Annotated in this window: 53 protein-coding genes and 1 pseudogene (1 of these 54 running past the window's edge); 24 read left to right on the top strand and 30 right to left on the bottom strand. The window is 61.4% G+C overall.

Annotated features, from left to right (window positions below):
• Together AB4O36_RS00270 and AB4O36_RS00265 are read left to right on the top strand one after the other, a co-directional pair.
• On the top strand, nt 1-444 hold the 3' portion of the coding sequence (locus AB4O36_RS00270; protein ID WP_460120632.1) for a YciC family protein. Its footprint begins 231 nt before the window's first position; only the last 444 of its 675 coding nucleotides appear in the window; its start codon lies beyond the left edge, outside the window; the stop codon is at nt 442-444.
• Between the two features lie 73 nt (nt 445-517).
• Nucleotides 518-1,597: an endonuclease/exonuclease/phosphatase family protein gene (locus tag AB4O36_RS00265; protein WP_460140865.1), complete on the top strand. Its 1,080-nt coding sequence runs from the start codon at nt 518-520 to the stop codon at nt 1,595-1,597.
• 132 nt (nt 1,598-1,729) lie between these two features.
• On the opposite strand, the gene AB4O36_RS00260 is transcribed toward AB4O36_RS00265, so the two are convergent.
• The 5 genes from AB4O36_RS00260 to AB4O36_RS00240 all read right to left on the bottom strand — a co-directional run bounded on the left by AB4O36_RS00260 (nt 1,730) and on the right by AB4O36_RS00240 (nt 7,595).
• A complete protein-coding gene (locus tag AB4O36_RS00260) occupies nt 1,730-2,566 on the bottom strand; it encodes an ABC transporter ATP-binding protein (RefSeq protein ID WP_460120628.1) in 837 nt (278 codons plus the stop codon).
• Nucleotides 2,554-3,357 (bottom strand): ABC transporter permease, encoded by an 804-nt coding sequence (locus AB4O36_RS00255; protein ID WP_460140864.1) that lies wholly within the window; start codon nt 3,355-3,357, stop codon nt 2,554-2,556. Before AB4O36_RS00255 ends, AB4O36_RS00260 begins: the two co-directional genes overlap by 13 nt.
• A gap of 9 nt (nt 3,358-3,366) precedes the next feature.
• Nucleotides 3,367-4,353, bottom strand: coding sequence for an ABC transporter substrate-binding protein (locus AB4O36_RS00250; RefSeq protein WP_460120624.1), 987 nt, complete (start codon nt 4,351-4,353; stop codon nt 3,367-3,369).
• Between the two features lie 361 nt (nt 4,354-4,714).
• Complete coding sequence (locus tag AB4O36_RS00245; protein ID WP_460140863.1) at nt 4,715-6,085, bottom strand: aspartate aminotransferase family protein; 1,371 nt, start codon at nt 6,083-6,085, stop codon at nt 4,715-4,717.
• A gap of 19 nt (nt 6,086-6,104) precedes the next feature.
• Nucleotides 6,105-7,595 carry an aldehyde dehydrogenase gene (locus AB4O36_RS00240; RefSeq protein ID WP_460120620.1) on the bottom strand — a complete coding sequence of 497 codons (1,491 nt, stop codon included), beginning with the start codon at nt 7,593-7,595 and terminating at the stop codon, nt 6,105-6,107.
• Between the two features lie 225 nt (nt 7,596-7,820).
• On the opposite strand from AB4O36_RS00240, the gene AB4O36_RS00235 reads away from it, so the two are divergent.
• Complete coding sequence (locus AB4O36_RS00235; protein WP_460120618.1) at nt 7,821-8,735, top strand: LysR substrate-binding domain-containing protein; 915 nt, start codon at nt 7,821-7,823, stop codon at nt 8,733-8,735.
• Between the two features lie 142 nt (nt 8,736-8,877).
• On the opposite strand, the gene hrpB is transcribed toward AB4O36_RS00235, so the two are convergent.
• A complete protein-coding gene (gene hrpB, locus AB4O36_RS00230) occupies nt 8,878-11,394 on the bottom strand; it encodes an ATP-dependent helicase HrpB (RefSeq protein ID WP_460140862.1) in 2,517 nt (838 codons plus the stop codon).
• 107 nt (nt 11,395-11,501) lie between these two features.
• Here hrpB and AB4O36_RS00225 point away from each other — a divergent pair, with 107 nt between their 5' ends.
• Together AB4O36_RS00225 and AB4O36_RS00220 are read left to right on the top strand one after the other, a co-directional pair.
• A complete protein-coding gene (locus AB4O36_RS00225) occupies nt 11,502-11,921 on the top strand; it encodes a polyribonucleotide nucleotidyltransferase (RefSeq protein ID WP_460120614.1) in 420 nt (139 codons plus the stop codon).
• Nucleotides 11,922-11,949: 28 nt separating this feature from the next.
• A complete protein-coding gene (locus tag AB4O36_RS00220) occupies nt 11,950-12,843 on the top strand; it encodes a cation diffusion facilitator family transporter (RefSeq protein ID WP_460140861.1) in 894 nt (297 codons plus the stop codon).
• 48 nt (nt 12,844-12,891) lie between these two features.
• Here AB4O36_RS00220 and AB4O36_RS00215 read toward each other — a convergent pair whose 3' ends face one another.
• On the bottom strand, nt 12,892-13,935 hold the full coding sequence (locus AB4O36_RS00215) for a DUF6515 family protein (RefSeq protein ID WP_460120610.1): 1,044 nt from the start codon (nt 13,933-13,935) through the stop codon (nt 12,892-12,894).
• Between the two features lie 436 nt (nt 13,936-14,371).
• Here AB4O36_RS00215 and AB4O36_RS00210 point away from each other — a divergent pair, with 436 nt between their 5' ends.
• Both AB4O36_RS00210 and AB4O36_RS00205 read left to right on the top strand, forming a co-directional pair.
• Nucleotides 14,372-14,851: an Lrp/AsnC family transcriptional regulator gene (locus tag AB4O36_RS00210; protein ID WP_150744035.1), complete on the top strand. Its 480-nt coding sequence runs from the start codon at nt 14,372-14,374 to the stop codon at nt 14,849-14,851.
• Between the two features lie 345 nt (nt 14,852-15,196).
• Nucleotides 15,197-15,406, top strand: coding sequence for a DUF2788 domain-containing protein (locus AB4O36_RS00205; RefSeq protein WP_016773053.1), 210 nt, complete (start codon nt 15,197-15,199; stop codon nt 15,404-15,406).
• Here the strand turns inward: AB4O36_RS00205 and AB4O36_RS00200 are convergent.
• From AB4O36_RS00200 to AB4O36_RS00185, 4 genes are all read right to left on the bottom strand, one after another.
• A complete protein-coding gene (locus AB4O36_RS00200) occupies nt 15,401-16,036 on the bottom strand; it encodes a pseudouridine synthase (protein WP_460140860.1) in 636 nt (211 codons plus the stop codon). The two genes, AB4O36_RS00205 and AB4O36_RS00200, sit on opposite strands and share 6 nt — an antisense overlap.
• 68 nt (nt 16,037-16,104) lie before the next feature.
• The gene (gene amn, locus AB4O36_RS00195) at nt 16,105-17,604 is read right to left on the bottom strand and encodes an AMP nucleosidase (RefSeq protein WP_460120606.1); all 1,500 of its coding nucleotides are present in this window, start codon (nt 17,602-17,604) and stop codon (nt 16,105-16,107) included.
• A 162-nt stretch (nt 17,605-17,766) separates the two neighbouring features.
• Nucleotides 17,767-19,416 (bottom strand): acyl-CoA dehydrogenase family protein, encoded by a 1,650-nt coding sequence (locus AB4O36_RS00190; protein ID WP_460120604.1) that lies wholly within the window; start codon nt 19,414-19,416, stop codon nt 17,767-17,769.
• A 72-nt stretch (nt 19,417-19,488) separates the two neighbouring features.
• A complete protein-coding gene (locus AB4O36_RS00185; protein WP_460140859.1) occupies nt 19,489-21,870 on the bottom strand; it encodes a 7TM diverse intracellular signaling domain-containing protein in 2,382 nt (793 codons plus the stop codon).
• 305 nt (nt 21,871-22,175) lie between these two features.
• On the opposite strand from AB4O36_RS00185, the gene AB4O36_RS00180 reads away from it, so the two are divergent.
• The 4 genes from AB4O36_RS00180 (at nt 22,176) to AB4O36_RS00165 (ending at nt 25,696) form a co-directional block, all read left to right on the top strand.
• Entirely contained in the window at nt 22,176-22,973 is a 798-nt protein-coding gene (locus AB4O36_RS00180) for a hydroxymethylpyrimidine/phosphomethylpyrimidine kinase (RefSeq protein WP_460120600.1), read from the top strand.
• Nucleotides 22,974-22,991: 18 nt separating this feature from the next.
• Nucleotides 22,992-23,615 carry a thiamine phosphate synthase gene (gene thiE / locus AB4O36_RS00175; protein WP_460120598.1) on the top strand — a complete coding sequence of 208 codons (624 nt, stop codon included), beginning with the start codon at nt 22,992-22,994 and terminating at the stop codon, nt 23,613-23,615.
• Between the two features lie 16 nt (nt 23,616-23,631).
• A complete protein-coding gene (gene hemL / locus AB4O36_RS00170; RefSeq protein WP_460120596.1) occupies nt 23,632-24,915 on the top strand; it encodes a glutamate-1-semialdehyde 2,1-aminomutase in 1,284 nt (427 codons plus the stop codon).
• A 226-nt stretch (nt 24,916-25,141) separates the two neighbouring features.
• Nucleotides 25,142-25,696 (top strand): tetratricopeptide repeat protein, encoded by a 555-nt coding sequence (locus AB4O36_RS00165; RefSeq protein WP_460140858.1) that lies wholly within the window; start codon nt 25,142-25,144, stop codon nt 25,694-25,696.
• Nucleotides 25,697-25,835: 139 nt separating this feature from the next.
• Here the strand turns inward: AB4O36_RS00165 and AB4O36_RS00160 are convergent, their stop codons facing one another.
• Nucleotides 25,836-26,165 (bottom strand): DUF1820 family protein, encoded by a 330-nt coding sequence (locus AB4O36_RS00160; RefSeq protein ID WP_047736335.1) that lies wholly within the window; start codon nt 26,163-26,165, stop codon nt 25,836-25,838.
• 133 nt (nt 26,166-26,298) lie between these two features.
• Here AB4O36_RS00160 and miaB point away from each other — a divergent pair, with 133 nt between their 5' ends.
• From miaB to lnt, 5 genes are all read left to right on the top strand, one after another.
• A complete protein-coding gene (gene miaB, locus AB4O36_RS00155; protein WP_460120591.1) occupies nt 26,299-27,627 on the top strand; it encodes a tRNA (N6-isopentenyl adenosine(37)-C2)-methylthiotransferase MiaB in 1,329 nt (442 codons plus the stop codon).
• A 192-nt stretch (nt 27,628-27,819) separates the two neighbouring features.
• Entirely contained in the window at nt 27,820-28,827 is a 1,008-nt protein-coding gene (locus AB4O36_RS00150) for a PhoH family protein (protein WP_460120589.1), read from the top strand.
• The gene (ybeY, locus tag AB4O36_RS00145) at nt 28,820-29,308 is read left to right on the top strand and encodes an rRNA maturation RNase YbeY (RefSeq protein ID WP_460140857.1); all 489 of its coding nucleotides are present in this window, start codon (nt 28,820-28,822) and stop codon (nt 29,306-29,308) included. The genes AB4O36_RS00150 and ybeY overlap by 8 nt, the downstream gene beginning before the upstream one ends.
• A 5-nt stretch (nt 29,309-29,313) precedes the next feature.
• Nucleotides 29,314-30,153 carry an HlyC/CorC family transporter gene (locus tag AB4O36_RS00140; RefSeq protein WP_460120586.1) on the top strand — a complete coding sequence of 280 codons (840 nt, stop codon included), beginning with the start codon at nt 29,314-29,316 and terminating at the stop codon, nt 30,151-30,153.
• Between the two features lie 14 nt (nt 30,154-30,167).
• Nucleotides 30,168-31,691: an apolipoprotein N-acyltransferase gene (gene lnt, locus AB4O36_RS00135; RefSeq protein WP_460140856.1), complete on the top strand. Its 1,524-nt coding sequence runs from the start codon at nt 30,168-30,170 to the stop codon at nt 31,689-31,691.
• Between the two features lie 38 nt (nt 31,692-31,729).
• On the opposite strand, the gene AB4O36_RS00130 is transcribed toward lnt, so the two are convergent.
• Nucleotides 31,730-32,491, bottom strand: a complete 762-nt coding sequence (locus tag AB4O36_RS00130; protein WP_460140855.1) for a YdcF family protein — start codon at nt 32,489-32,491, stop codon at nt 31,730-31,732.
• 107 nt (nt 32,492-32,598) lie between these two features.
• Nucleotides 32,599-32,919 carry a hypothetical protein gene (locus AB4O36_RS00125; protein ID WP_460120580.1) on the bottom strand — a complete coding sequence of 107 codons (321 nt, stop codon included), beginning with the start codon at nt 32,917-32,919 and terminating at the stop codon, nt 32,599-32,601.
• Nucleotides 32,920-33,198: 279 nt separating this feature from the next.
• Here AB4O36_RS00125 and leuS point away from each other — a divergent pair, with 279 nt between their 5' ends.
• From leuS to AB4O36_RS00100, 5 genes are all read left to right on the top strand, one after another.
• Complete coding sequence (gene leuS / locus AB4O36_RS00120) at nt 33,199-35,805, top strand: leucine--tRNA ligase (RefSeq protein WP_460120578.1); 2,607 nt, start codon at nt 33,199-33,201, stop codon at nt 35,803-35,805.
• Nucleotides 35,806-35,892: 87 nt separating this feature from the next.
• Nucleotides 35,893-36,498 (top strand): LPS-assembly lipoprotein LptE, encoded by a 606-nt coding sequence (locus AB4O36_RS00115; protein ID WP_460120576.1) that lies wholly within the window; start codon nt 35,893-35,895, stop codon nt 36,496-36,498.
• A gap of 39 nt (nt 36,499-36,537) precedes the next feature.
• On the top strand, nt 36,538-37,575 hold the full coding sequence (holA, locus tag AB4O36_RS00110; protein ID WP_460140854.1) for a DNA polymerase III subunit delta: 1,038 nt from the start codon (nt 36,538-36,540) through the stop codon (nt 37,573-37,575).
• 106 nt (nt 37,576-37,681) lie between these two features.
• Complete coding sequence (gene arfA / locus AB4O36_RS00105; protein ID WP_262164103.1) at nt 37,682-37,846, top strand: alternative ribosome rescue factor ArfA; 165 nt, start codon at nt 37,682-37,684, stop codon at nt 37,844-37,846.
• 62 nt (nt 37,847-37,908) lie between these two features.
• Nucleotides 37,909-39,231: a lytic murein transglycosylase gene (locus tag AB4O36_RS00100; RefSeq protein ID WP_460140853.1), complete on the top strand. Its 1,323-nt coding sequence runs from the start codon at nt 37,909-37,911 to the stop codon at nt 39,229-39,231.
• Between the two features lie 117 nt (nt 39,232-39,348).
• Here the strand turns inward: AB4O36_RS00100 and AB4O36_RS00095 are convergent, their stop codons facing one another.
• The 13 genes and pseudogenes from AB4O36_RS00095 to AB4O36_RS00035 all read right to left on the bottom strand — a co-directional run bounded on the left by AB4O36_RS00095 (nt 39,349) and on the right by AB4O36_RS00035 (nt 51,852).
• Nucleotides 39,349-40,299, bottom strand: a complete 951-nt coding sequence (locus tag AB4O36_RS00095; protein WP_460120571.1) for a S66 peptidase family protein — start codon at nt 40,297-40,299, stop codon at nt 39,349-39,351.
• A 125-nt stretch (nt 40,300-40,424) separates the two neighbouring features.
• Nucleotides 40,425-41,447 (bottom strand): lipoyl synthase, encoded by a 1,023-nt coding sequence (lipA, locus tag AB4O36_RS00090; RefSeq protein WP_460120569.1) that lies wholly within the window; start codon nt 41,445-41,447, stop codon nt 40,425-40,427.
• A gap of 1 nt (nt 41,448) precedes the next feature.
• Complete coding sequence (gene lipB, locus AB4O36_RS00085) at nt 41,449-42,096, bottom strand: lipoyl(octanoyl) transferase LipB (protein ID WP_460120567.1); 648 nt, start codon at nt 42,094-42,096, stop codon at nt 41,449-41,451.
• Nucleotides 42,096-42,371, bottom strand: a complete 276-nt coding sequence (locus tag AB4O36_RS00080) for a DUF493 domain-containing protein (RefSeq protein ID WP_460120566.1) — start codon at nt 42,369-42,371, stop codon at nt 42,096-42,098. Before AB4O36_RS00080 ends, lipB begins: the two co-directional genes overlap by 1 nt.
• 80 nt (nt 42,372-42,451) lie before the next feature.
• Nucleotides 42,452-43,609, bottom strand: coding sequence for a D-alanyl-D-alanine carboxypeptidase family protein (locus AB4O36_RS00075; protein WP_460120564.1), 1,158 nt, complete (start codon nt 43,607-43,609; stop codon nt 42,452-42,454).
• 177 nt (nt 43,610-43,786) lie between these two features.
• Nucleotides 43,787-44,799, bottom strand: a pseudogene (locus AB4O36_RS00070) (septal ring lytic transglycosylase RlpA family protein).
• A complete protein-coding gene (gene mltB, locus AB4O36_RS00065; RefSeq protein ID WP_460120562.1) occupies nt 44,799-45,809 on the bottom strand; it encodes a lytic murein transglycosylase B in 1,011 nt (336 codons plus the stop codon). Before mltB ends, AB4O36_RS00070 begins: the two are co-directional and overlap by 1 nt.
• A 17-nt stretch (nt 45,810-45,826) precedes the next feature.
• Nucleotides 45,827-46,930 carry a rod shape-determining protein RodA gene (gene rodA / locus AB4O36_RS00060; RefSeq protein WP_460126885.1) on the bottom strand — a complete coding sequence of 368 codons (1,104 nt, stop codon included), beginning with the start codon at nt 46,928-46,930 and terminating at the stop codon, nt 45,827-45,829.
• A 31-nt stretch (nt 46,931-46,961) separates the two neighbouring features.
• The gene (gene mrdA, locus AB4O36_RS00055; protein ID WP_460120560.1) at nt 46,962-48,857 is read right to left on the bottom strand and encodes a penicillin-binding protein 2; all 1,896 of its coding nucleotides are present in this window, start codon (nt 48,855-48,857) and stop codon (nt 46,962-46,964) included.
• A gap of 9 nt (nt 48,858-48,866) precedes the next feature.
• Nucleotides 48,867-49,334 carry a 23S rRNA (pseudouridine(1915)-N(3))-methyltransferase RlmH gene (gene rlmH / locus AB4O36_RS00050; RefSeq protein WP_009051038.1) on the bottom strand — a complete coding sequence of 156 codons (468 nt, stop codon included), beginning with the start codon at nt 49,332-49,334 and terminating at the stop codon, nt 48,867-48,869.
• 9 nt (nt 49,335-49,343) lie between these two features.
• Complete coding sequence (gene rsfS, locus AB4O36_RS00045; protein ID WP_460120557.1) at nt 49,344-49,838, bottom strand: ribosome silencing factor; 495 nt, start codon at nt 49,836-49,838, stop codon at nt 49,344-49,346.
• Between the two features lie 69 nt (nt 49,839-49,907).
• Complete coding sequence (gene nadD / locus AB4O36_RS00040; RefSeq protein ID WP_460120555.1) at nt 49,908-50,579, bottom strand: nicotinate-nucleotide adenylyltransferase; 672 nt, start codon at nt 50,577-50,579, stop codon at nt 49,908-49,910.
• A gap of 1 nt (nt 50,580) precedes the next feature.
• A complete protein-coding gene (locus tag AB4O36_RS00035) occupies nt 50,581-51,852 on the bottom strand; it encodes a glutamate-5-semialdehyde dehydrogenase (protein ID WP_460120552.1) in 1,272 nt (423 codons plus the stop codon).
• A 187-nt stretch (nt 51,853-52,039) separates the two neighbouring features.
• Between AB4O36_RS00035 and AB4O36_RS00030 the strand changes: the two genes are divergently transcribed.
• Nucleotides 52,040-52,738 (top strand): DNA-3-methyladenine glycosylase, encoded by a 699-nt coding sequence (locus tag AB4O36_RS00030; protein ID WP_460142184.1) that lies wholly within the window; start codon nt 52,040-52,042, stop codon nt 52,736-52,738.
• Between the two features lie 147 nt (nt 52,739-52,885).
• Nucleotides 52,886-54,202, top strand: a complete 1,317-nt coding sequence (locus AB4O36_RS00025) for a bifunctional DedA family/phosphatase PAP2 family protein (protein WP_460120549.1) — start codon at nt 52,886-52,888, stop codon at nt 54,200-54,202.
• On the opposite strand, the gene AB4O36_RS00020 is transcribed toward AB4O36_RS00025, so the two are convergent.
• From AB4O36_RS00020 to AB4O36_RS00010, 3 genes are read right to left on the bottom strand one after another with little or no spacing between them, the layout of a single operon-like run.
• Complete coding sequence (locus AB4O36_RS00020; protein WP_460140852.1) at nt 54,203-54,793, bottom strand: LON peptidase substrate-binding domain-containing protein; 591 nt, start codon at nt 54,791-54,793, stop codon at nt 54,203-54,205.
• Nucleotides 54,794-54,803: 10 nt separating this feature from the next.
• The gene (locus AB4O36_RS00015) at nt 54,804-55,520 is read right to left on the bottom strand and encodes an LrgB family protein (protein WP_460120545.1); all 717 of its coding nucleotides are present in this window, start codon (nt 55,518-55,520) and stop codon (nt 54,804-54,806) included.
• Nucleotides 55,517-55,879: a CidA/LrgA family protein gene (locus AB4O36_RS00010; RefSeq protein ID WP_460120544.1), complete on the bottom strand. Its 363-nt coding sequence runs from the start codon at nt 55,877-55,879 to the stop codon at nt 55,517-55,519. The genes AB4O36_RS00015 and AB4O36_RS00010 overlap by 4 nt, the downstream gene beginning before the upstream one ends.
• 183 nt (nt 55,880-56,062) lie before the next feature.
• Between AB4O36_RS00010 and AB4O36_RS00005 the strand changes: the two genes are divergently transcribed.
• Nucleotides 56,063-56,518 (top strand): MaoC family dehydratase, encoded by a 456-nt coding sequence (locus tag AB4O36_RS00005; protein WP_460120542.1) that lies wholly within the window; start codon nt 56,063-56,065, stop codon nt 56,516-56,518.
• Nucleotides 56,519-56,618 lie beyond the last annotated feature (100 nt).

The raw sequence follows: 56,618 nt of genomic DNA, 5'->3' as shown, positions 1-56,618 counted from the left end.
GAATCACCGCGCAACCGCGATTTGCTGGCGATGTCGGCGAGCCTGTGGCCGCGCTTTGCCCTGCTGACGGCGCTCAATACCCTGCTGATTCTGCTCGGCTTGTCCCTGTATTTCCTGCCGGGTATCTGGCTGATGGTGGCACTCGCCTTTGGCGAGTATTTGCTGGTCCTGCGTGGAATGGCGCCTCTGGCGGCGATGAAAGCCAGCCTGCGGCTGACGCGCGGCCATTTCCTGCGCATCCTGGTGTGCATTCTGTGTGTGATGGGGCCGTTGTGGGTACTCAAGGGCGTGACCCTGCAGGTGTATCCGGAGCCGCAAAACCCGGTGATTTCCCTGCTGATCGACAGCGCTCACAGCTTTTTGCAGTTATTTACCAGTGTGGTGTTGTTTCGCCTGTTCATGTTGATCAGCGATGTTCCCGAGAAAGTCGACCGTCCGCTGTAAGCACTCGACGGATGGGCAGGCCGTTTTCCCTCGGTTATGCTCGGGCCTTCTTTTGTAACGCTATAAGCGAGCCATGACCCGTCTACTGCGCTACACCCTGCTGGTCCTGCTGGTTGCCAGCGGCCTGATCGCCCTGCTGATCTACAGCCTGACCTGGCGCCCCGAGGCCAGGGAAATACTGCCGGTCAGTTGCAACGCCAAGGCGCCGACACTGGTGCCCGGCCAAGCGTTGAAAGTCATGACCTGGAACGTCCAGTACCTGGCTGGCAAGCGCTATGTCTTCTGGAATGACCTGGCGGCCGGCCCCGACGAACGCCCGACGGACGCCGACATGGCCTTCAGCCTCGATGAGGTGGCACGTGTGGTGCGTGACGAGCAGCCCGACATCGTGCTGTTGCAGGAACTCGACGATGGCGCCAAGGCCAGCGATTACCAGAACCAGCTCAAACTGCTCCAGGAGCGGGTCGCCGACCTGTACCCATGCAGCACCCATGCCTTCGATTGGAAAGCTGATTTCGTACCGTTGCCACCCATCTTCGGCAGTGTCGGCCGGCAACTGGCCACACTCAGCCGCTACCAGATCGAGCATGCCGAACGCCTGCAATTGCCGGTAGCTCCCGCCAATTTCATCAGCCGCCAGTTCAATCCGAGGAATGCCCTTCAAGTGAATTACCTGCCGCAGAGCGACGGCAGCCAACTGGCGGTACTCAACACTCATCTGGATCGCACCCGGCAGCCTGACGACACGCTGCAAAAACAGGTGGCTTCAGTGGCCAAGGTCCTCGACAAGCTCGAAAGCCGTGGCACACCGTGGTTGATTGGCGGCGACTTCAACCTGCTGCCGCTGGGGCAGTATCGACGCCTGCCCAGCGAACAACGCACGCCCTACTCCGCCGACAGCGCCTTGCACTTGCTGTGGGACAAGTACCCGATGATCCCGACCAACAACGAAGCCGGCGGGATCGACCGGGCGCGATGGCTGACGCATTACCCCAATGACCCGGGGTTGAGCGGCCCGGACCGCACCGTTGACTACCTGTTCTACAGCCCGCGGATCAAACGAGTCGCGGCGACGGTGCGGCAGGACGATACCCTGCGCATATCCGATCACCTACCGGTGATCGGGCGGTTTCTGTTGCCAGCGGCACCGTAGTGGAACTCCACAAAGGCCCTGTGGGAGCGGGCTTGCCCGCGATGGCGGCAGTAGTTTCAACATTGATGTGACTGAACCACCGCTATCGCGGGCAAGCCCGCTCCCACAAGGGAAGGCCTGTGGATCTGGAAATCAATGCACCTCCTCCAGGTCATCATGCAGCAGGCCGAAAATGTTGCGTTTCATCTCGATGAATGAGCGCTCCATGACCATGTCCAGGGTTCGCGGACGCTCGATCGGCACGTCGAGGATCTGCTTGATCCGCCCCGGGCGCGCGCCCATCACATAGACGCGGTCACCCAGCAAAATGGCCTCGTCGATGTCATGGGTGACAAACAGCACGGTCTTTTTGCTGTTGCCCCAGACCCGCAACAACAGCTGCTGCATTTGCAGGCGTGTCTGGCTGTCGAGAGCGCCGAAGGGCTCGTCCATCAACAGAATCTGCGGGTCGTTGGCCAACGCCCGGGCAATCGCCACCCGTTGCATCATCCCGCCGGAAAGTTGCTTGGCATAGTTGTCGGCGAAGCCGGTGAGGCCAACTTCATTGACGTAGTAATCGACGATTTCCTTGCGCCGGGCCGCCGGCATGCCCCGCCGCTTGAGGCCAAACTCGACGTTCTGACGCACAGTCAGCCACGGGAACAGCGTGTAGCTCTGGAACACCATGCCACGGTCCGCACCGGGGCCGTGCACTTGCTGGCCACCGACGTAGATCTCGCCTTCGGTAGGCTCGTTCAGGCCGGCGGTGAGATACAGCAGACTCGATTTCCCACACCCCGAAGGTCCCACCAGCACGGCGAACTGCTGGTCCGGGACCTCGAACGACACTTGATCCAACGCGGTGAACACGCCACCGCCGGGTTTCTGGTATCGCAGGCTGACCTTGTCCACCTGCAAGCGCGGCGCGCCGTGCGAGGGCGTCGCCATCGGCGTGACGAGTCGTGGGTTGACGGCGGTTACTGAGCCCATGCGGTAATCCTCAGGCGAAGGAAGCGGAACAGTTGATCGGTGACCAGGCCCAACAGGCCGATGATCGCGATGGCGAGGAAAATTACGTCCACCTGGAAACCGCGCATGGCTTTGAGGCTCAGGTAACCCAGGCCACTGGAAGCCGCCACCAGCTCGGCGACCACCAGGTAGGTCCAGGCCCAGCCCATGGTCACGCGCAGGGTATCGAGCACGCCCGGCAACGACGCAGGGGCGATCACGTGCAACACCGCATCACGACGGTTGGAGCCCAGGGTGTAAGAAGCGTTGATCAGGTCTTTGGAGATGCCCTTCGACACGTCCGCAATCATCACCAGTTGCTGGAAGAACACCCCGAAGATGATCACCGACACCCGCTGTTCCAGGCCGATGCCGATCCACAGAATGAAGAGCGGCACGAACGAGGTGACTGGCAGGTAGCGGATGAAATTCACCAGCGGCTCGAGGAACGCCTGGACGATGCGGAAACTGCCCATCAGCAAGCCCACCGGCACCGCCACCAGCGACGAGATGATGAAACCGACCATGACCACTTCGACGCTCGCCCATACATGCTGGCCGAGCGTGCCATCGCGGCCCAGGCGGAAGGCGGCCTCGACCACCGCGCCGGGGGTCGGCAGGAACATGCCGGGCACCACGCCACCATACGACAAGCCGGCCCACAGCCCCACCAACAGCACCCAGGCCAACCCGCTCGCGCTCCAGACCACCGACACCGGCAGACCGGTCTTGGGCGTAATACAGCGGCTCAACCACGATTTGCGCTTGAACATGGGAACCTCCTACAGCGGACTGACGAAGCGGTTGTCGACCAGATCGTCATTGCTGACGTTGTAGGGTTTGCCCTGCAACTCACTCGCGGTCTCATTGGCCAGTTTGATCAGGGGTGCGCTGTCGCCCGGTTTGCCCGGTGAGCCGAGGAGTTTTTCACTCATGGCTTGATCGTAGAAACGCACGCCCTGGGCGGCGGCTTCCAGCTCCTTCGGATCGGCGAGGTAACCACCGACACCCTTGGCCATGATTTTGTAGGCTTCCTGCGGATGGTCCTTGGTGTATTGCACCGCCTTGTAAAGCCCAGCCACCAGCGCCTTGACGTCTTCGGGCTGCTTCTCGATCACCGTGCAGTTGAGCGCAACGACGTCAACGATCACCCCCGGCGTACTGCTGCTGTCGATCAGCACCTTGCCCTGCTGCTTGTCACGCACCATCGACAGGTGCGGCTCCCAGGTCACGGCGGCCGGCACGCGACCGGCGATGAATGCGGTGGCGGCGTCGTCAGCGGTCATGTTCTGCACGGTGATGTCACTCATGCTCATGCCCTGTTTCTTCAGCAGGTACGACAGCCAGAACTGCGAGGTCGACCCCTCGTTCACCGCCACGGACTTGCCCTTGAGCTCTTGCAGGCTCTTGACGTCCTTGCCTACGAGCACGCCGTCGCCGCCATGGCTGTCGTCCAGTGCGGCCACGGCCTTGAAGCAGAACTGCGGACGGTACTTGAGCACTTCATCGATGGTCGACGCCGAGCCGGACAATTCACCGGACGCTTGCGCGGCCATGTACATCGACGCCTCTTCCACCACAGGCAATTCGACGGTCAGGCCGGCTTCCTTGAAATAGCCCAGATCCCGGGCCAGGTAGAGCGTGCCGTAGCCAACCCAAGTGGTATGACCGATGGACAGGGTGCCGGCCTGGGCGCCGCTCGCGACCGTGGCAGCAAGGGCGGTGACCGCCAGTGGACGGGCAACGCCGGTAAGCAAGGACTTGATCATGGAGCACTCCCAAAGCTGTTGATTTAGTTTTGTCATGGGCAGTACGACCAGCAGCGTCGGGTTGCGCTGTCGCCTGGGGTCTCTGCTGGACTTGAGGGCGTACAGCATTCGGCTGGCTGGCGAGGTCGATGTTGGACCAAGGGCGGGCGCAGGAAAATTAGGAAATATGTCGGTGGGAGTGATGAAAAAACTGGGTAGTGTGCGCGGGAATGGGGCGGGGTGATTGGGGATGCACAGGGTGGGGGCAAAAAGCTGGAAAATGTGCTGAATCGACTACTTTATCGCGAGCAAGCCCGCTCCCACATTGGAACTGTGGGAGCGGGCTTGCTCGCGATAAGGTCCGCAGGACCTTCCTGCTATCTCAGAGCCGACCATACTCCTGCGCGGTGCGATCCACCGCCTTAAGCGTCTTGTCGACCAGCTCGTCGATCTCCTCGCGGCTGGCGATCAGGGCCGGCGCCATGATCATCCGTCCCAGTGTCGAGCGAATGATCACCCCCTCCTCGAACCCGATGGTGCGGCAGCGCCAGGCAATGTCATTCTCGTTGGCGAAGCGCTTGCGGCTGGCTTTGTCTTCGGCCAGTTGCAACGCTGCAACCAGGCCCGTGCCCTGGATATCGCCCACCAGCGGGTGGTTGCCGAACACCTCGCGCAGGCACTGTTGCAGGTAGGGGCCGATGTCGTCCTTGACCCGCGTCACCACGCCTTCGTCGCGCAATGCCTTGAGATTGGCAATGGCCACCGCCGCCGCAACCGGGTGCCCGGAATAGGTCAAGCCGTGAGCGAATACGCCGCCCCGCTCCACCAGTACCTCGGCCATTTTCTTCGACAGGATCAGGCCGCCCATGGGGATGTAGCCGGAGGTCAGGCCCTTGGCGATCGACAGGGTGTCCGGCTCGAACCCGAAGTATTCGTGGGCGAACCATTCGCCGGTACGACCAAAACCACCGATCACTTCATCGGCACAGAGCAGCACGTCGTACTTGCGGCAGATCCGCTGGATTTCCGGCCAGTAGCTTTCTGGCGGGAAGATCATCCCGCCCGCACCCTGGAACGGTTCGGCGATGAAGCCGGCCACCTTGTCCGCGCCCAGTTCCAGGATCTTCGCTTCCAGTTGCTGCGCCGCCCGCAGACCGAACTCGGCGGGCGTGAGGTTGCCTTCGTGAGCGAAGAAGTAAGGTTCATCGATGTGATCGATGTCCGGCAACATGCCACCCATTTCGTGCATGAACTTCATGCCACCAAGCGCCGTCGCGGCCAGGGTGGAGCCGTGGTAACCGTTCCAGCGCCCGATCATGATTTTCTTCTCGGGCTTGCCGAGGATTGTCCAGTAGCGGCGCACGGTGCGGATCAGCACCTCGTTGGCCTCGGAGCCGGAGTTGGTGTAGATCGCGTGGCTGTAGTGCCCCGGCAGCAGGCTGAACAAAAGCTCGGAGAGCTCGATCACCTGCGGGTGGGTGGTGTGGAAAAACATGTTGTAGTACGGCAACTGCTCAAGCTGCCGGGCGGCCGCTGCCGCCAAGTCCTGGCGACCGTAGCCAAGGTTGGTGCACCACAGCCCGGACATGCCATCGAGGTAACGTCGACCATCGTTGTCCCACAGGTGCAGGCGTTCGCCTCGGACCATTACGCGGGGTCCCTCGTCGTTGAGGGCCTTCTGGTCGACGAAGGCGTGGATGTGATGCGCGGCATCGGCAGCCTGGTAATCGCGGGTTTCACGTGGGGTGGTCATCGCCAGTTCTCCGTTCTTGTCAGCGAAGTTGAAACCAGGTGGTCTTCAACTGGGTGTATTTATCGAATGAGTGCAACGACAGGTCACGGCCGAACCCGGACTGTTTGCCGCCACCGAAAGGCACGGTCACGTCCAGGGCATCGACGCAGTTCACCGACACCGTACCTGCGCGCAATTGCCGGGCCACACGGTGTGCGCGATTGAGGTTGTCGGTCCACAACGAGGCGGCAAGGCCATAAACGCTGTCGTTGGCCAATTGCAAGGCGTGTGCCTCGTCATCGAACGGCGTAATGGCCAGCACTGGGCCGAACACCTCCTCTCGAAACAGCGCCATGTCCGGGCTGACGTGGGTAAAGATGGTCGGCTGGATGAAGTTGTCGCAGCCGTTGAACATCGCCTGTCGACCGCCGCACACCCGGGTGGCGCCCTGGCGTTCGGCCTGTTCGATGAACTGCATGATGCGTGCAGTCTGGCGGCTGTCGACGATGGCGCCAGCGCGACTCGACGGATCCAGCGGATCGCCCGGTAACCAGCTCTCGGCCTTGGCCTTGAGGCGTTCCACGAACGCGTCGTGGATCGAGCGCTCTACCAGCAAGCGCGAGTTGGCCGAGCAGACTTCGCCCTGATTGAAGAAGATGCCAAACGCAGCTTTCTCTGCCGCAAGGTCCAGGTCCTGGCAATCGGCGAACACCAGGTTGGCGCTCTTGCCGCCGCATTCGAGCCACACCTGCTTGAGGTTCGACTGCGCGGAATACTGCATGAAATACTTGCCGACCTCGGTGGAGCCGGTGAACACCAGGCAGTCGACGTCAGGGTGCAGACCCAGGGCTTTGCCCGCCTGCTCGCCCAGGCCCGGTAGAACGTTCAATACCCCAGGGGGCAACCCGGCTTCCAGCGCCAGTTCGCCCAGGCGCAGGGCGGAGAACGGTGATTGCTCGGCGGGCTTGAGGATTACGGAGTTTCCAGCAGCCAAGGCCGGGGCGAGTTTCCACGCAGCCATGTCCAGCGGAAAATTCCACGGCACCACGGCGGCGACCACACCCAGCGCTTCGCGGGTGATGGTGGCCAATACGTTCTGCGCACTCGGCGCGACCTGGTCGTAGAGTTTGTCGAGGCTTTCGGCATACCAGCGAAATACACCGGCGGCGCCCGGCACGTCGATGTTGTAGGCGTCCATCACCGGCTTGCCCATGCTCAGCGAGTCCAGCAGTGCCAGCTCTTCGCGATGTTCCAGGATAAGCTCGGCCAAGCGCAGCAGCACTTGCTTGCGTTCAGCCGGCGAGCACGCCGCCCAGGTGCCCGCCTCGAACGCCTGCCGCGCGTTGCTCACTGCAATGTCTGCGTCCTCAAACCCGCACGCCGCCACATCGGCCAAGCGTTGCCCCGTGGCGGGATTGATCGCCGCGAAAGTCTGGCCGGACTGCGCCGCACGCAGTTTGCCGTCGATCAGGGCCTGGTCGGGAAACGCCAGTGTCGCGGCTTTCTTTTGCCAATATGCAAGCTCGAACACGTTCAAATGCTCCATGGGCTTTGATGTGCATCGATAGTCGCTCAGGCCCGAGTCAAGCAAAAATAGTAAAAATGTCTTCCCAGACCATGAAAATACTGGGCAGGTCATCTCCACCCACGTGCACGATGTGGTTATTGTTCAGGCACAACAAATACCGTCGTCAAAACGGATTCAGTCGGCGCAAAAATTGCCTGGATGTTGTGTCCATCCACCCAGAGGTTTGCCGTGGCTGCCTACAACCTGCGTCAACTGAAGTACTTCATCACCACCGTCGAATGCGGCAGCGTTGCCGAGGCCTCGCGCAAGCTGTACATCGCCCAGCCGGCGATATCCACGGCGATCAAGGGCCTGGAAGACAGCTTCGGCGTGCAACTGCTGATCCGTCATCATGCCCAGGGCGTATCCCTCACCCCCAGCGGCGCGCGCTTCTATCGCAAGGCCCAGGAACTGCTGCGCATGGCCAAGGAGTTCGAACAGAACGCACTGGCCGACAACGACGTGGTGGCCGGTCAGATCGATATCGGCTGCTTCGAAACCGTTGCGCCCTTGTACCTGCCGCAGTTGATTGCCGGTTTCTCGGCGCTGTACCCCGGCGTGAAAATCCGCATCCGCGACGGTGAACAACAGGAGCTGGTGCAGGGCCTGACCTCGGGCAGCTTCGACTTGGCGATTCTGTATGAACACGACCTCGACGCCACCATCGAAACCGAGCCGCTGATGCCGGCGCAGCGCCCTTACGCGCTGCTGCCGGCCGATCACCGCTTTGCCCAGCTCAAGCAGGTTTCACTGCGCGACCTGTGCCTGGAGCCGATGATCCTGCTGGACGTGCAACCGAGCCGCACCTACTTTGTCAGCCTGTTCGAAGAGCTGGGCCTGCAACCGCAGATCGCCTTCAGCTCACCGTCGATCGAAATGGTGCGGGGCATGGTGGGGCAAGGGTTCGGTTTCTCGATCCTGGTCACCCGCCCACATTCAGAGTGCACCTATGACGGCAAGAAAGTGGTGTGCGTGGACATCATCGAAGACGTCACCGGCTCCGGACTGGTGGCGGCGTGGCTCAAGCGCGGGCAACTGACCAAGCCGGCGCAGCTGTTCGCCGATTACTGCCGGGAGCAGTTGACGGCAAAAATCGTGCGTTGAGTTCTCTGTAGGAGCGAGCATGCTCGCGATGGAAGCTCAAGCGACGCTGGCTATCTGATGCCCAGCGTTATCGTTGACGACCATCGCGACGGTTCGACGCCTCGACATGCTCGCTCCTACAGGGGAAAGTCCGGCGAGGAGGTTACTTACGCGGCTTGGCCCGCGCCGTCGCCTCCGCCACCAGCGGATCATCCGGCCAGTAGTGCTTGGGGTAGCGTCCCTTCAAATCCTTCTTCACTTCGGCATAAGTGCTGCGCCAGAAGTTCGCCAGGTCCTGGGTCACCTGCACCGGTCGGCGCGCCGGGGACAGCAGGTGCAACTTCACCACTTGACGTCCGCCGGCAATGCGCGGGGTGTCGGCGAGGCCGAACAGTTCCTGCAGGCGCACCGCCAGAATCGGCGGTTGCTCGCTGTAGTCCAGGCGGATCGACGAACCCGAGGGCACGCTCAAATGATGCGGCGCCAACTCGTCCAGGCGTTGCGGCAGTGGCCACGGCAACAGGTTGCGAACGATGCTGGACAGGTCGAGGTTGGCGAAATGACTGAGCCGCGACACTTTGCCCAGGTACGGCAGCAACCAATGTTCCAGGCCTTTGAGTAACGCTGGGTCGCTGACATCCGGCCACTCGGTTTCGTCCTTGGCGTCGAGGTCCAACTGACGCAGCAACGCGACACGCGCCTGCCACTGACGCAGCTCCGGCGACCACGGCAGCAACTCAAGCCCCTTGCGCCGCACCAGGTTGACCAGCGCCTGGCTGCGCGCAGCCTCGTCCAGCCCGGTCAAGGGTTCACGGCTGAGCACCAGCTCGCCAACCTTGCGCTGACGCTCGGCGCGCAACGCGCCTTCGCGCTCATCCCAGTCAAGTTGATCGACCACCCGCACCTGTTCGGCGAGAACCGATTCGAACAGCGCCGGATCAAAATCCGCCGCCAGATAGATGCGCTCTTCACGCTGGCCCTGGCGACTGCCGAGATCGGCGATCACCAGCCACGCCTGCTTCATCAGGCTGTCCGCTTCGGCGAACAGCGCGGCGCGGCCGTTGGCGAGCCGATACTCCGCGCCCCCCGCCCGCCGTTGCTGAGCCACGCGGTCGGGGTAGGCCAGCGCCAGCAAGGCGCCCAACCAGCGCGGATGGTCTGGATCGCTCACCGGGTCGCACGCCTTGCCGCGCAGGTAACCGCGATACTGCCGAGCCAGTTGTCGGGCGCGCTGCACCCCGCCTTGGGCGCCACGGGCCGCCCGCTCTTCGCCGGACAATAGCGTCAGCCGACTGTGCAGATCGGCACCGGCGCCGCGCAGAATGTCCCGTTCACCCAGCAATGCTGCGACGTCACAGGCCATCTCGGCCAGGCCCAACGCCTGGCCACGCAACAGCAAATGGGCGATACGCGGATGTGCCGGCAGTTCGGCCATGGCCTGGCCGTGGCGACTCAGAGCTTCACCATCCAGTGCGCCAAGGCGTTCGAGCAAGTCCTGCGCCTGTGCATAAGCCGCCGCGGGCGGTACGTCGAGCCACACCAACTGTTCCGGGGTCACCCCCCAGCGCCCCAATTGCAGCGCGAGACCGGCCAGGTCCGCCGAAACGATTTCAGCACTGGCATAGGCGGCCAGTTGTTCATGTTGATCTTGCGACCATAGGCGATAACACACGCCGGGCTCCAGACGCCCGGCTCGGCCGGCACGCTGCGTGGCACTGGCGCGGGAGATGCGCTGGGTGTCCAGGCGCGTCATGCCGCTGCCCGGATCGAAACGCGGTACCCGCGCCAGCCCGGCGTCGATCACCACACGCACACCGTCGATGGTCAAGCTGGTTTCGGCAATGTTGGTGGCCAGCACCACTTTGCGCTTGCCGGCCGGGGCCGGGTCGATCGCAGCACGTTGCGCGGCCAGGTCCAGTTCGCCGTGTAACGGGCAGAGCAGCACCTTGGAGTCCGTGCCCAATGCGTCGGCCAATTGTTGATGCACACGACGGATCTCCGCCTGCCCGGGCAAGAACACCAGCAGACTGCCGGTTTCATCATTGAGCGCTTCGAGAACGGTCTGCACCACACGCGGCTCGATGAACTCCCCTGGCTGGAACGGCCGCCCCCAGCGCATCGCCACCGGGTACATGCGCCCTTGGCTGCGCAGGATCGGTGCGTCGTCGAGCAACCCTGCCAGTCGCTCGCCCTCGAGGGTGGCAGACATCAGCAGGATTTTCAGCGGCTGGTCGTCCCGAAACAGCGCGCGACCATTGAGGCTCAAGGCCAGCGCCAGATCGGCATCGAGGCTGCGTTCATGGAATTCATCGAAGATCAGCAGGCCCACGCCATCCAGTGCGGGGTCATCCTGCAAGCGCCGGGTCAGGATGCCTTCGGTGACCACTTCGATGCGCGTACGGGGGCCGACCTTGCTGTCGAGCCGGATCCGATAGCCCACCGTTTCACCGACTTTTTCACCCAGCTCGCTGGCCAGCCTCTCCGCCGCAGCCCGCGCGGCCAAGCGTCTTGGCTCGAGCATCAGGATGGTCTGCCCCGCCAGCCACGCCTCATCGAGCAAGGCCAGCGGAACCCGAGTGGTCTTGCCCGCACCGGGCGGTGCTTCGAGCACAGCTTCGTGGCGTGTCGCCAACGCTTCACGCAGGGCGGGTAAAACTTCATCAATCGGCAAAGAAATCATGCTGGCTCCCAAACAGAGGGCCGAGTATAACGGCGAACTGCTCGGCGTTTATCACGGTCCTAACTCATACCGACGACGCTTTGTTTACCGATGACAGGAGTTTTCCCATGCGTATTCCTTTTCGCCTGATTGGCGGTGTACTGGTGGCCACCCTGCTGACCCAGGTGACGGCCTGCGGTTCGATTTTCTACCCCGACCGCCGTGGCCAGATCGACGGCAAGATCGACCCGGCGATTGCCGCGCTCGATGCCGTGGGGCTGCTGTTCTATATTATTCCCGGGCTCATCGCGTTTGCCGTGGACTTCGCCACCGGCGCGATCTATTACGCGCCAGGCGAAACCGCGCACGTGGCTCCGCAAAAGCTCCAGGAAGCCATCGGCGCCGACGGCAAGGTCGACACCCATAAGTTGCAGACCATTCTGGAAACCGAATTGGGCCGCAGCTTCCCGTTGGACGATCCACGCCTGATCCAGCACAAGGGCAGCACTCAGCAACTGGCCACGCTGGGCCTGCAACCTGCCGCGTGATACTCCCCTGCAAGGACAAGCCACTCTTATGGTTTCCAGTTCCGAACACGCCCGCCTGCTGCGGCTCGCCACTCGCGCCTCGGTGGCAGTGGCGTGCACCCTGGTCGTGACCAAAGCCATCGCGTGGTGGTTGAGCGGTTCGGTGAGCATGCTCGCCGGACTGACCGACTCGGCCCTCGACGGCGTCACGTCGCTACTCAATCTTCTTGCCGTGCATTATGCGTTGCGCCCCGCTGACGACGATCACCGCTACGGGCATGGCAAGGCTGAGTCGCTGGCGGGCATGGCGCAGGCCCTGTTCATTTGGGGCAGTGCGGTGCTGATTGCGTTGCAGGCGTTCGAGCGGATCAAGCATCCAGAACCAGTGGGCGCGCCATGGCTCAGCATCGGCGTCATCGTGCTTTCACTGGTCCTTACGCTGGCGCTGCTGGTGTTGCAACACCGGGTGGTCAAAGCCACCGGCTCCAACGCGGTGCGCGCCGACTCCCTGCATTACCGTTCAGACATGCTGCTCAATGGCAGCATCCTGGTCGCATTGGTGCTGGCCGGCTTTGGCTGGCATCAGGTGGACGCCTGGTTCGGTCTGGGGATCGCCGCGTACATTCTGTGGAGCGCAATCCAGATCGCCCGCGAAAGCTTCACCGTGCTGATGGATCAGGAGCTGCCGCCGGACGTCAGCCAGCACATGCTTGAGCTGGCATGCAGCGTGCCGGGTGTGTTGGGCGCGCATGACCTGCGCACGCGAATCTCCGGCAACCAGTGGTTTGTGCAATTGCACCTGGAGTTGCCGGGGGAGCTGACTCTGTCAGTCGCCCACGGCATCAGCGACCAGGCCGCCGCCGCAATCCACGCCGCCTATCCACGGGCTGAAGTGCTGGTGCACGCCGACCCGACAGAAGTCGTTACCAGCTCCAGGCGCTAAGCGACAAGCGTGCGCAGATTGCTTGCGGCTTACGCTTGTAGCTTTCAGCTACTCGACCCGATAACCGCGACTGCTCAAACAGTCGCCCTGGGCCTGACGGTAGGTTTGCACCACTGAAGGGGCCGGCTGGTAGGTGGCGGTGCGCGGGTCGAACCCGCTCTGCTGCACCGCGTACTGGTAGCACTCGTATCCGTCCCGGTTGACCTGCTCCGGCGACTGGCCGCTAGCCGGATAGGCCACGACGTCATAACCGTTGCCGGCCGGTTGTGGCTGCGGTTGCACGGGGGGCTCGACCACTACGTAGTCCTGGGTGTTTTCCTGATAGGCGTAATACGAACCGGCCGCGAGGAACAGCAACGCACCGCCGACCCACACTTCACGGGCGTAATCGGGCAGGTAGCTGATACGGATCCCGCGAGGCGGCTGCACCACCACATAACGCGGCCCCAGCGGGCGATACCAGTAACCGTTCGAGAAGAAGTAATCCTGACCACGATACGGCACCCGGTAGTCGCGGTCCGGGAACCGGTCGATCACGTGTCCGGGACGGTACTGCGGGCCAGGCCCCCAACCATTGCCGTGACCACTCGGGCGACCGGCCCAGGAATGATCATCGGGGCGGGGGCCGTTGTTCTGCCAGTGCTGGTTGTAATCGTTGCGCCGAGGCACGTCCTGGTAGTAGCCGCGTTGTGGCGGCTGGGTCTGGCGCACGCTGTCGGGCCGGCCCTGGATCGGCAGATCATTGGCCGGTAACTGGGGTGGCGGCGGTGGCGGCCGAACCGGGTTGTTGTAATCGCGCGGCGGATTGTTTTGCCACTGACCACCGTTGTGCGGCTGGCCGTTGTTCTCGAACTGACGACTATTGTCGCCTCGAATGATCTCGTTGTTCTGCGGCCGCGGTGGGTTGTGCTGCGGGTTATTCTGCGGGCGCGGTTGATTGTTGCCGCCATTGCCCTGATTGTTGCCCTGATGCCCCTCGCCGCGCTGCCCATTATCCGGGCCACGGTTCTGCGGCTCATCGGCCAGCGATTGCGCAGTGACACTGATACACAACACACCAACACCGGCCATACGCCAGATGCGCGACTTCATGCTTATCCTCACTGCGGTTAGGGCTTGTACGTAAGACTGGGAAAGCACAGGCCGGTTCTGCAACAGGTTATCAGTCGTGAAACATATTTATTGAGCGCTCCGCCAATAAATCGCGGGCAAAAGAAAAGGGAGACCCGTCGGCCTCCCTTTGAGAACTTCGTCCGTGCTCGACGCTTTTGACGCCGGCTCACCTCACGCCGTCTTCTGGACAGTGTGCAGCTCGGGGGCCGGAACATCCCCGGTGGGGGTGGCGGCCGCGACTGGCCTGATTGGGCGAGTCGCCGTGGACTGTGTGTCCGAGCAGTGATTCTGGTGATAAGGATAGGCCAGCGGCCTCGACAAAAGATTGCGAAGATTGCTCAAACAAACATGACTTGCGCAATTTTTAACCCTGGATAGATAATCTGCCGCAATTGATAGAACAAAGGCCTGATTGATGAGCAAACTCGACCGATACGACCTGAGCATTTTGGCGGAATTGCAGCGCGACGCGCGTATTTCCAACCAGGAGCTGGCCGAACGCATCGGCCTGTCGCCCTCGCCCTGTTCGCGCCGGGTCAAACAACTGGAGGATGACGGCTACATCTCCCGCCAGGTGGCGCTGCTGGACCGCAAGATGCTCGGCCTGAGCCTGACCGCCTACGTGCTGATCGGCATGGACCGGCACACGCCGGAACGTTTCGAGAACTTCGAAGCGGCGATTCGCACCTTGCCACAGGTGCTGGAATGCAGCCTGGTGACCGGTATGGACGCCGACTATCAGCTTAAGGTGGTGGTGCCCGACATGGATCACTATCAGAAACTCTTGCTGGGCCACCTGACCCGCATCGACGGGGTGACCAGCGTGCGCTCCAGTTTCGTGCTCAACCAAGTGCTCAACAGCACCGAATTGCCGCTGACCCATCTGCGCAGCTGACAACACACCCCCTGTAGGAGCGGACTTGTCCGCGATGGTGGCTCAGACACCGCTGGCATTCAGACAGCCAGCGTTATCGTTGACGACCATCGCGGACGAGTCCGCTCCTACAGAAGTTGCGGCGACTGTCTGCGATGGTGGTCCAGACACCGCTGGCATTCAGACAGCCAGCGTTATCGTTGACGACCATCGTCGGAACGCCGCCCGGGACAAGTCCGCTCCTACAGGGATTGCGGCGGTCACGGACGCGCATGCGACACACCGACGCAGGTCCATGCTGCGCCAATCGCGCATGGCGTATAATCGCCCCCGCCTTTTTAGCCTCACCCGCGCTGGAGATGTTTGATGGATCCTGCACTGTTCGAAGAGTGGATGATGACTGGACTTGTCAGCATCCTGATCATTTTCATGGGTTTCATCGTCTGGGATCTGGCGAAAAAATCCAAGGCCGGGCGCTTCGGCTCGTTCATCCTGTTCTTCGTGCTGGGCCTGGGCGTCGCGGCGTTCATCATCAAAAGCGTGGTGATCGGCCTGATCGAATCCGGCGCTTTATAAGCGCGCCGGCACTTCCTTCCACTGGCCCTGATCGAGCCCTTTGATCGACCAATCACCGATCCTGACCCGCACCAGCCGTAGCGTCGGCAAGCCGACGGCCGCCGTCATGCGCCGCACCTGGCGGTTACGACCCTCGCGAATGACCAACTCCAGCCAACTGGTGGGCACGCTTTTGCGAAAACGCACTGGAGGGTCGCGCGGCCATAGCTGCGGGTCATCCAATTGCCGCGCCTCGGCGGGCAGGGTCATGCCGTCGTTCAGTTCCACGCCCTCACGCAGACGCTGCAACTGCTCGGCACTCGGTTCGCCCTCGACTTGCACCCAATAGGTCTTGGCCAGTTTGTGTTTCGGGTCGGCGATCCGCGCCTGCAACTGGCCATCGTTGGTCAACAGCAGCAGCCCTTCACTGTCGCGGTCCAGCCGCCCGGCCGGGTAGATCCCTGGAATGGCGATGAAATCCTTGAGCGTCGCCCGCCCTTCACCGTCGCTGAATTGCGTCAGCACATCGAAAGGTTTGTTGAACAGGACCAGTTTCGGCTCGGCCGGTGGTGCCTTGGCGACGCGACGCGGGCCGGATGACGGGACATTCGCGCCGGGGCGGCGGGACGCAGGACGTTGAGGACGGGACATGAGCAAAGGAACATCTGACGGTCAGGGCTGCCAATGCTAGTGCCCTGACCGACAAATGACCATGACTGTCAGCGGAACGGCGGCTCGTCGAAGCTGCGCAGTTTGCGCGAGTGCAACGAGTTCAGCTCGGTGCGCAGCAGGTCCACCGCCTCGATCCCGATCTGCAAGTGCTGGCTGACCGCACGCTGGTAAAACGCGTTGGCCGAGCCCGGCAGCTTGATTTCGCTGTGCAGCGGCTTGTCCGAGACACAGAGCAACGTGCCGTAAGGCACCCGCAGGCGATACCCCTGGGCGGCGATGGTGCCGCTTTCCATGTCCACCGCCACGGCGCGGGAGAGATTGATCAGCGGCCGTTCCTGGGCCCAGCGCAATTCCCAGTTACGATCGTCGTAGGTCAGGACGGTGCCAGTGCGCAGGCGTTTTTTCAGCTCATCGCCCTTCTCGCCCGTGACATTGGCAGCCGCTTGCTGCAAGGCCAGTTGCACCTCGGCCAGCGCCGGAATCGGAATGTTCGGCGGAACCACCCGGTCCAGAATCCCGTCACGACGCATGTAGGCGTGGGCCAGGACGTAATCACCGATGGTTTGCGACTGACGCAGGCCGCCACAGTGGCCGATCATCAGCCAGCAATGCGGCCGCAATACCGCCAGGTGGTCGGTGATGTTTTTTGCGTTGGACGGGCCGACGCCTATGTTGACCAGGGTCACGCCATGTCCGTCGCTGGCGATCAGGTGATAAGCCGGCATCTGGTAGCGGTGCCATACCACGCCCGCGGCAATGGCCGAGGCTTCGCCATGATCCATGCTCTTTTCGATGATCACGTTGCCCGGTAATACCATGCGCACGAAGCGCGGGTCGCTGCGCAACTGTTCCAGGCCATGCACGATGAACTGGTCCACATAACGGTGATAGTTGGTCAGCAGAATCCACGGCTGTACATGACGCCAGTCGCTGCCTGTGTAGTGCACCAGGCGGCGCAGGGAGAAGTCCACCCGCGCGGCATCGAACAGTGCCAGCGGCAACGGATCAGTGTTTTCCCAATCGTACAGGCCATCGGCAATGCCGTCGGTGGCGGCCGACAGGTCGGTACTGGGGAATACTCGCGCCAGCACCGCGGCAGTCACGCCGGAACCGGCCAACTCATCGCCCTGCTCAACCACGTACGGATACGGAATGTTCTGCTGGCTGACGCCGACTTCCACGGTCACGGTGAAGTCGTGCATCAACGGCACCAGCTGTTCCAGCAGGTATTTGCGGAAAGCGGCCGGATGGGTAACGGTGACGCTATAGGTGCCCGGTAACTGAACCTTGGCGTAGGCCCGCGTGGTTTGCGGGACCTCGCCCTGGCAGTGGTAGGTCAGACGCAGCTCTGGATAACGAAACATCGCTCGCTGTTCAGCGTCCGGCTCGACACGGTCCTTGAGGTAACGCAACAGCGCCTGGTTCAATGCGGTGGTTGCACGATTGTGCAAGAAGGCAAGCCGATCCACGGCTTGCTCGGCAGTTTGGACGACAACAAAAGCTTCGGTCACGATCAGCATCCTGTGTTCTGACTTGCAGGCTTTCATCTTGCCTGCATCGTGGTCCGACGGAAACAGTGGCGTGTCGGATGTGCCTCATTCCATGAGCCACACAGCCCCCCTGTAGGAGCGAGCTTGCTCGCGATTGCGGTGGATCAGACACACCGCTATCGCGAGCAAGCTCGCTCCTACAGGGGTTATCTGTGCGGCTTAGAGAGGCGGAGTCGCCCGCGCCACGATCGCCTCGACATCCAACCCCCGTGGCAGCGCGCCATACACGCGACCCGCCCCGTCATCCAGGCGACTGGCAATGAACGCATCACTCACCGACGCATTGCCCGCCTCGAGCAACAATTTGGCCTGCAAGCCCAGGGCGATGTCTTCGGTCAATTGGCGTGCGCGGTACTGGATGTCGCTGGTGTCCTTGAACGCCGCGTGCAACTGGCTGATATGCGCGGCCAGGCGCTTGTCGCCGTGGCCGTCACCCAACTCGCTGAACAGCACGTCCAGCACACCCGGCTCCTTGGAAAGCGCCCGCAGCACGTCCAGGCATTGCACGTTACCAGAACCTTCCCACGTCGAATTGACCGGTGCTTCGCGGTAAAGTCGCGGCAGGATGCTGTCTTCGACATAGCCGGCACCGCCCATGCATTCCGCCGCTTCATTGATCATCGCCGGCGCCCGCTTGCAGATCCAGTACTTGCCCACCGCCGTCACCAGACGGGCGAATTTTGCTTCGTGCGTATGGTTCAGGTGATCCAGCGCCTTGCCCATGCGCAGGCTCAACGCCAGGGCCGCCTCGCTTTCAAGGGCAAGATCGGCAAGCACGTTCTGCATCAACGGTTGCTCGTTCAGGGTTTTGCCACCGACCTGACGGTGGGCACAGTGGTGGCTTGCCTGGGTCAATGCCTGTCTCATCAGCGCACTTGAGCCCACCATGCAATCGAAGCGGGTCATGGCGACCATTTCGATGATCGTGGGTACGCCGCGCCCCTCCTCGCCGACCATCCACGCCAACGCCCCACGGAACTCGACTTCGCTGGAAGCGTTGGAGCAATTGCCAAGTTTGTTTTTCAAACGCTGGATGTAGAACTGATTGCGCGAGTCATCCGGGCGGTGGCGCGGCAGCAGGAAACAGGTCAGCCCCTTTTCGGTCTGGGCCAGGGTCAGGAAGGCGTCACACATCGGTGCCGAGCAAAACCACTTGTGGCCGACCAGTTCGTACGCCTGGCCCGGGCCGCTGGCACCTACCGGATAGGCTTTGGTGGTATTGGCCCGCACGTCGGTGCCCCCCTGCTTCTCGGTCATGGCCATGCCGATGGTGACACCCGCCTTGTGCGCCATGCCGACGTTGCGCGGGTCATATTCGGTGGCGAGGACTTTCGGCAGCCACTGTTCAGCCAAATCGGGTTGCAAGCGCAACGCCGGCACACTGGCGAAGGTCATGGTCAGCGGGCAACCGCTGCCAGCTTCAGCCTGGCTGTGCAGGTAGGTCATGGCGGCGCGGGCGACATGGGCCCCGGACTGCGGGTGCGCCCACGGCAAGGAGGTCAGGCCGTGCTCGATCGCCGTGCGCATCAGCTCATGATAAGCCGGGTGAAACTCCACCAGATCGATACGATGACCAAAACGGTCATGGCTGACGAACACGGGCTTGTTTTGATTGGCCAGGAACCCCGCTTCCATCAGCGGACCGCCGGCCAGCGCACCGTAGGCATCGATTCGTGATTGGGCCCAGTCAGCGCCGAACCGCCGCGACCACTCCTGCAAAGGCAGATCAATGCGATACAGGTTGGTGCCGTCCAGCGACGGCGGCTGGTTGGTCACTTCGTGGGTTTCAGCGAACTGATGCAGGTTCATGAAGGGGCTCCTCGGTCAGCCAGAAGGTTCAGTTAAGCACTGCCCCGAAGCCGAACAAAGTGGCATATCCGCCTAACTGTCGGCGCTTTCACCCTGTTGCGGGCACAGCACGCGCCGGTACATCGCTGCCTGCAGGTCTTCGAATTTCACCGGTTTGCTCAGCGCCTCGATCAAGTCACCCGTCACGCACCGCTCGCGGTCGCCGTTGAGGACCATCATGAACACAGGCACCTGCTCGCAACCGGGCAACGCATGTATCTGGCAGCACAGCGACACACCGTTCATCTGCGGCAACTCACTGTCGAGCAAAACGGCGTCGAACGTTTCGCGCTGAAGGAAATCCAGCGCGGCGACGCCGTCGTCAGCCGTACGCACGCGAAAGCCGAGCTTGAGCAACATGCCGCGCATCAGTAACTGGTTAATATCGTTTTCATCCACCAACAGCACGGTGCAGTCCTGCGGCAAGCGCAAGTGAGGCAGATCCCGAGTCGCTGGCGTCGCAACACACGCCATCACCGGCACCCCGAATTCGACGTCGAGCTGGAAGCGACTGCCGCGCCCCGGTTCGGATCGGTGAGTCAACTGGCCACCGAGCAACTCCACCAGTTGCCGGCAGATCGCCAAGCCGACACCCAGGCCACCATGCTCACGGGTCATTGAGCCGTCGAGCTGGAAGAAGCGCTGGTACAACGTGGCTTCGCCCAGATCCGTAAAGCCGATGCCGGTGTCGATCACTGCAAAAGACAACGCCAGCCGTCCCGACGCCACGGGTTTGCCCGTGACCCTGAGCGCCACGCCGCCGACACGGGTGAACTTGATCGCGTTGTCCAACAGGCATTCCAGGCATTGCGCCAGCTTGCTGCTGTCACCTTGCACCCGGTCCGGCAGGCCCGGCGCGACATCGACCTTGAAGTCCAGCGACTTGCCCGACGCGTTGCCTTCGAACTGCAGGCGCAAGGCATCGATCACGCTGCGCAGGCTGAACGTCGATTCATTGGCCTTGAGCTTGCCCGCCTGGAGTTCGGTCAGGGTGAGAATGCCATTGACCATGCGCATCATGTCCCGCGCCGAACCGGCGGCGGTTTGCTGGTATTGCTCAAGCTCAGGGTCCATGTCGACCGTTTGCATCAACTCCAGCGAACCGATCACACCATTCATCGGCGTACGCAGCTCATGGGTCAGCGTGGCAAGGAACTCGTCCTTGAGCTTGTTGCTGTGCGCCAACTGCTGGTTGAGCACTTCAAGTTTTTGCCCGGCGTCGAGCAAGGTCTGCGCCTGCTGTTCGCGCATGGCGTTGATGCGGTCCGCCAGCGCCAGGGACAACAGCGCCACTTCGATGGCCGAGCCGATCTGGCTGGAGTACATGGTCAGGAACACGTTGGGCAGATAACCCAGCACCATCAGCGTGTTGACGATGCCGCCCAGCAGGAACGCCGACCAGGCGATGATGAAGTAGCGGGCCACCCGCAGGCCGCGCCACCATGAAAAAATTCCCGCTGCGAAAATCACCACGGTGAAGCTCAGCGCCAACGCGGTGGCCAGGCGCAGGGCCAGGGCGTAACTGGTCATCAGCGACAACCCGACTACCAACGCGCCAAACGCAATCAGCGCCATCAACAAGCGATCCAGCCAGCGGTTGAGGTTGGCGGTTTGCAGGAAGCTGCGTGCGAACTGGCTGCCGAACAGCCCGGCGCAACCGATGAAGAACGGTGTGGCAGCGTTGGCCCACCAGGGATTGTTCGGCCAGAAATACTGGACGGCCGCGCCGTTCACCGACAGCTGATACAGGCCAAACGAAGCGATGTAGAAAATGTAATAGAGGTAACTGGTGTCGCGCACGCTGAGGTAGATGAAGAGGTTGTAGACCAGCATGCCCAACAAGACACCATAGATCAGGCCCAGTACATAGAGACGAACCGGCTGCTCCTCGAGAAACGCGGTGCTCGACCACAAGGTGACTGGCGCCTGGATCGAGCCTTCGCTTTGCAGGCGCAGGTACACGGTTTGTGCCTGATCGGCCTTGAAGCTCAGCTCAAACAGGTAGTTGTTCTGGCGGATTTCACGACTGTCGAAGGGCAAGGCATCGCCCGTCTGACGCACCAGCCGATAGGCACCGCCAGCGTCGGGTGCATACAGGTCAAGACGGTCAAGCGGTGGATAAGCCAGCTCCAGCAACCAGGTGCGCTGGGCACCAGGGTTGGTCGGGCGGTAGTGCAGGTCGATTTTCAGCCAGAACACCGAACGCGAGTATCCGGCGTTCAGGGTAGCCTTGTGGTGGGGCTTGAAATGTCCGTTGGCGGCTTGTGCACGAATATCGTCGATGGTCGCCTGGCCACCTGCATCTTCGAAGACTTGCAGGGTTTGACCCAGGGGCAGGCTCTGAGTGAACTCATCGAATTCGACTGCACTGGCCATAAGGGGCAAGCAGAACAGCAACATCAGCAAATAGCGCATTGAAGCCCCAGCATGGCTTGTCCGGTTAATCTCAAAAAGCCCCTCATTCCCTTCGAGCAGACGTAAAACCGGCGTGACCTGTTATTGATTTGGATCCACTCTAGCATAGCCGTTGATGGCCATTGAACACCATTGAAACATTTCCTGAAAAGGCTCTAGTACGGGCATTCCAGAGCCACGCAGAGAGCCAGAACTGTTTAAACGGTCAACTCGTGTCAGTGCATCGGCTGTCAGGCGCATTCCTGTAGGCTCAGGTGCGGTGGTTACCATGACTCACCGGACGACTGGTGGTAAGCTCGCGCACCATGAATATCTACAGCTCTCGCCCCGTTGTCCTTTGTCTCTCCGGCCATGATCCCAGTGGTGGCGCCGGCTTGCAGGCAGATATCGAAGCCCTGCTCGCACAGGGTTGCCATGCGGCTCCGGCCGTCACCGCCCTGACCGTGCAAGACACGGTCAACGTCACTGACTTCCGTGTCCTCGATCGTGAGTGGGTATTGGCCCAGGCCAATGCCGTACTCAACGACTCCGAAGTCGCGGCGGTCAAGCTGGGCATGCTCGGTTCCCTGGAAATGGTCGACACCGTGGTCGAACTGCTCCAGGCGCACCCGCACCTGCCGATGGTCTGCGACCCGGTGTTGCGTGCCGGCGGCGGCGGGCGACTGGGCAAGGATGAGGTCGGTTACGCCATGCGCGAACGTCTGTTGCCCCTGTCGATCATCGCCACGCCCAACCTGCCCGAAGCGCGCATCCTGGCCGAACTGCCCGAGGGCAGCGCCGACGAGTGCGCGGAAAAACTCCTGCCTTTCGTCAAACACCTGCTGATCACCGGCGGGCATGGCGAAGAGAGCGAAATCCACAACCGCCTGTACAGCCGCGACGGTCACCGCGAAACCTTCATCTGCCAGCGCCTGCCCGGCAGTTATCACGGCTCGGGCTGCACCCTGGCCAGCGCCCTCGCCGGCCGTCTGGCCCAGGGCGAAAACCTCGCCAGCGCCGTGCAGACTGCACTTAACTACACGTGGCGCACCCTGCGCGACGCCGAGCAACTGGGCAAAGGCCAGTTCGTCCCGCGTCGCCTGCCACTGGATTTCTGCTCGTAACACCATGGGGCTTGTCCGATGAAACTACGCGGCCTTTACGCGATTACCGACAGCCAGTTACTGGCCGGCAAATTCCTCTCGTACGTGGAGGCGGCGCTTGAAGGCGGCGTCACCCTGCTGCAATACCGCGACAAGAGCGATGACCAGGCCCGTCGCCTGCGTGAGGCCGAAAAGTTGCGTGATTTGTGCGAGCGCTACAAGACCCAACTCATCATCAACGACGATGCCGAGCTGGCTGCTCGCCTGAATGTCGGCGTGCACCTGGGCCAGACCGACGGTCCTCTGTCTCCGACCCGCGCCCTGCTCGGTTCCAAAGCGATCATCGGCTCGACCTGCCATGCACAGCTCGAACTGGCCGAACAGGCGGCCAGGGAAGGCGCCAGCTATGTCGCCTTTGGTCGCTTCTTCAATTCCACCACCAAACCCGGCGCGCCGAGCTGCAGCCTCGAACTGCTTGACCAGGCCCGACGCCAGCTGCACCTGCCGATCTGTGCGATCGGCGGCATCACTCTGGATAACGCTGCGCCACTGGTGGCGCACGGAGTCGACCTGCTGGCGGTGGTCCACGGCCTGTTTGGCGCGCAGAACACCGCCGAAGTGACTCGCCGCGCCCGCGCCTTCAACGAATTACTGAAAGTCTGATATTGAGAGCCCGATCATGTCTCGTTCCGAAACGTTGTTTGCCAATGCCCAGAAACACATTCCCGGTGGCGTGAACTCGCCTGTCCGTGCCTTCAAGAGCGTGGGCGGCACACCGCTGTTCTTCAAGCATGCAGAAGGTGCGTACGTCACCGACGAAGACGACAAACGCTATGTCGACTACGTCGGTTCCTGGGGCCCGATGATTCTCGGCCACAGCCACCCGGACGTGCTGGACGCGGTACGCAAGCAGTTGGAACACGGCCTGTCCTACGGCGCCCCGACCGCAATGGAAACCGAGATGGCGGATCTGGTCTGCTCGATCGTGCCGTCGATGGAAATGGTGCGCATGGTCAGCTCCGGCACCGAAGCCACCATGAGTGCGATTCGCCTGGCCCGTGGATTCACCGGTCGCGACAGCATCATCAAGTTCGAAGGCTGCTACCACGGGCATTCCGACAGCCTGCTGGTCAAGGCTGGTTCCGGTCTGCTGACCCAGGGTGTACCGAGCTCGGCTGGCGTCCCTGCGGCGTTCGCCAAACACACCCTGACCCTGCCGTTCAACGACATCGACGCCGTGCAAGCAATGCTCGCCGAAGTCGGCCAGGACGTGGCGTGCATCATTGTCGAGCCCGTGGCCGGCAACATGAACTGCGTGCCTCCGGCACCCGGTTTCCTGGAAGGCCTGCGCAGCCTGTGCGACAAGCACGGCGTGGTGCTGATCTTCGACGAAGTGATGACCGGTTTCCGTGTTGCGCTCGGCGGCGCCCAGGCGCACTACGGCGTCACCCCGGACCTGAGCACCTTCGGCAAGATCATCGGTGGCGGCATGCCGGTCGGCTGCTTCGGCGGTAAACGCGAAATCATGTCGCACATCGCGCCACTGGGGCCGGTCTACCAGGCAGGCACCCTGTCGGGTAACCCACTGGCGATGGCTGCCGGCCTGACCACCCTGCGCCTGATCAGCCGCCCGGGCTTCCATGACGAGCTGAGCGACTACACCAGCCGCCTGCTCGACGGCCTCCAACAACGCGCCGATGCTGCCGGCATTCCGTTCGTGACCACCCAGGCCGGTGGCATGTTCGGCCTGTACTTCAGCGGTGCCGACGACATCGTGACATTCGATGACGTGATGGCCAGCGATGCCAACCTGTTCAAGCGCTTCTTCCACCTGATGCTTGACGGTGGCGTGTACCTGGCACCTAGCGCGTTCGAAGCCGGCTTCACTTCGATCGCCCACGGCGAAGCCGAGCTGAAACTGACCCTGGATGCCGCGGAGCGTGCATTTGCCGCGTTGAAATAAGTGCTGCAAGGCTGACGTTGGCGATCGCCAGCGTCAGCTTTCACCTACACGCACGCGTATTTTCCTACCGATCTGTCGATAATCCCCCGTAAACCGGGAGATATATTCCCCGCGCAGCAGAAAAACGAGTAAAGACTTTGTAAGGATGGCCCTGCTTATTTCATAATGCGCGCTTATTGGATCCCCTCGACGGGTCCGCGTGCCCTTCAGAGGTAAGTCGATTCCCATGAACCGCACCGGCCGCATCCTCGCACTGGGCTGCCTGTTGCTCCTTCAACCCCTGCTCGCGCTCGCACAAGCAGGCGGTAACTCGTTGTTGATCCCAGCGATGGGTCGCTGCACCCTCAATACCCAGCCGCAAGATCTGGAACAGGCGCTCGCTGCCTGCCAGAAAGCCTCGGATGAAGGCGATGCGCAGGCGCAATACGAACTGGGCGAGTTTTACTACGCGGGTAAAAACACCACGCGTGACCTCGACAAAGCCCTGAGCTACTTCGAAAAGGCCTCCCTGCAAGGCCACGCCCAGGCACAGTTCAAACTCGGCACCATGTTCTTCCACGGCGAAGGCGTACAGGCCAACAACATCCAGGCCTACATCGTGCTGAAAATGGCCGCGGTCAATGGCGCCGAAGATGCGCTGGACACCGCTGACGAAGTCGCCGAGAAGATGCCCCGCGAAGAACTGGAAATCGCCACCCAGGTGCTGGGGCAGATTTTCCGCAAATACCTGATGGAACTGCAGAGCGCCGATGGGCGTACGCCTTTTTCGCCGTTGCCCTGATTCAGTACCGACCTTCCCGGCCCCATCGCGGGCAAGCCCGCTCCCACAGGTTTCACCGATCTCACAACGGTGTTGATCCTGTGGGAGCGGGCTTGTCGAGGCGTCGAACCGTCGCGATAGGCGCGACTCGGTCTTAAGCCTACTTCTCAGGCATCGGCATCGGAAACGGCATCACATTGCCAACGCCTGCGCGCGCTTCGCTGATTTTCGGCGTGCCCAGGCGCTCGACTTCATCGATGCGCACAATCGAATGCATCGGTACAAAGCTGCGCACGACACCTTCGAACTGTGCCTTGAGTTTCTCTTCGCTCGGGTCGACCACCACCTGCGTGCGCTCGCCAAAGACGAATTCTTCCACTTCCAGGAACCCCCACAGATCACTCTGATAGATCTGCTTGGCGTACATTTCGAACACCTGGCCCTGGTTGAGGAAAATCACCTTGTAGATTGGAGCTTCACGTTTGGTCATGGCGGGCGAGGAACACATCGGGGATAAAATGAGGGCGCAAACTATAGCATAGCCACCGGACGCACAGCGGTAGGAACCTGGGGGCTTGTTCCCTATAATGCGCGGTTCTTTGAATCACGTGATGACTGTATCCATGGCCAAGAAGCTTTACATCGAAACCCACGGTTGCCAGATGAACGAGTACGACAGCTCGCGCATGGTCGATCTGCTGGGTGAACACCAGGCCCTGGAAGTCACCGCTCGCGCCGAAGATGCCGACGTGATTCTGCTTAACACCTGTTCGATCCGCGAACGCGCCCAGGATCGGGTGTATTCCCAGCTCGGCCGCTGGCGCGAACTGAAACTGGCCAATCCAGACATGGTCATCGCTGTCGGCGGTTGCGTGGCCAGTCAGGAAGGCGCCGCGATCCGCGACCGTGCTCCCTACGTAGACGTGGTGTTCGGCCCACAGACCTTACACCGCCTGCCGGAAATGATCGACGCCGCGCGCATCAGTAAACTGCCGCAAGTCGACGTGTCGTTCCCGGAAATCGAAAAATTCGACCACCTGCCCGAACCACGCATCGATGGCCCGAGTGCCTACGTGTCGGTCATGGAAGGTTGCAGCAAGTACTGTACGTTCTGCGTGGTGCCCTACACCCGTGGCGAGGAAGTCAGCCGGCCGTTCGATGACGTGATCGCCGAAATCATTCACCTGGCCGAAAACGGCGTGCGTGAAGTGACCTTGCTGGGCCAGAACGTCAACGGTTATCGCGGAACCACCCACGACGGGCGTCTGGCGGACCTGGCAGAACTGATTCGTGTGGTGGCCGCTGTCGATGGCATCGACCGCATTCGCTACACCACTTCCCATCCGCTGGAGTTTTCCGACAGTCTGATCCAGGCCCACGCCGAAGTGCCGGAACTGGTGAAGCACCTGCACCTGCCGGTGCAATCGGGCTCGGACCGGATCCTGGCCGCGATGAAGCGCAATCACACGGCGCTGGAATACAAGTCCAAGCTGCGCAAGCTGCGTGCCGCCGTGCCGGGCATTTGCATCAGCTCGGACTTCATTGTGGGTTTCCCGGGGGAAACAGAGAAAGACTTCGAACAGACCATGAAACTGATCGAAGACGTCGGTTTCGACTTCTCCTATTCATTCGTCTACAGCCAGCGTCCGGGCACGCCGGCGGCCGATCTGGCAGACGAGACCCCGGAAGAACTGAAAAAGGAACGCCTGAACGCCCTGCAACATCGCCTGAACCAGCAGGGTTTCGAGATCAGCCGACAAATGGTCGGCTCTGTCCAGCGCATCCTGGTGACCGATTACTCGAAAAAAGACCCCGGCGAGCTGCAAGGCCGGACCGAAAATAATCGTATCGTCAACTTTCGCTGCGACAATCCAACCCTGATCGGACAGTTCGCCGACGTGCACATCGATGCTGCACAACCGCACTCACTGCGGGGTTCGCTGATCCAATAACGGCCTGTAGGAGCGGTCTTGCCCGCGATTGCGGGGTGTCAGATGGCAAATCTCTGAATGACACACCGCAATCGCGGGCAAGCCCGCTCCTACAGTGTTAGTGGCGACCTTACTTTTTTGAGCTTTCGCACCCGCGCCGCTGGCGTTATCCTTGATTTCAACTTAATTGCCCCAGGGCGGCTAAATACGACCTTGAACGCACCCATAGAACCACATCGTTTTATTCTCGAGCCCTTTGAGGCTCGCCGCTTCGCCAATCTGTGCGGGCAATTCGACGAGCACCTGCGCTTGATCGAACAGCGCCTGAGCATCGAGATCCGCAACCGCGGCAATCAGTTCGAGCTGATCGGCGACCCAAAGCACACCACCTCCGCGGAAAACCTCCTGCGCCGCCTGTATCGTGAAACCAAGGGGACCGACCTGTCTCCGGACATGGTTCACCTGTTCCTGCAGGAATCGGCCGTCGAACAGCTGGACAACGTGTCTGCATCCGAACCTTCCGTGGCCCTGCGCACCAAGAAAGGCATGATTCGCCCACGCGGCTTGAATCAGCTGCGCTACGTGAAGGAAATCCTCGGCAACGATATCAATTTCGGCATCGGCCCAGCCGGTACCGGCAAGACCTATCTGGCCGTTGCCTGTGCGGTAGACGCGCTGGAACGCGAACAGGTGCGCCGCATCCTGCTGGTTCGTCCGGCGGTTGAAGCCGGTGAGAAGCTGGGCTTCCTGCCGGGCGACCTGTCGCAGAAAATCGACCCGTACCTTCGCCCGCTCTACGATGCACTCTATGAAATGCTCGGTTTCGAATACGTGGCCAAGCTGATCGAGCGCCAAGTGATCGAAGTTGCGCCGCTGGCCTACATGCGCGGCCGTACGCTGAACAACAGCTTCATCATCCTCGACGAAAGCCAGAACACCACCGTCGAGCAGATGAAAATGTTCCTGACCCGGATCGGGTTCGGCTCGACTGCAGTCATCACCGGTGACATCACCCAGGTCGATTTGCCACGCGGCACCAAATCCGGGCTGCACCACGTGATCGAAGTGCTCAAGGACGTGCCGGGCATCAGCTTCACGCACTTCCAGCCCAAGGACGTCGTGCGCCATCCGCTGGTTCAGCGCATTGTCGAAGCCTATGAGCGCTTCGAAACCCGCGCGGCCGAAGATGCAGCCGCCAAGGATAGCCGTCGCGATGCTTGAGCTTGACCTGCAAATCGCGACCCAAGCGTGCGCCCCCGCCGAAGCCGAGTTCCGCCAATGGTGCGAACTGGCCCTGCGCCAGCGGACCGCCGACTCGGAGATGACCATTCGCCTGGTCGATGAACCCGAGGGTCGTGAACTCAATAACACCTGGCGGCAAAAGGACTATGCCACCAACGTCCTGTCGTTTCCTGCCGATGTGCCCGACGAGTTTCTCGATATCCCCTTGCTGGGCGATCTGGTGATCTGCGTGGCAGTGGTTGAGCGTGAAGCCGCCGAACAAGGCAAGGAACTCAAGGCCCATTGGGCACATCTGGTGATCCACGGCTGCTTGCATCTGCTCGGTTATGACCATATAGATGACGACGAAGCCGAAGAAATGGAAGCACTGGAACGTACCTTGCTTGCAGAGTTGGGCTACCCCGATCCGTACGCGGACGACGAAACATCCACTATCGTAACAACCAAGGATTCAGAGTAATCGCTATGAGCGAAGATCGATCGAGCAACGGGCAGAAGTCATGGCTGGGTAAGCTCACCCAGGCTTTTGCCCACGAGCCGAAAAACCGCCAGGAGCTGCTGGAGCTGCTGCGCGACGCGCACCAAAACAAGTTGCTGGACAGCGAAGCGCTGGCCATCGTCGAAGGCGCCATCCAGGTTGCAGACCTGCAAGTCAGGGACATCATGGTTCCCCGCTCGCAGATGGTCAGCATCAAGGCGACCCAGACACCCCGCGAGTTCCTGCCCGCCGTGGTCGACTCCGCCCACTCGCGCTATCCGGTCATCGGCGAAAGCCACGATGATGTGATGGGCGTGCTGCTGGCCAAGGACTTGCTGCCGTTGATCCTCAAGGAAAACGGCGACAGCTTCAACATCAAGGACCTGCTGCGCCCGGCCACTTTCGTGCCCGAGTCCAAGCGCCTGAACGTACTGCTGCGCGAATTCCGCGCCAACCATAACCACATGGCCATCGTCATCGACGAATACGGCGGTGTGGCGGGTCTGGTGACCATCGAAGACGTGCTGGAACAGATCGTCGGCGACATCGAAGACGAGCATGACGTTGAAGAGGACAGCTACATCAAGCCCCTGCCCAGCGGTGACTTCCTGGTCAAGGCGCTGACGCCGATCGAGAACTTCAACGAGTTCTTCGACAGCGAGTTTTCCAACGATGAATTCGATACCGTCGGTGGCCTGGTGATGAGCGCATTCGGACATTTGCCCAAACGCAATGAAATCACCGAAATCGGTCCTTACCGCTTCCGCATCCTGAACGCCGACAGCCGTCGGATTCATTTGCTACGCCTGACCCCTATCGCTCGCTGAATCCAAGGATTGAAATGCGTCGTATGACCCGCCCCGGCTGGCCCGGTAACCTGCTGGCCGTGGCGGCCGGTGCAATCACCACCCTGGCCCTGGCCCCGTTCGATATCTGGCCACTGGCATTGCTGGCGGTCGGCCTTTTTTACGTGGGCCTGCGTGAGTTGAGCCCCCGCCAGGCACTGGGCCGAGGCTGGTGCTTCGGTTTCGGCCTGTTTGGCGCCGGCACCAGTTGGATCTATTACAGCATCCACAACTTCGGCGGTGCCTCGGTGTTGCTGGCCGGTTTCCTGATGCTGCTGTTCACCGCTGCGATTGCCTGGTTCTTCGCCCTGCCTGCCTGGGTCTGGGCACGCTGGCTGCGCCGCAACGAGGCGCCTCTGGCCGATGCCATGGCTTTTGCCGCCTTGTGGGTCGGCCAGGAAGCGTTTCGCGGCTGGTTCCTCACCGGCTTCCCATGGCTGTATTCCGGTTACAGCCAACTTGACGGCCCGTTGGCCGGCCTTGTGCCCGTGGGTGGCATGTGGCTGGTGTCTTTCACCCTGGCGCTGACGGCTGCCCTGATCGTGAACGCGCCACGACTGATCAGCAATGGTCGCAAGGGCTTCGTGGCAGCGGGAGCGTTGCTGTTGATCGGCCCCTGGATAGCCGGCATCGCGCTCAAGCACCATGCCTGGACCAGCCCATCGGGGGCGCCGCTGACCGTGGCCGCGATCCAGGGCAATATCGAACAAAGCATGAAATGGGACCCGGCACAGCTCAACTCGCAATTGGCGCTGTACCGCGACATGAGCTTTCGCTCCAAGCCGGTCGACCTGCTGATCTGGCCGGAAACGGCGGTGCCGGTGCTCAAGGAGTCCGCCGAGGGCTACCTGAGCATCATGGGAAATTTCGCCGCCGAGCGTAAGAGCGCGCTGATCACCGGTGTCCCGATTCGCCAGGAAGTCCATCACCAGAAGCGTTTCTTCAACGGCATCACCGTGGTGGGCGAAGGCGATGGCACCTACCTCAAGCAGAAGCTGGTGCCGTTCGGCGAATACGTGCCGCTACAGGATGTGCTGCGTGGGCTGATCGCATTCTTCGACCTGCCAATGTCGGACTTCGCCCGTGGCCCCGCCGATCAGGCCATGCTCCAGGCCAAGGGCTACCAGATTGCACCGTTCATCTGCTACGAAGTGGTTTATCCAGAGTTCGCCGCCGGCCTGTCCGCCCGCAGTGATCTGTTGCTGACCATCAGCAACGACACCTGGTTCGGCACCTCCATCGGGCCGCTGCAACACTTGCAGATGGCGCAGATGCGCGCGCTCGAGGCGGGCCGCTGGATGATCCGTGCCACCAACAACGGCGTGACCGGACTGATCAACCCGTTCGGCCAGATTACCGAGCAGATCCCGCAGTTCGAACGCGGTGTCCTGTACGGCGAAGTGGTGCCAATGCACAACCTCACGCCCTACCTGCAATGGCGTTCGTGGCCGCTGATCATTGTCTGTGTGCTGCTGTTTGGTTGGGCGCTAGTGGTGAGCCGGATGGCCAAGACGGTCTAGGGCTGCGACGATCGTTCCCCTCGGGGAACGATCCAGCTTCAGCGATAAAACAACGAATACCCGACCTGCCCCACCGCTTCGTTCATCAACTGCCCGCTCTGCCAGATCGACTTGAGCTCCGGCATCCAGCCGCCCAAAGGGCGGGCATTGTCAACGCCCAGAAAACCCACCGGTGCCGGCACCACTTCAAACCCCGCGCGCTCGAAGCTCCAGACCGAGCGCGGCATGTGCCAGGCGTGAGTTACGACCACCACGCGCTTGATTCCCTGTGGCAGCAACACCTCGGCGCTGAACTGCGCGTTTTCCCAGGTGGTGCGGCTGCGCTCTTCCTGCCAGCGCACGGTGACGCCGAAGTCGTCTCGCAGGGAGTCCGCCATCAACCTGGCTTCCGAAGGTGGCGTGCCGTAATGCAACCCACCCGTGGTCATTACTGGCAAGCCCGAAGCCTTGGCCAGCCTCGCGGCATAACGCTCTCGCTCGAGGCCCACACCGGTTGGCTGGTCAGCCCCCCAGGCGGGGTCGCCACGTTCACGCCCCGACCCCAGCACCACAATGGCGTCGGCATGCTGCCCGAGCGTTGCCCATTCATCGCGAGCCAGCGGCGGGATGCGCTCAAGGGCACCGGCGCTCCATTGCACCACCACCGGCAGGCTCATCAACCACAACCCACCCAGACCGAGCGCGAAGCACGCACCGGCCAAGCGTGGCCTGGAACGACGAAACCACCAGGCGAGCGCAAGCAATAGCAACAAGATGCCGGGGGGCAGCAGAAGTTGTTTGATGAAATATCGAAAAGGCATCGAGCATCTCCATAAGATGCCCGAAGCCTAAGTGGGTTGGCGCAATGCGACAACAGATGCGCAAGGATCAGGCTTTAAAAAAACCTGCGTCATGACTTCAAGTGCCCTCACTTGAACTGCAGAGACCGGACCTTTACCGCGTCCCTGTCAGGTGCCTTGCCCTTGAGCCAGATGATCTTGGCCGAACGTGGTGCGTCGAGTTGCTTCACTGCTTCTGACAGGCATCCGTGTGTTTCACGTTCACTGCGATCCAGATAAGCCTTGACCAATGCAAACTCTGCGGGGCTCAGGCCACGCAGTTCCAGCTCCAGGGGACGCTCATCGCGCAGCCGACCAGCCGTTTTTGCGGCGTCGAGGGCGATTCCCAGACGATCGATCAATTTTTCGTAAAGCTCGGGTTTTGTCGCTTTTTGCTGTAACTCAACCATCCCTCACCTCATTGAAGATAAGACTCACTCCCCATTTAGAGCTTAGCTTCGATGGGCAAACCGGCTGAATGCCGCGACCAACGGACCTCGCAGCGTTTTTTGCAGGACGCGCGGCCGCAATCAGCGTTTCCCTCGGTAGAGTGCGGTCATGTATGCTACGGCGCTTCCTGTAACTCCACTTCCAGCTCGCCTGGACAGCGAAACGCCGATTTGGCGTGATCAGCGTCCAGCGTTGCATTGAAGAGGATTAGGCCACCCCTATTCAGTTCAAAAGTAGCCATGCACGAACAATATCAGCCCCGTGAAATCGAAGCCGCCGCCCAGTCGTTCTGGGACGAGCAAAAGTCCTTTGAAGTCAGTGAACAGCCAGGCAAGGAGACTTACTACTGCCTGTCGATGTTCCCTTACCCCAGCGGCAAGCTGCACATGGGGCACGTGCGCAACTACACCATCGGCGACGTGATCTCCCGCTATCAGCGCATGCAAGGCAAGAACGTCCTGCAACCCATGGGTTGGGACGCTTTTGGCATGCCGGCGGAAAACGCCGCGATGAAGAACAACGTAGCGCCCGCCAAATGGACCTACGAAAACATCGCCTACATGAAATCCCAGCTGCGCAGCCTGGGCCTGGCCGTGGACTGGTCCCGTGAGGTGACCACCTGCAAGCCCGATTACTACCGCTGGGAACAATGGCTGTTCACCCGCCTGTTCGAAAAGGGTGTGATCTATCGCAAGAACGGAACCGTGAACTGGGACCCGATCGACCAGACCGTACTGGCCAACGAGCAGGTGATCGATGGTCGCGGCTGGCGTTCCGGCGCGCTGATCGAAAAGCGCGAAATCCCGATGTACTACTTCAAGATCACTGCCTACGCGGATGAACTGCTGGAGAGCCTCGACGAACTGACCGGCTGGCCTGAACAGGTCAAGACCATGCAGCGCAACTGGATCGGCAAGTCACGCGGCATGGAAGTGCAGTTCCCGTACGACGTCGATTCCATCGGCGAAGCCGGCGCGTTGAAAGTCTTCACCACCCGTCCGGACACGCTGATGGGCGCGACCTATGTGGCCGTGGCCGCCGAGCACCCGCTGGCTGCCCTGGCCGCGCAAAACAACCCTGAGCTGCAAGCGTTCATCGCCGAATGCAAGGGCGGCAGCGTCGCTGAAGCCGACGTCGCCACGCAGGAGAAAAAAGGCCTGCCGACCTCGCTGTTCGTCGAGCACCCGCTGACCGGTGAAAAACTGCCGGTGTGGGTCGCCAACTACGTGCTGATGCATTACGGCGACGGCGCCGTCATGGCCGTACCGGCTCACGACGAGCGCGATTTCGAATTCGCCACCAAGTACAGCCTGCCGATCAAGTCGGTGGTACGCACCAGTTCCGGCGACACCAACCCGGCACCGTGGCAGGACGCCTACGGCGAACACGGCACGCTGATCAACTCCGGCGAATTCGACGGTCTCGATTTCCCTGGCGCCTTCGACGCCATCGAAGTGGCGCTGATCAAGAAAAACCTCGGCGCCTCGCGCACCCAGTTCCGCCTGCGCGACTGGGGCATCAGCCGCCAGCGCTACTGGGGCTGCCCGATCCCGATCATCCACTGCACCCAGTGCGGCGACGTGCCGGTGCCGGAAGATCAACTGCCGGTCGTACTGCCTGAAGATGTCGTACCCGATGGCGCTGGTTCGCCATTGGCGCGCATGCCCGAGTTCTACGAGTGCAGTTGCCCGAAATGCGGCCAGCCTGCCAAGCGTGAAACCGACACCATGGACACCTTCGTCGAGTCTTCGTGGTACTACGCCCGTTACGCCTCGCCGCACTTCGAGGGTGGCCTGGTGGAAAAATCCGCAGCCGACCACTGGTTGCCGGTGGATCAGTACATCGGCGGCATCGAACACGCCATTCTTCACCTGCTCTATGCGCGCTTCTTCCATAAGCTGATGCGTGACGAAGGCCTGGTGAGCTCCAATGAGCCATTCAAGAACCTGCTGACCCAGGGCATGGTGGTCGCCGAGACTTATTATCGTCGCGAAGCCAACGGTGCCTACACCTGGTTCAACCCGGCGGACGTCGAACTCGAGCGTGACAGTAAAGCCAAGGTCATCAGCGCGAAATTGATCGCCGACGGTCTGCCGGTGGAAATCGGCGGCACCGAAAAGATGGCCAAGTCGAAGAACAACGGCGTCGACCCGCAATCGATGATCGATCAGTTCGGCGCCGACACCTGCCGCCTGTTCATGATGTTCGCCTCGCCACCTGACATGAGCGCCGAGTGGTCCGACTCCGGCGTTGAAGGCTCGCACCGTTTCCTCAAGCGCGTATGGCGCCTGGCGCAGGCCCATGTCACCCAGGGCCTGCCGGGCAAGCTGGATGTCACCCGCCTGAATGACGAGCAGAAAGCCGTTCGCCGCTCGATCCACCTGGCCATCAAGCAGGCCAGCCACGACGTCGGCCAGAACCACAAATTCAACACGGCCATCGCCCAGGTGATGACGCTGATGAACGTGCTGGAAAAAGCCGCACAAGGCACTGAGCAGGATCGCGCCCTGGTCCAGGAAGGCCTGGAAGCCGTGACCCTGCTGCTGGCCCCGATCACCCCGCACATCAGCCACGAGCTGTGGACTCGCCTGGGTCACTCCGGCGCGGTCATCGACGCCCAATGGCCAGTTCAGGATGAAAGCGCCCTGGTTCAGGACAGCCTGCAACTGGTCATTCAGGTCAATGGCAAGCTGCGTGGCCAGATCGAAATGCCGGCCAGCGCAACCCGCGAAGAAGTCGAAGCCGCTGCACGTGCCAATGAAAACGTGCTGCGCTTCGTCGACGGCCTGACTATTCGTAAAGTGATCGTGGTGCCTGGGAAACTGGTCAACATCGTCGCCAGCTAATTGGATCAGGCGCCGGGCAAGCCTGGCGCCGAGTAAAACCTTTCGGGTCGTACAAGCGGCCCACCTGGTTTCAAGGGGAGCAACAAGATGATCAAACGCAATTTGCTGGTGATGGGCCTTGCGGTCCTGTTGAGCGCCTGCGGTTTCCAGCTGCGCGGCACCGGCACCACCGAACTGACGATCAAGGAACTCGACGTCAGCGCGCGCAATGCCTATGGCGAAACCGTCACGCAATTGCGCCAGGTATTGGAAAGCAGCGGCGTCAAGGTATCGACTGGTGCGCCTTACAAGCTGATCCTGACCGATGAGCAGGACTCCCAGCGCATCCTCAGCTACGCGGGCGCCGGTCGTACGGGCGAGTACCAGGTCACCAAAGTGCTCAGCTACGACATCCGTGATCACGGCAACCTGCCGCTGCTGAGCGACAAACTGGAAGTGCAAAAGGTCTTCATCCACGACGGCAACAACCTGGTCGGCTCCGACCAGGAAGCCAACGATGCTCGCCAGGAAATGCGCCGCGAACTGGTACAGCGCATGATGTTGCGCCTGCAACAACTGACGCCGACCCAACTGGATCAGCTGCAACAGACCGCCGATGCCAAGGCCAAGGCGGAAGCCGCAGCACTGGAAGCCGCACGCAAGGCTGAAGCGGAAACCCCGCGTCAGTCGCCTCTCGAAATCCCGCAGCAATAAGACTGGCGGGGCGCCCAGGCGCCCCGCTCGCCGCCGCCTATGAAACTCGCCCCCGCTCAACTCGCCAAACACCTGCAAGGCTCGCTCGCGCCTGTCTACATCATCAGCGGCGATGACCCGCTGCTGTGCCAGGAAGCGGCTGACGCCATCCGTGCCGCCGCCCGCCAACAGGGTTTCGACGAGCGCCAGGTATTCGCTGCTGACGCCAATTTCGATTGGGGCACCTTGCTTCTGGCCGGTGCCAGCATGTCGCTGTTCGCGGAAAAACGCCTGCTGGAGTTACGCCTGCCTTCAGGCAAGCCTGGCGACAAAGGGGCGGCGGCACTGATCGAGTATTGCTCGCGTCCGGCCGAAGACACGGTGCTGCTGATCAGCCTGCCAAAGCTGGATGGCAGCGCGCAGAAAACCAAGTGGGGCAAGGCACTGGTCGAAGGCCAGCAGACCCAGTTCGTGCAGATCTGGCCGGTGGATGCCAGCCAGTTACCGAGCTGGATCCGTCAGCGCCTGTCCCAGGCCGGGCTCTCCGCCAGCCAGGACGCGGTGGAACTGATCGCGGCGCGAGTCGAAGGCAACCTGCTGGCCGCTGCCCAGGAAATCGAAAAGCTCAAGCTGATGGCCGAAGCCGGGCAGATCACCGTCGAAACCGTTCAGGCAGCGGTGGCCGACAGTGCCCGCTTCGATGTCTTCGGCTTGACCGATGCGATTCTCAACGGCGAAGCGGCCCACGCGCTGCGCATGCTTGAAGGGCTGCGCGGAGAGGGTGTCGAGCCACCGGTGATTCTCTGGGCCCTGGCCCGCGAACTGCGTCTGCTGGCCAACCTGTCCTTGCAATACAGCCAGGGCGTGCCGTTGGACAAGGCATTCAGTTCGGCCCGACCGCCGGTCTGGGACAAGCGCAAACCGCTGATGAGCAAAGCGCTGCAACGCTATTCGGCGCAACGCTGGGCGCAGTTGTTACTCGAGGCACAGCGCATTGACGCGCAGATCAAGGGCCAGGCTGCGGGCTCGCCGTGGATGAGCCTGAGCCGCCTGTCGCTGCTGATGGCTGGCCAACGTCTTCCGCTGCCTGCTGAATAAGCGCCTTTCGTCGCCGAAAATTCCTACGCATTGCAGGGGCTGGACAGAACCCCCACTTCGGCAGATTATTGCGCGCGTAAAAACCCCTCACTCGAGAGATCCGCTCATGAGCAAAAAGCCATCGCGTAATGGCCATAACAAGGCCAAATCCATCGTCGCCCAGCCCCTGTTCCGCAGCCGTCAGGAACGAGCCGGCAAGGGCAAAGGCAGCTACCGCCGCGAAGCCTTCCAGTCTGACAACTGGGAGGCTTCTTACTTTCTGGCCGCCTGAAAGGCAAGCCACCGCTCAACATGTTAAGGTCTGCACCTGATTCGTATTCCCTGGACCCGTGCATGCCCTTTTGTATTACTCGTCGTTGGCATCTGCGCCAATTGATCGCTGCCTCCAGCCTCATTCTGCTTGTCGCCTGTGCGGAAAAACCCACCGCCGCCGACGCCCAGCCGCTTCAAACCGTTCCCGTCTCGTCAGCTCCCGCGGTGATTGCTCCCGTTGTGCCGACCGGCGAAAACCTCGACATCCAGCCGACCCAGACCTTCGCGCAATGGCAAGCCGGTTTCCGCAAGGATGCCCTGGCCGCCGGTATTCGCGCCGACCTGTTCGACCGTGCCTTCGCCAACGTCAGCCTGGACGCCAGCGTGATCAGCGCCGACCGCAGCCAGCCGGAATTTTCCCGCCCGGTGTGGGAATACCTTGACGGTGCTCTGTCGCCGCTGCGTGTGCGCAAGGGCCAGGCGTTGCTCAGCCAGTATTCGGACATCCTGCAAAGCATCGAACAGCGCTACGGCGTCGATCGCCGCGCCCTGGTCGCGGTGTGGGGCATGGAGAGCAACTTCGGCCAGTTCCAGGGCAGCAAATCGGTCATCAACTCCCTGGCGACCCTGGCCTACGAGGGGCGGCGCCCCGGTTTCGCCCATGCCCAATTGATCGCAGCGCTGCAGATCCTGCAACAGGGCGACATCGCGCCGGAAAAAATGCTCGGTTCGTGGGCCGGCGCCATGGGCCAGACCCAGTTCATCCCAACCACCTACAACACCCACGCCGTGGACTTCGATGGCGACGGGCGCCGCGACATCTGGGGCAGCGCCACCGACGCGCTGGCCTCGACCGCCCACTACCTGCAAAGCTCCGGTTGGCAGAAAGGCCAACCGTGGGGTTTTGAAGTCCAGCTCCCGGGCAATTTCGACTACGTGCTGGCCGACGGCTCGATTCGCAAGAGCGTCGCCGAGTGGCAGCAACTGGGCGTCAAACTGCCGAACGGCGGACGGGCTCCAGCGGGCGCGGAACAGTTGTCGGCTGCGCTATTGCTGCCAGCCGGCTATCGCGGCCCGGCGTTTCTGGTGCTCGATAACTTTCGCGCGATCCTCAAATACAACAACTCCTCGTCTTATGCACTGGCCGTCAGCCTGCTGTCCGAGCGCTTTGATGGCGCTGGCCTGATCGCTGGATCCTGGCCCAAGGATGACCTGCCGCTGAGCCGCACCGAGCGGATCGAGCTGCAGAATCTGCTAAGCGCGCAAAAGTACGACGCAGGGGCTGCGGACGGGATCATTGGCGCCAACACCCGCAAGGCGATCCGCAGTGCCCAGCAGTCGTTCGGCTGGCCGGCGGATGGGTATCCGACGCATAAGTTGCTTGAAGGGCTGCGTAACCGCTAAAAGCATCGCGGGCAAGCCCGCTCCCACAGGGTTCCAGGGTGTACGCAAATTTTGTGCACCACAAAACACAGTGGGAGCGGGCTTGCTCGCGAAGACTGACTGACAGGCGCCGAAGATTCAGCGCCCGACCACCACATCCTGCTCCAACACCAACTCCTGCCGCCCCGCATCCAGCCGCACCAGTGCCCCCATTGGCAAGGTCAGGTTCGGATCACAATGCCCGCTGCGCCAGCCACTCAGCACCGGAATCCGCAACGGTTCGAAGGTCTGCTTGAGCAAGCGCTCCAGAGCTGCCGCATCCACCCCCGCGACATCCCCGCAGATCACCCCGCGCAACCGGGCAAGTGTGCCGGCCAGGCGCAGGTGGGTCAGCAGCCGATCGATGCGATACAACGGCTCGTTGATGTCTTCGATGAACAGGATGATGCCCTCGGCATCGATTTCGTAGGGTGTGCCCATCGTTGCGGCGATCATCGAGAGATTACCGCCCAGCAAGCGCCCGTGTGCGACGCCTGGCTCAACAGTGGCCAACGGATAATCCTGCGGGTGCGCCAGGGTACTCCCCGCCCTCACCTGCCCCCTGAGCATGTTGAAAAAGGACGCCTCGGTGGGTTGGCGCTTGTCGCCCAGCAGGTCGGCATTGAGCAACGGACCATGAAAGGTGACAAACCCGGCATATCGGTTGATCGCCAGGTGCAACGCCGTGATGTCGCTGTAGCCGATGAACGGTTTGGCGTGGTTTTTCAACAGCTCGAAATCAATGCGATCGAGCAGGCGCGGCGTGCCGTATCCGCCCCGCAGGCAGATAATGGCATCTACCTCGTCGTCGGCGAATGCCGCGTGCAGGTCATTGAGTCGTACGTCATCAGTGCCCGCCAGGTAGCCATCCTGTTCATAGACACCGGGAAAGATGCGCATCGCATAACCGCGAGCGCGCATCCAGGCGAGGGCCTTATCGGTGTCCAGCGTCGCTGGACCTGCCGGCGCGATCACGCCGATCAGCCCGTGCTTCGGCAATGCCGGCACCGGTGTATGAGGAAACAGCGTATGGGTCGGTCGAACGGTCATCCATGAATCTCCCTGCGCAATACATCAACACAGTAGTCAGGAACGGGGATAAACAGAAGAGGAAGACGCGCCAGACAAAAAAATACCCGCGAGACCGGTCAGGCCCCGCGGGTATTTCGACTGGATCAGGACGACATCAGCTCGGCCTTGACCAGCTTCGCCTGCTCATCGGCGTGGTACGAGGAGCGTACCAGCGGGCCGGAGGCGACGTTCTTGAAGCCCATCTTGTAACCTTCTTCGGCGAACCAGGCGAAAGTATCCGGGTGCACGAAGCGTTGCACCGGCAAGTGGCTACGGGACGGTTGCAGGTACTGGCCCAGGGTCAGCATGTCGATATCGTGTTCACGCATGCGCTTCATGACTTCGATGACCTCCTCGTCCGTCTCGCCCAGGCCGAGCATCAGGCCGGACTTGGTCGGAATATGCGGCATCATCTGCTTGAAGCGTTGCAGCAGTGTCAACGACCACTGGTAGTCCGAACCCGGGCGCGCAGCCTTGTACAGGCGCGGCACGGTTTCCAGGTTGTGGTTGAACACATCCGGCGGCTCGGCAGCGGTGATTTCCAGTGCGATGTCCATACGGCCACGGTAGTCCGGAACCAGCGTTTCGAGCTGCACGTTCGGCGACAGCTTGCGGATCTCGCGGATGCAGTCGGCAAAGTGCTGGGCACCGCCGTCACGCAGGTCGTCGCGATCCACCGAGGTGATCACCACGTATTTGAGCTTCAGGTCAGCGATGGCGATGGCCAGGCTTTCCGGCTCGTTGACGTCCAATGGCTTCGGACGACCGTGGCCCACGTCGCAGAATGGGCAACGACGGGTGCAGATGTCGCCCATGATCATGAAGGTCGCGGTACCGCCGGAGAAGCACTCACCCAGGTTAGGGCAGGAGGCTTCTTCGCAGACGCTGTGCAGCTTGTGTTTGCGCAGCAGGGCCTTGATGCGATCGACTTCCGGGGAAACCGGAATCCGCACACGGATCCAGTCGGGTTTCTTTGGCAATTCGGTGGTCGGAATGATCTTCACCGGGATGCGTGCAACCTTCTCGGCGCCGCGCAGCTTGACGCCGGCTTCTACCTTGGCACGCGGGGCCGGACGCTCGGTGACATCTTGCGTCGGGATGATGGTTTGCACTGCATCAGTAGTCATATCAGTCGATTCCGCCCGTTAGGGTCGTCTGCTCAGCATAGTCGAGGTGTTTGACGAGCTGCGCGCGCAGCCGGGCACTTACCTCGGCAAATTCAATCGATCCTGCATGGTCGCTCAGCTGGGTCATCGCCAGCCCGGCGTAGCCGCAGGGATTAATCCGTCGAAACGGCTCCAGGTTCATGTCCACGTTCAGGGCCAGGCCATGAAAAGAGCAACCATGGCGGATTCGCAAACCCAGTGAAGCAATTTTCGCCCCGTTGACATAGACGCCCGGCGCATCCGGCTTGGCCACGGCAGTGACGCCGTAACTGGCCAGCAACTCGATCAGGCAGCGCTCCATGCGAGTGACCAGATCACGCACGCCAAAGCCCAGCTTGCGCACGTCGAGCAACAGATAAGCCACCAATTGGCCAGGACCGTGATAGGTCACCTGGCCACCGCGATCGACCTGCACCACCGGTATGTCACCAGGCAGCAATAGATGCTCGGCCTTGCCGGCCTGCCCCTGAGTGAACACCGGCGGATGCTCCACCAGCCAGATTTCGTCGGCAGCATCGCTGCCACGTTCGTTGGTGAAGCGTTGCATGGCATGCCAGACCGGCTCATAAGCCATCTGGCCGAGCTCGCGAAAGCCGAGCGTGTCAGACATCACAGCACCATGTGCACGAAGCCGGTGGCCCGCAGTTCGCTGTTGATGTTGTACAGCTGATCCTGATCGGTGGCGACGATGTGCAACTGGATGGTGGTGTACTTGCCATTGCTGCTTTGACGTTCGTCCACACGCTGATCATTGATCTTGGCGTGTTTCTTGACGATGTCGATGATCTTGTCCCTGTTGCCCACACCCGTGTCGCTGATCACTTTAACCGGGTAGTCGACCTGGGGGAATTCGATCTTTGGCGCCTTTACTTCGGTATCGCTCATGGCGTAACGGCCTCGTAAGCCGTGCCAACGAGCATGGCCCCGCTCCGGGTAGGGGCAGGGCCATGCAGGTCAACACTGAATCAGTTGAACAAGCCGTAGAAGAATAGACGGATGCTATCCCACATGCGGCGGAAGATACCACCCTCTTCGACGCCGTCCAGAGCGATCAGGTCGGCGCTGTGCACCACCTTGTCGTCCAGTTTGACTTCGACTTTACCGATCACGTCACCCTTGGCGATGGGGGCAACCAGTTGCGGGTTCATGGTCATGCTGGCGGCAAGCTTTTTCAGCTGGCCTTTAGGCAGGGTCATGGTCAGGTCTTCAGCCAGGCCGGCCTTGACCTGGTTGGTCGCGCCCTTCCAGACAGGAGCCTGAGCCAGCTCAGTGCCTTTCTGGTAGAAAGTCTGGGTTTCGAAGAAACGGAAACCGTAGGTCAACAGCTTCTGGGTCTCGGAAGCACGGGCTACTTCGCTGTTGGTGCCGAACACCACGGCGATCAGGCGCATGCCATCACGTACGGCCGAAGACACCATGCAGTAGCCGGCTTCTTCGGTGTGGCCGGTTTTCAGACCGTCGACGGTCTTGTCGCGCCACAGCAGCAGGTTGCGGTTGGGTTGCTTGATGCCGTTCCAGAAGAACTCTTTCTGCGAGTAGATCGCGTAGTGAGCCGGGTCTTCGTGAATGATCGCGCGAGCCAGCACGGCCATGTCGTGAGCCGACGAGTAGTGCTCAGGATTCGGCAGACCGGTCGGGTTCATGAAGTGGCTGTTGGTCATGCCCAGGTCGGCCACGGTTTTGTTCATCATGTCGGCAAATGCATCTTCGCTGCCGGCGATGTGTTCGGAAAGCGCCACGCTGGCGTCGTTACCCGACTGGATGATGATGCCGTGCAGCAGGTCGCTGACGGTCACTTGCGAACCCACCTTGATGAACATCCGTGAACCACCGGTGCGCCACGCGTTCTCGCTGACGGTCACCGGATCGTTCTCGCCGATCTGGCCACGACGGATTTCCAGGGTGGCGATGTACGCGGTCATCAGCTTGGTCAGGCTGGCAGGCGGCAGGCGCTGGTCACCGTTGTTTTCGACCAGCACGTTACCGCTGCTGGCGTCCATCAGCACATAGGCCTTGGCGGCCAGTTGTGGTGGCGAAGGCATCATCTCGACCGCGAAGGCGGCTGGCGAAAGTAGCAGCGGGACTAGAAGGCACAGGCGTTTGGCAAAGGTGGTGATGTTCATCCGTCTCTCGAAATCGCTAATGGAAACTGCCCTAGGGCAAAACTAATCTGACAACCCTTGGGTCATCGCGTATTCAGTCGTTCACTCAGTAACCCTTGCCGGGCTTTTGTTCTTCAAGAGCCAACAACCTGGTCCACCCCCCGTACAGCAAGTGAACCGTCAATCAAGAACTACGTATTACTCGGCGGTGACCACGCTCGGCGAACCGAGATTGGCCAATCGCACACTGTTCTGCACTTGCTGGATTTCACCCGGCGAACCGATCGGCCCCAGGCGCACCCGATGCAGTGTTTGTTGGTTGCGCACGATCGAGCTGATGAACACCGGAGCGCTCACCATCCCGCTGAGCTTCGACCTCAGCAGTTCTGCAGCGTCCGGGTTGGCGAACGCGCCCACCTGAAGATACTGGCCAGACGCTGGTGCAGAAGCGTTTTTTTTGCATCGATCTGCACGGGCACAACGGCCGCGGCGTGTTGCTGCGGCGGCGGTGTCCATTGCTCGACAGTGCCGGCGGACGCGGTAATGGCCGGCGCATTATTTTGCGCGACCTGCGGCTCGTTGAGCATCAACGGTGCCGGGCGACCTCTTTGTGCCCACCAGGTTTGAGGGTCGATGCCTTCGACCTTGACCCGGGCCGTACCGGTTTCGGCGTAACCGAGCTTCTTGGCGGCCGCGTAGGACAAATCGATGATGCGGTCCGAGTAGAACGGGCCACGGTCGTTGACCCGCAGGATCACCGTCTTGTTGTTGTCCAGGTTGGTCACCCGAACGTAACTGGGCAGTGGCAAGGTCTTGTGGGCGGCACTCATGCCGTACAGGTCATATACCTCGCCATTGGCGGTGTTCTGGCCGTGGAACTTGGTGCCATACCACGACGCCGTGCCCGAGGCGACGTAGGACTTGGATTCCTGGATCGGGAAATAGGTCTTGCCCAGCACGGTGTAGGGATTGGCCTTGTACGGGCCAGTGTGCAGGGTCGGCGTGGCATCCGGGATGCGCGAAACATCGACGTCCCACCACGGCGCGCCATCCTTGTGGGCGCGGTTGATGTCCAGCCCCGGCGCCGAACGCACCGCCGTGGAGGAAGACTTCTGGGACGGTGCGCGGCTGGTCGAGCAACTGGCGAGCAGCACCGCCAGGGCGGCGAATGCCATCAGCTTCAGGGGTTTATTCATAGGCAATGCCTGCATTACTTGACGCCCCGTGCTTGGACCAACTGCTCAGACAGTTGATGTACGGCCATGGCGTACATCACGCTGCGGTTATAACGCGTGATCGCGTAAAAATTCTTCAGGCCCATCCAGTATTCAGGACCTTTGTCACCTTCCAGGCGAAATGCCGTGACCGGCATATCATCGCGCAGCGCATCATGACTTGACCACCCCAGCGCTCGCAACTCCCCGACGGTTTTCGTCGGTTCGATGCCCGTGGTCAGTCCTTCGTCGACCTGCTCGCCCCGCACATCGGCACGGCTGACCACTGGTTCACCGGCTACCCAGCCGTGACGCTTGAAATAACTGGCGACACTACCGATGGCGTCGTCGGGGTTGGTCCAGATATTGATGTGGCCGTCACCGTCGAAATCCACCGCGTAAGCGCGAAAGCTGCTCGGCATGAACTGCGGCAAGCCCATCGCCCCGGCGTAGGAGCCTTTTAGGGTCAACGGGTCGACCTGCTCTTCCCGGGCCAGCAACAAGAACTCACGCAACTCCTTGCGAAAGAATTCGGCACGAGGAGGATAGTCGAAACCCAGTGTCGACAAGGCATCAATTACGCGGAAATTGCCAGTATTGCGACCGAAAAAGGTCTCAACGCCGATGATCGAGACAATAACCTGTGCCGGAACGCCATATTCCTGCTCAGCGCGGGCCAGTACGGCCTCGTGCTGCCGCCAGAAATCCACACCACGGGCAATGCGCGCGTCGGTGATGAACATCGGGCGATATTCACTCCACTGCTTAACACGTTCAGCGGGTTTTGAAATCGCGTCGAGAATCGATTGCTTGCGCTCGGCTTCGCGGAACACGCCCATCAGCTGTTCACCGGCGAAACCGTAGTCGCGGGTCATTTCACCGACGAATTCGGCCACCTGTGGCGTGCCTTCGTAATCGCCGGCGCAGGCGTCCTGCGCGGTGCCGAGCAAGCCCACCAGGCCAAGCCATGGTGCATATCGAGCCGCCCAGCCATGCATTGCATGCATTGAAATCTTCACCTTATTCAAACTTGTGCGATCCACTTGCGATGGGTATGGATCGACATCAAAACCCCAAACGCTGACAGCAGCGTCACCAGCGAAGTTCCTCCGTAGCTAATGAACGGCAACGGCACCCCCACCACCGGCAGCAGGCCACTGACCATACCGATATTGACGAAAACATAAACAAAAAAGGTCATGGTCAAGGCGCCCGCGAGCAACTTGCCGAACAGGGTCTGCGCCTGGGCGGTAATCACCAGTCCGCGGCCGATCAGCAACAGATAGATCAGCAGCAACGCACAGATGCCCACCAGGCCGAACTCCTCACCCAACACCGCGATGATGAAGTCGGTGTGGCTTTCCGGGAGAAAGTCCAGGTGCGACTGGGTGCCCAGCAGCCAACCCTTGCCGAATACACCGCCGGAACCGATGGCCGCCTTCGACTGAATGATGTTCCAGCCGGTGCCCAACGGATCGCTTTCCGGATCGAGGAAGGTCAGCACGCGCTGCTTCTGGTAGTCGTGCATGACGAAAAACCACATGGCGACCGCTACTGGCACCGTCGCCGCGAGTACGCTGAGAATCCAGCGCCAGCGCAGCCCGCCCATGAACAACACGAACGCACCGCCCGCCAGAATCAACAGGGACGTGCCAAGGTCTGGCTGGCGCACGATCAGGATGAACGGCACACCGATCAACATCAGGCTCACCCCCACATGCTTGAGCTGCGGCGGTAAAGTGCGCTTGGACAAGTACCAGGCAATCGTTGCCGGCATCAGGATCTTCATGAATTCGGAAGGCTGGAAGCGGATCACCCCGGGGATGTTGATCCAGCGAGTCGCACCCATGGCGTTGTGCCCCATGATGTCCACCACCAGCAGCAGCAATACGCCCGCGACATAACCCAGCGGCACCCAGCGCGCCATGAAGCGCGGTTCGAACTGGGCGATGATGATCATGGAGGTGAGGCCGATACCGAACGAAGTCGCCTGCTTGGCCAGCAGGTCCCAACTCTTGCCGCTGGCCGAATACAGCACGAACAGGCTGCCGGCAGCCAGGGTCAGCAGCAAAATCAGCAACGGGCCATCGATGTGCATGCGTTGCAACAGCGTCGCACGGCGACGCATCACATCCTCGCTGGAGAGGATGCGGTCGAAATTACTCTTCACGGGCCGTAGCCTCCGCACTGATAGGGCTGGCGTATTCGGCTTTCAACCGACCGTCCTGGTCCAGCAGCCAGGCGTCCATCACTTGACGCACCACGGGAGCGGCGACGCCGGAACCGGACTCGCCGTTCTCGACCATCACCGACACCACGATTTTGGGGTTATCCGCCGGGGCGAAGCCTACGAACAGGGCGTGGTCGCGATGGCGCTCCTGAACCTTGGAACGGTCATATTTTTCGCCCTGTTTGATCGCGACCACCTGGGCCGTACCACTCTTGCCGGCAATCCGGTATTGCGCGCCGATCGAAGCCTTGCGCGCCGTCCCGCGGGCGCCGTGCATCACCTGTTGCATGCCGTGATTGACCTTGGTCCAGTCGGACGGGTCGCGCAGGATGATGTCCGGCATCGGGTTGTCATCCTTGGGCCTTTCACCTTCCACGGTCTTGGCCAGGTGCGGACGGTTCCATACGCCTTTGTTGGCCACCAGCGCCGTGGCCTGGGCCAGTTGCAGCGGTGTGGACTGCATGTAGCCCTGGCCGATTCCGAGAATCAGTGTTTCGCCCGGGAACCAGGCCTGACGACGGGTTGCACGCTTCCACTCGCGGGAAGGCATCAACCCCGGCGACTCTTCAAACATGTCCAGCGATACTTTCTGGCCGATGCCGAACTTGGTCATGTACGCCGACAGGCGATCGATCCCAAGCTTGTGTGCCAGGTCATAGAAGTAGGTGTCGTTGGACCGCATGATCGCGGTGTCCAGGTCGACATAGCCATCACCGGTGCGGTTCCAGTTACGGTATTTGTGGTCGTAATTGGGCAACTGGTAATAACCCGGATCGAAAACCCGGGACGATGCGGTGACCACGCCCGCGTCCAGGCCAGCAATGGCTACCGCCGGCTTGATGGTCGAACCCGGCGGATACAGACCGCGCAGCACCCGATTGAACAGCGGCCGGTCGATGGAATCGCGCAGCTCGGCGTAGGCCTTGAAGCTGATGCCAGTGACAAACAGGTTGGGGTCGAAACTCGGTTGGCTGACCATCGCCAGCACTTCACCCGTGGCCGGGTCCAGCGCCACCACCGCACCACGGCGACCGCCGAGGGCCGCCTCGGCCGCTTCCTGCAATTTGATGTCCAGGCTCAGGACGATGTCTTTGCCAGGAATCGGATCGGTACGCTTGAGCACCCGCAAGACGCGGCCCCGGGCGTTAGTCTCGACTTCCTCGTAACCCACCTGGCCGTGCAGCTCCGGCTCGTAGAAACGCTCGATGCCAGTCTTGCCGATGTGATGGGTACCACTGTAGTTGACCGGATCGAGGGACTTGAGCTCTTTCTCGTTGATCCGGCCCATGTAACCCACCGAATGCGCAAAGTGTGCGCCCTGCGGGTAATGCCGGACCAGTTGTGCAACCACCTCAACACCCGGCAGGCGGAACTGGTTCACGGCGATGCGGGCAATCTGCTCCTCGGTCAGCTCGAACAGGATCGGCACCGGCTCGAATGGCCGACGCCCCTGGCGCATGCGTTTCTCGAAGATCACCCGGTCCTCGGGTGTCAGTTCCAGCACCTCGACGATCACATCGAGCACTTGCTGCCAGTCGCCGGACCGCTCGCGGGTCATGCTCAGGCTGAAGCTGGGCCGGTTATCGGCGACCACCACGCCGTTGCGGTCGAAGATCAACCCACGGGTAGGCGGAATCGGCTGCACATGGACGCGGTTGTTTTCCGACAGGGTCGAGTGGTAGTCGTACTGGATCACCTGAAGAAAATACAGGCGCGCAATCAGCACGCCGATCAGCGCCACCACCGCAATAGCCCCGAACACGACGCGGCCACGCACCAGACGGGCGTCTTTTTCGTGGTCCTTGATGCGGATCGGCTGGGACATGAGGCAGAACTACTTGTGGTAAGGGTGGCCGGACAGGACTGTCCAGGCACGGTACAGCTGTTCGCCAATCAGAATCCGCACCAGCGGGTGCGGCAACGTCAAGGGCGACAAAGACCAACGCTGATCCGCCCGCGCACAGACTTCCGGCGCCAGCCCTTCCGGGCCGCCGACCATGAAATTCACCGTGCGCGAGTCCAGCCGCCAGCGATCGAGTTCGACCGCCAACTGCTCGGTGCTCCAGGGCTTGCCGTGGACTTCGAGGGTGACGATCCGCTCGTTCTGGCCGACCTTGGCCAGCATGGCTTCGCCTTCCTGACGGATGAAGCGCGCCACGTCGGCGTTCTTGCCGCGGGTGTTGAGCGGTATTTCCACCAGTTCCAGCGCCAGTTCGGACGGAAGCCGCTTGGCATATTCATGCCAGCCTTCTTCCACCCATTTGGGCATGCGTGAACCGACGGCGATCAGTCGCAGTCGCACAGCGGGCCCTTACTGCTGGTCTTTGTTGAGCTTGGTGAAGTGCTCGTGCGGATTTTCCGGGCTGTGGTGCGCGCCACTGGCCGAACGGCTCTGCTCGGCACCGGCCCACAGGCGCTCCAGGTCATAGAACTGGCGAGCCGAGGCAGTCATCATGTGTACGATCACGTCGTCCATATCCAGCAACACCCAGTCGCTGTCGCCCTTGCCTTCTTCGCCCAATGGCTTGACGCCCTGAGCCTTGACCGCTTCGCGGACCTTGTCCAGCATCGCGCCGATCTGGCGGTTGGAGGTACCGGTGGCGATGATCATGTAGTCGGTGATGCTCTGCTTGTCGCGAACGTCGATGACCTGGATGTCCTGGGCCTTCACGTCTTCCAGGGCTGCCACGGCAACCTTGACCAGTTCTGCACCGGCCAGCAATTCGCCAGTGTGAGCCTCTACCGGCAACGGAGCGCTTTTGAATGTGCCTTTGCGCTTAACTTTAGCTACGTCTTTGTCAGTCATATAAAACTCGTTTTGCTCGTATGTTCGGGCGTTTCACACGCATTCACGTGCCTTGAAACGCACCCTTTTTCAGTTCGACGCACGGTACAGACCGTGCGCATCGATGTAGGCCAGGACCGCGTCGGGCACCAGGAAACGTACCGACTTACCGCTGGCCAGCAGTTGACGGATCTGGGTGGCGGATACCGCAAGCGGCGTCTGCCAGACGAATGCAATCTGTCCGCTCGGCCCCTTCAGGGCCAGCGGGTCGCTCACCGAACGCGCCGCCAGCAGGTTGCGCAAGGCGTCCGGCGGTTCGCTGTCGGCATCCGGGCGTTGCAACACCAGGATGTGGCAATGCTGGAGCAATTCGTCCCAGCGATGCCAAGTGGGCAGTCCGCAAAAAGCGTCCCAGCCCAGAAGCAGAAAAACCTGGTCCTGCACGGCGAGCTCCGCCCGCATCAGTTCCAGGGTATCAATGGTGTAGGACGGTTTGTCCCGCTGCAATTCGCGGGCGTCCACCACCAGCGGCGCCACACCGGCCACCGCGCACTCGACCATCGCCAGACGGTCTTTCGCCGACACCTGCGGGGTGTCCCGATGAGGCGGCCTGGCACTGGGTGTCAGTCGCAACTCATCGAGCGCCAGCGATTCGGCAACTTCCAGTGCACCACGCAAGTGGCCGATATGCACCGGGTCAAATGTGCCGCCCAGTACGCCGATGCGTCGCGGCGCAGCGGCCGACGGTTTGAGGTTGCTCAAGTCAGGACGACGCCTGGCCGCGCAACTGGCCGTCACCGACCACGACGTACTTCTCGCAGGTCAGGCCTTCAAGACCGACCGGGCCGCGGGCGTGCAGCTTATCAGTAGAAATGCCAATCTCCGCACCCAATCCGTATTCGAAGCCATCGGCGAAGCAGGTCGGGGTGTTGATCATCACCGACGACGAGTCGACTTCAGCCACAAAACGGCGGGTGTCACCCTGGTGTTCGCTGACAATCGAGTCAGTGTGGTGCGAGCCGTAGTGGTTGATGTGCTCAATGGCCTGGTCCAGCCCGTCGACCACGCGGATCGAGAGGATCGGAGCCAGGTATTCGGTGTGCCAGTCTTCCTCGCTGGCCACAGCCGCATCGATGATCGTCCGGGTGCGTTCGCAGCCGCGCAGCTCCACGCCTTTTTCGCGGAACTGCGCCGCCATGGCCGGCAAGAAATCCCTGGCAATGGCTTGATCCACCAGCAAGGTTTCCATCGCGCCGCAAATGCCATAGCGATAAGTCTTGGCATTGAAGGCAATGCGCTGGGCTTTCGGCAGGTCGGCGTGGGCACTGACATAGACGTGGCAGATCCCGTCCAGGTGCTTGATCACCGGAACACGGGCATCGCGACTGACGCGCTCGATCAGGCCACGGCCACCACGGGGCACGATGACGTCGACGTATTCAGGCATGCTGATCAGCGCGCCGACGGCGGCGCGGTCGGTGGTTTCGACCACTTGCACGACAGCCGCCGGCAAGTCGGCCTCGGCCAGGCCACGCTGGATGCAGGCGGCGATGGCACGATTGGAGTGGATGGCTTCGGAACCGCCACGCAGGATGGTGGCATTGCCAGATTTCAGGCAAAGGCTGGCGGCGTCGATGGTCACATTGGGCCGCGATTCGTAGATGATGCCAATCACACCCAGCGGCACGCGCATCTTGCCGACCTGGATCCCCGACGGACGGAAGCTCATGTCACGAATGGCCCCGACCGGGTCTGGCAATGCGGCGACCTGGCGCAAACCGACGATCATGCCGTCGATTCGCTCAGGGGTCAGCGCCAGCCGCTCCAGCAACGCAGGCTCAAGACCATTGGCACGCCCTGCCGCGAGATCCAGCTCATTGGCGGCCGCAAGCTCTGCACGGGCAGCGTCCAGCGCATTGGCGGCGGCCTGCAGGGCGCGGTTTTTCTGCGCGGTGCTGGCACGGCCGATGATGCGCGACGCTTCGCGGGCAGCGCGTCCCAGGCGGGTCATGTAGTCGAGAACGGACTCAGTCATGGTCGATGGCAGTCTTGGCAAAGGTCTTGGTAAAGAGAAAGCGGCAGATTATAGCTGTCGCGTCCACTGACTAACAGCGGTGACGGGCGGATGGTCAAAATCGAGGGCCATTTGCCGATGTTCAGCCGTGATTAAGCTGCAAATTGTTATCATCGCGGTTCACTCAGCCCTGGCAAACACCAAGATCATGTCCAACCTGACTGCTCGTGAGCCCGCGGCGCGCCTGCCCATCGGGCTGCCAGACTCATTCTTCGACCGGGACGCGCAGACGCTCGCCCGGGACCTGCTCGGCAAAATCATTCGCCACCGAGTGGGCGATGTGTGGCTCAGCGCCCGCATTATCGAGACCGAGGCGTATTACTTCGAGGAAAAAGGCAGTCATGCCTCCCTCGGCTATACAGAAAAGCGTAAGGCTTTGTTTCTGGATGGCGGGCACATCTATATGTACTACGCCCGCGGCGGCGACTCGCTGAACTTCAGCGCGAAGGGGCCCGGCAACGCGGTACTGATCAAATCAGCCTATCCGTGGGTCGATGAGATAAGCGGCCCGAACAGCCTGGCGCAGATGTTGTTGAACAACCCCGACGCCCAGGGTCGCCCGCGCCCGTCGCAAAAACTCTGCGCCGGTCAAACGCTGCTGTGCAAGGCGCTGGGTTTGAAGGTGCCGGTGTGGGACGCCAAACGCTTTGATCATGAGGTACTGCTGGTGGAGGATGTCGGCCCGCTGTCGGGTCATATTATCCAGACTACCCGCCTGGGCATCCCCCAAGGCCGCGACGAGCATTTGATGTACCGCTTCGTCGATGCCGCCTATGCGCCGTATTGCACGCGGAACCCGCTGCGACGGGGGCAGGTCGAAGGTCGCGATTATTTTTTGGTTTCTTGAATTGAACAACGCTCCCCTTTAGGAGCGAGCTCGCTCGCGAAGCGCAGTGCCAGTCACTGACCCAATCGCTGACACACCGCCATCGCGAGCAAGCTCGCTCCTATAGGGTGTGCCGATGCATATAAAACAATCGATGGAGTTGTCTTTATGGGCCCATGGCTCGATAGCGTGACCGGATGGCTCGCGGCAAACCCGCAGTGGCTGGCCGCGGCCGTGTTCATTGTGGCTTTTGTGGAATGCCTGGCCATTGCCGGGCTGATCGTTCCCGGCACGGTGTTGCTGTTCGCGGTCGCCGTGCTCGCCGGCAGCGGCGCACTGTCGCTGAGCGAAACCTTGCTGCTGGGGTTCGTCGCCGGGGTGTTGGGCGATGTCGTGTCCTACTTCGTCGGGCGCCACTTCCACCAGAATATCCGGCGCTTGCCTGGTCTGCGCCATCACCCGGAATGGATCGCCGGGGCCGAAACCTATTTCCAGCGTTATGGCATCGCCAGCCTCCTGGTAGGACGCTTCATCGGCCCCTTGCGCCCAATGCTGCCCATGGTCGCCGGCATGTTCGACATGCCCTTCCCGCGCTTTGCCGCCGTCAGCCTGCTGGCGGCGGCTGGCTGGAGCGTGGCCTATTTGCTGCCGGGCTGGGCCACGGGCGCGGCCATTCGCTTGCCGCTGCCGGAAGGCTTCTGGCCTGAAGCGGGGATTGTCGCCGGCAGTATCGCGGTGATGATCGGCTTGAGTGTCACCAGCAGCCTGCGTCGCCACCGCAAGGCGACAATCCTGATCAGCGGTATGAGCCTGCTGATCCTGGCGGGCCTGTTCATCGGCTATCCACACCTGACCGCCCTTGATCAGGGCGTGATGACGCTGGTGCAGGAACACCGCAGCCCTTCACTGGACGAAGTTGCCGTCACCTTCACGCTGATCGGCGAGTTTCGCAACATGCTACTGTTCAGCGCCCTGCTGACCGCTTTGCTGGTGGTCACCCGGCAATGGCGGCAGGCGATCTTTGCTGGCAGCACCCTGTTGATCACCGCATTGGGCAACACCTTCACCAAACAGTTTTTCGCCCGCGTCCGCCCGGAGGTGTTGAGTGATCCGCTGACGAGCTACAGCATGCCCAGCGGCCACGCCTCGGGTTCTTTTGCGTTGTTTCTGACACTGGCGGTGCTGGCCGGTCGCGGCCAACCGCCACGCATGCGCTTGACCTGGTTGCTGCTCGGATGCCTGCCGGCGCTGGCGATCGCCCTGTCCCGAGTCTATCTGGGGGCGCACTGGCCAACGGATGTGCTGGCGGGAGCGATGCTGGCAGCGTGCGTCTGCGCGGCGACCCTGGGATTGATTCAACGGCAAACGCCCCTCGACGCCATGCCGCCGAGGATCTGGTGGCTGGTGCTGCCAGCGATGTTGGCGTTGTTCGGGTTCTTTGCGTTGCGGCACTTGCCGCATGCAATGCTGCGATATGCCTACTGATCAGGCAAACAACTCACCCTGCAATTCGTCCAACAATGCCTGGATCGCATCCAGGCGTTGCTGCGGATCGTCCAGTTGCAGCAGGTCGATTTTGTCGACTTCGGCAAATGGCAGTAAATACGCCAATTGATTGGCCAGCGATTGCTGCCCGCTCGCCTCGGTGCCCATGTTCAGCGCTTCGACCATCGGGTGTTCGGCCAACGCCTTGAGCAAGGCGACCAGATCAGCGTCTTCATCCTGCAAGGGTTGTTCGGGATCGTCCTCCAGCCACTCGACGTCAGCGACGGTCAACTGGTCGCGCTGGACCTCGGTGCGTAATACATGGAAACGCCGTCCCCCCTGCACGCGAATGCCCAGCAGGCCGTTGTCCTGCTGCTTGAAATCGGTGATCAACGCCTCACAGCCGACCAGCGCATAGCCCGCCGGAGCGATGCCGACCTCCTCGCCGTCGAGGATGCATACCACGCCAAAGCCGCCGCCCTGTTTCATGCAGCGGCTGATCATGTCCAGATAACGCGCCTCGAAAATCTGCAAGTCGAGGATGCAACCTGGAAACAGCACCGTGTTCAGCGGAAAAAGCGGCAGGCTCATAGACATTTCCTTACACCACCATCGACACTGCCAGTGGCAGCAGAACCGCCGTGGCCACACCCATCAGACTCATCGCCAGTGCCGCGAAGGCACCGCACTCTTCGTTTTCCTGCATGGCCACTGCCGTGCCTACCGCATGGGCGGTCATGCCCAGCGCCATGCCGCGTGCTTCCGGGCTGTGGACACCGAGCCGGGTCAACAGACTCGGTCCGAAGATGGCGCCGATCACGCCGGTGATCAACACGAACACGGCTGCCAGCGCCGCGACCCCGCCGATCTGTTCCGCCACCAGCATGGCAATCGGCGACGTCACCGACTTGGGTGCCATGGTCATGAGGATCATGTGCTCGGCGCCGAACCACCAGCCCAACAGCACACCCATGCTGGTGGCGACCACTCCGCCTATCACCAGCGTAGTAAATATCGGCCAGAACAACTGACGAATCCGTCGCAGGTTGAGGTAGAGCGGCACGGCCAGCGCCACAGTGGCGGGGCCGAGCAAAATACTGAGGATCTCGGTGCTCTTGCGATATTCGGCGTAGGTCAGGCCGCAGCCCACCAGCACACCGATGACCAGCAGCATCGAGACCAGCACCGGCTGCAGGAAGATCCAGCGAGTTTTCTCGAATGCCGCCAGCACCAATTGGTAGGCGCCCAGGGTGATGCCGATGCCGAACAGTGGATGATGGATCACCGACGCCCACGCGCCTTGCCAGTCAAGAATCATTGCACGTCCTCGCGGTGCGCATGACGCTTGACCATGCGTTGCATCAGCACACCGGCGAACGCCATGGACAACAGTAGCGACAACACCAGCGCGCCGACAATCGCCCAGAAATCTGCGGCAATGTCACTGGCATAAACCATTACACCCACGGCGGGCGGCACCAGCAGCAACGGCAGGTAACGCAACAGGCTGCTGGCGGCCTGGCTCAGCGGCTCGCCCACCTGTCCCCGTACGATCAGGAACATCAGCAAGAGCAGCAGGCCGATGATCGGCCCCGGCAACACCGGCACACACAAATGATTGATGGCTGTGCCCAACAATTGGAACAACACAAGCCACGTCAGGCCGCGTAACAACATCCGTCTTCTCCCCGCAAATTCGTGCCCGGCATTATAAGCATGCCAGCGCTATGGACCGGCATTCGCCAAAAGCATGGTCGGTTGACCGCAGCATTGGCTCATGGTGATCTACAGTGGTATTCCGGGAGGTCAAATCTCCCCCCCGACAAAACTATAAAACCGATGAATACAAGGAGAGTCTCAATGCCCTACGTTCCCGTTGCAGAGCTTAAAGACTATGTCGGCAAGGAACTTGGACGTTCCGAATGGCTCACTATCGACCAGGAGCGCATCAACCTGTTCGCGGAAGCCACTGGAGACTATCAGTTCATCCACGTCGATCCGGTCAAGGCCGCGCAAACGCCCTTTGGCAGCACCATCGCCCACGGTTTCCTGTCGCTGTCGCTGATTCCCAAATTGATGGAAGACATCCTCGTCCTGCCGCAAGGCCTGAAGATGGTGGTCAATTATGGCCTGGACAGCGTGCGCTTCATCCAGCCGGTCAAGGTCGACTCAAAAGTGCGGCTCAAGGTTGACCTGACCGAGGTCACCGAGAAAAAACCCGGCCAATGGCTGCTCAAGGCCACCGCCACCCTGGAGATCGAAGGTTCGGAAAAACCGGCCTACATCGCCGAGCCGCTGTCCCTGTGCTTCGTGTAAAACCTGCGAGATGCGAAGCAGCACATGCTGTTTCGCGACCTCTCTCTATATATGAGACATAGAGCTGCGGCATACTCGGTCGCCTAATTGCCCGGATCCC

Source organism: Pseudomonas sp. S2_E01 (assembly GCF_054668365.1).
The sequence above is the reverse complement of the archived record's forward strand: the minus strand, read 5'-3'. Positions and strand labels throughout refer to the sequence as shown.

Bases quoted from the DNA above. Each gene is read 5' to 3' on its own strand.
- AB4O36_RS00265 (WP_460140865.1), top strand. From the start codon at position 518: ATGACCCGTCTACTGCGCTACACCCTGCTGGTCCTGCTGGTTGCCAGC.
- AB4O36_RS00260 (WP_460120628.1), bottom strand. From the start codon at position 2,566: ATGGGCTCAGTAACCGCCGTCAACCCACGACTCGTCACGCCGATGGCG.
- AB4O36_RS00255 (WP_460140864.1), bottom strand. From the start codon at position 3,357: ATGTTCAAGCGCAAATCGTGGTTGAGCCGCTGTATTACGCCCAAGACC.
- AB4O36_RS00250 (WP_460120624.1), bottom strand. From the start codon at position 4,353: ATGATCAAGTCCTTGCTTACCGGCGTTGCCCGTCCACTGGCGGTCACC.
- AB4O36_RS00245 (WP_460140863.1), bottom strand. From the start codon at position 6,085: ATGACCACCCCACGTGAAACCCGCGATTACCAGGCTGCCGATGCCGCG.
- hrpB (WP_460140862.1), bottom strand. From the start codon at position 11,394: ATGATTTCTTTGCCGATTGATGAAGTTTTACCCGCCCTGCGTGAAGCG.
- AB4O36_RS00225 (WP_460120614.1), top strand. From the start codon at position 11,502: ATGCGTATTCCTTTTCGCCTGATTGGCGGTGTACTGGTGGCCACCCTG.
- AB4O36_RS00220 (WP_460140861.1), top strand. From the start codon at position 11,950: ATGGTTTCCAGTTCCGAACACGCCCGCCTGCTGCGGCTCGCCACTCGC.
- AB4O36_RS00215 (WP_460120610.1), bottom strand. From the start codon at position 13,935: ATGAAGTCGCGCATCTGGCGTATGGCCGGTGTTGGTGTGTTGTGTATC.
- AB4O36_RS00210 (WP_150744035.1), top strand. From the start codon at position 14,372: ATGAGCAAACTCGACCGATACGACCTGAGCATTTTGGCGGAATTGCAG.
- AB4O36_RS00205 (WP_016773053.1), top strand. From the start codon at position 15,197: ATGGATCCTGCACTGTTCGAAGAGTGGATGATGACTGGACTTGTCAGC.
- AB4O36_RS00200 (WP_460140860.1), bottom strand. From the start codon at position 16,036: ATGTCCCGTCCTCAACGTCCTGCGTCCCGCCGCCCCGGCGCGAATGTC.
- amn (WP_460120606.1), bottom strand. From the start codon at position 17,604: ATGAAAGCCTGCAAGTCAGAACACAGGATGCTGATCGTGACCGAAGCT.
- AB4O36_RS00190 (WP_460120604.1), bottom strand. From the start codon at position 19,416: ATGAACCTGCATCAGTTCGCTGAAACCCACGAAGTGACCAACCAGCCG.
- AB4O36_RS00185 (WP_460140859.1), bottom strand. From the start codon at position 21,870: ATGCGCTATTTGCTGATGTTGCTGTTCTGCTTGCCCCTTATGGCCAGT.
- AB4O36_RS00180 (WP_460120600.1), top strand. From the start codon at position 22,176: ATGAATATCTACAGCTCTCGCCCCGTTGTCCTTTGTCTCTCCGGCCAT.
- thiE (WP_460120598.1), top strand. From the start codon at position 22,992: ATGAAACTACGCGGCCTTTACGCGATTACCGACAGCCAGTTACTGGCC.
- hemL (WP_460120596.1), top strand. From the start codon at position 23,632: ATGTCTCGTTCCGAAACGTTGTTTGCCAATGCCCAGAAACACATTCCC.
- AB4O36_RS00165 (WP_460140858.1), top strand. From the start codon at position 25,142: ATGAACCGCACCGGCCGCATCCTCGCACTGGGCTGCCTGTTGCTCCTT.
- AB4O36_RS00160 (WP_047736335.1), bottom strand. From the start codon at position 26,165: ATGACCAAACGTGAAGCTCCAATCTACAAGGTGATTTTCCTCAACCAG.
- miaB (WP_460120591.1), top strand. From the start codon at position 26,299: ATGGCCAAGAAGCTTTACATCGAAACCCACGGTTGCCAGATGAACGAG.
- ybeY (WP_460140857.1), top strand. From the start codon at position 28,820: ATGCTTGAGCTTGACCTGCAAATCGCGACCCAAGCGTGCGCCCCCGCC.
- AB4O36_RS00140 (WP_460120586.1), top strand. From the start codon at position 29,314: ATGAGCGAAGATCGATCGAGCAACGGGCAGAAGTCATGGCTGGGTAAG.
- lnt (WP_460140856.1), top strand. From the start codon at position 30,168: ATGCGTCGTATGACCCGCCCCGGCTGGCCCGGTAACCTGCTGGCCGTG.
- AB4O36_RS00130 (WP_460140855.1), bottom strand. From the start codon at position 32,491: ATGCCTTTTCGATATTTCATCAAACAACTTCTGCTGCCCCCCGGCATC.
- AB4O36_RS00125 (WP_460120580.1), bottom strand. From the start codon at position 32,919: ATGGTTGAGTTACAGCAAAAAGCGACAAAACCCGAGCTTTACGAAAAA.
- leuS (WP_460120578.1), top strand. From the start codon at position 33,199: ATGCACGAACAATATCAGCCCCGTGAAATCGAAGCCGCCGCCCAGTCG.
- AB4O36_RS00115 (WP_460120576.1), top strand. From the start codon at position 35,893: ATGATCAAACGCAATTTGCTGGTGATGGGCCTTGCGGTCCTGTTGAGC.
- holA (WP_460140854.1), top strand. From the start codon at position 36,538: ATGAAACTCGCCCCCGCTCAACTCGCCAAACACCTGCAAGGCTCGCTC.
- arfA (WP_262164103.1), top strand. From the start codon at position 37,682: ATGAGCAAAAAGCCATCGCGTAATGGCCATAACAAGGCCAAATCCATC.
- AB4O36_RS00100 (WP_460140853.1), top strand. From the start codon at position 37,909: ATGCCCTTTTGTATTACTCGTCGTTGGCATCTGCGCCAATTGATCGCT.
- AB4O36_RS00095 (WP_460120571.1), bottom strand. From the start codon at position 40,299: ATGACCGTTCGACCGACCCATACGCTGTTTCCTCATACACCGGTGCCG.
- lipA (WP_460120569.1), bottom strand. From the start codon at position 41,447: ATGACTACTGATGCAGTGCAAACCATCATCCCGACGCAAGATGTCACC.
- lipB (WP_460120567.1), bottom strand. From the start codon at position 42,096: ATGTCTGACACGCTCGGCTTTCGCGAGCTCGGCCAGATGGCTTATGAG.
- AB4O36_RS00080 (WP_460120566.1), bottom strand. From the start codon at position 42,371: ATGAGCGATACCGAAGTAAAGGCGCCAAAGATCGAATTCCCCCAGGTC.
- AB4O36_RS00075 (WP_460120564.1), bottom strand. From the start codon at position 43,609: ATGAACATCACCACCTTTGCCAAACGCCTGTGCCTTCTAGTCCCGCTG.
- mltB (WP_460120562.1), bottom strand. From the start codon at position 45,809: ATGCATGCAATGCATGGCTGGGCGGCTCGATATGCACCATGGCTTGGC.
- rodA (WP_460126885.1), bottom strand. From the start codon at position 46,930: ATGCGTCGCCGTGCGACGCTGTTGCAACGCATGCACATCGATGGCCCG.
- mrdA (WP_460120560.1), bottom strand. From the start codon at position 48,857: ATGTCCCAGCCGATCCGCATCAAGGACCACGAAAAAGACGCCCGTCTG.
- rsfS (WP_460120557.1), bottom strand. From the start codon at position 49,838: ATGACTGACAAAGACGTAGCTAAAGTTAAGCGCAAAGGCACATTCAAA.
- AB4O36_RS00035 (WP_460120552.1), bottom strand. From the start codon at position 51,852: ATGACTGAGTCCGTTCTCGACTACATGACCCGCCTGGGACGCGCTGCC.
- AB4O36_RS00030 (WP_460142184.1), top strand. From the start codon at position 52,040: ATGTCCAACCTGACTGCTCGTGAGCCCGCGGCGCGCCTGCCCATCGGG.
- AB4O36_RS00025 (WP_460120549.1), top strand. From the start codon at position 52,886: ATGGGCCCATGGCTCGATAGCGTGACCGGATGGCTCGCGGCAAACCCG.
- AB4O36_RS00020 (WP_460140852.1), bottom strand. From the start codon at position 54,793: ATGAGCCTGCCGCTTTTTCCGCTGAACACGGTGCTGTTTCCAGGTTGC.
- AB4O36_RS00015 (WP_460120545.1), bottom strand. From the start codon at position 55,520: ATGATTCTTGACTGGCAAGGCGCGTGGGCGTCGGTGATCCATCATCCA.
- AB4O36_RS00010 (WP_460120544.1), bottom strand. From the start codon at position 55,879: ATGTTGTTACGCGGCCTGACGTGGCTTGTGTTGTTCCAATTGTTGGGC.
- AB4O36_RS00005 (WP_460120542.1), top strand. From the start codon at position 56,063: ATGCCCTACGTTCCCGTTGCAGAGCTTAAAGACTATGTCGGCAAGGAA.